The 57671-nt window shown below is 60.8% G+C and carries 49 protein-coding genes and 2 tRNA genes (1 of these 51 running past the window's edge); 38 read left to right on the forward strand and 13 right to left on the reverse strand.

Annotated features, from left to right (window positions below):
• The first annotated feature begins 234 nt into the window (after nucleotides 1-234).
• The 6 genes from NBH09_RS05775 (at nucleotide 235) to NBH09_RS05800 (ending at nucleotide 9363) form a co-directional block, all read left to right on the forward strand.
• Nucleotides 235-735: a bifunctional nuclease family protein gene (locus tag NBH09_RS05775; protein ID WP_250787324.1), complete on the forward strand. Its 501-nt coding sequence runs from the start codon at nucleotides 235-237 to the stop codon at nucleotides 733-735.
• Nucleotides 736-768: 33 nt separating this feature from the next.
• Nucleotides 769-1125 carry a hypothetical protein gene (locus NBH09_RS05780; RefSeq protein ID WP_250787325.1) on the forward strand — a complete coding sequence of 119 codons (357 nt, stop codon included), beginning with the start codon at nucleotides 769-771 and terminating at the stop codon, nucleotides 1123-1125.
• Between the two features lie 30 nt (nucleotides 1126-1155).
• Nucleotides 1156-1605 carry a hypothetical protein gene (locus NBH09_RS05785; RefSeq protein ID WP_089572580.1) on the forward strand — a complete coding sequence of 150 codons (450 nt, stop codon included), beginning with the start codon at nucleotides 1156-1158 and terminating at the stop codon, nucleotides 1603-1605.
• Between the two features lie 117 nt (nucleotides 1606-1722).
• Complete coding sequence (typA, locus tag NBH09_RS05790) at nucleotides 1723-3561, forward strand: translational GTPase TypA (RefSeq protein WP_006235837.1); 1839 nt, start codon at nucleotides 1723-1725, stop codon at nucleotides 3559-3561.
• A gap of 422 nt (nucleotides 3562-3983) precedes the next feature.
• A complete protein-coding gene (locus NBH09_RS05795; RefSeq protein WP_250787326.1) occupies nucleotides 3984-7727 on the forward strand; it encodes a Spy0128 family protein in 3744 nt (1247 codons plus the stop codon).
• Nucleotides 7681-9363: an isopeptide-forming domain-containing fimbrial protein gene (locus NBH09_RS05800; RefSeq protein WP_250787327.1), complete on the forward strand. Its 1683-nt coding sequence runs from the start codon at nucleotides 7681-7683 to the stop codon at nucleotides 9361-9363. The genes NBH09_RS05795 and NBH09_RS05800 overlap by 47 nt, the downstream gene beginning before the upstream one ends.
• Nucleotides 9364-9584: 221 nt before the next feature.
• Here NBH09_RS05800 and NBH09_RS05805 read toward each other — a convergent pair whose 3' ends face one another.
• The 4 genes from NBH09_RS05805 to NBH09_RS05820 all read right to left on the reverse strand — a co-directional run bounded on the left by NBH09_RS05805 (nucleotide 9585) and on the right by NBH09_RS05820 (nucleotide 12185).
• On the reverse strand, nucleotides 9585-10733 hold the full coding sequence (locus tag NBH09_RS05805; RefSeq protein ID WP_250787328.1) for a DUF8173 domain-containing protein: 1149 nt from the start codon (nucleotides 10731-10733) through the stop codon (nucleotides 9585-9587).
• A 106-nt stretch (nucleotides 10734-10839) separates the two neighbouring features.
• On the reverse strand, nucleotides 10840-11529 hold the full coding sequence (locus NBH09_RS05810) for a trimeric intracellular cation channel family protein (protein ID WP_233506191.1): 690 nt from the start codon (nucleotides 11527-11529) through the stop codon (nucleotides 10840-10842).
• A 426-nt stretch (nucleotides 11530-11955) separates the two neighbouring features.
• Nucleotides 11956-12046: transfer RNA gene (locus NBH09_RS05815), tRNA-Ser, on the reverse strand.
• A 48-nt stretch (nucleotides 12047-12094) separates the two neighbouring features.
• Nucleotides 12095-12185: transfer RNA gene (locus NBH09_RS05820), tRNA-Ser, on the reverse strand.
• Between the two features lie 504 nt (nucleotides 12186-12689).
• Between NBH09_RS05820 and rpsF the strand changes: the two genes are divergently transcribed.
• The 15 genes from rpsF (at nucleotide 12690) to NBH09_RS05895 (ending at nucleotide 29602) form a co-directional block, all read left to right on the forward strand.
• Nucleotides 12690-12983: a 30S ribosomal protein S6 gene (gene rpsF / locus NBH09_RS05825; protein ID WP_006235831.1), complete on the forward strand. Its 294-nt coding sequence runs from the start codon at nucleotides 12690-12692 to the stop codon at nucleotides 12981-12983.
• A gap of 48 nt (nucleotides 12984-13031) precedes the next feature.
• Nucleotides 13032-13484: a single-stranded DNA-binding protein gene (locus NBH09_RS05830; RefSeq protein WP_006235830.1), complete on the forward strand. Its 453-nt coding sequence runs from the start codon at nucleotides 13032-13034 to the stop codon at nucleotides 13482-13484.
• 72 nt (nucleotides 13485-13556) lie between these two features.
• Nucleotides 13557-13823 (forward strand): 30S ribosomal protein S18, encoded by a 267-nt coding sequence (rpsR, locus tag NBH09_RS05835; RefSeq protein ID WP_006235829.1) that lies wholly within the window; start codon nucleotides 13557-13559, stop codon nucleotides 13821-13823.
• 15 nt (nucleotides 13824-13838) lie between these two features.
• A complete protein-coding gene (gene rplI / locus NBH09_RS05840) occupies nucleotides 13839-14378 on the forward strand; it encodes a 50S ribosomal protein L9 (RefSeq protein WP_022094073.1) in 540 nt (179 codons plus the stop codon).
• Nucleotides 14379-14596: 218 nt separating this feature from the next.
• The gene (gene dnaB, locus NBH09_RS05845) at nucleotides 14597-15994 is read left to right on the forward strand and encodes a replicative DNA helicase (protein ID WP_117778659.1); all 1398 of its coding nucleotides are present in this window, start codon (nucleotides 14597-14599) and stop codon (nucleotides 15992-15994) included.
• A gap of 93 nt (nucleotides 15995-16087) precedes the next feature.
• Complete coding sequence (locus tag NBH09_RS05850; protein WP_118270591.1) at nucleotides 16088-17374, forward strand: adenylosuccinate synthase; 1287 nt, start codon at nucleotides 16088-16090, stop codon at nucleotides 17372-17374.
• A 118-nt stretch (nucleotides 17375-17492) separates the two neighbouring features.
• A complete protein-coding gene (gene purD, locus NBH09_RS05855) occupies nucleotides 17493-18797 on the forward strand; it encodes a phosphoribosylamine--glycine ligase (protein ID WP_250787329.1) in 1305 nt (434 codons plus the stop codon).
• Nucleotides 18798-18818: 21 nt separating this feature from the next.
• Entirely contained in the window at nucleotides 18819-19514 is a 696-nt protein-coding gene (locus NBH09_RS05860) for an NUDIX domain-containing protein (protein ID WP_172622467.1), read from the forward strand.
• A gap of 82 nt (nucleotides 19515-19596) precedes the next feature.
• The gene (locus NBH09_RS05865; RefSeq protein WP_250787330.1) at nucleotides 19597-21369 is read left to right on the forward strand and encodes an ABC transporter ATP-binding protein; all 1773 of its coding nucleotides are present in this window, start codon (nucleotides 19597-19599) and stop codon (nucleotides 21367-21369) included.
• A gap of 19 nt (nucleotides 21370-21388) precedes the next feature.
• Complete coding sequence (locus NBH09_RS05870; protein ID WP_250787331.1) at nucleotides 21389-22354, forward strand: hypothetical protein; 966 nt, start codon at nucleotides 21389-21391, stop codon at nucleotides 22352-22354.
• A gap of 207 nt (nucleotides 22355-22561) precedes the next feature.
• A complete protein-coding gene (gene carA / locus NBH09_RS05875; RefSeq protein WP_250787332.1) occupies nucleotides 22562-24001 on the forward strand; it encodes a glutamine-hydrolyzing carbamoyl-phosphate synthase small subunit in 1440 nt (479 codons plus the stop codon).
• A 1-nt stretch (nucleotide 24002) separates the two neighbouring features.
• Nucleotides 24003-27317 carry a carbamoyl-phosphate synthase large subunit gene (gene carB, locus NBH09_RS05880; protein WP_250787333.1) on the forward strand — a complete coding sequence of 1105 codons (3315 nt, stop codon included), beginning with the start codon at nucleotides 24003-24005 and terminating at the stop codon, nucleotides 27315-27317.
• A 333-nt stretch (nucleotides 27318-27650) separates the two neighbouring features.
• On the forward strand, nucleotides 27651-28115 hold the full coding sequence (gene purE, locus NBH09_RS05885; RefSeq protein WP_006235810.1) for a 5-(carboxyamino)imidazole ribonucleotide mutase: 465 nt from the start codon (nucleotides 27651-27653) through the stop codon (nucleotides 28113-28115).
• Between the two features lie 35 nt (nucleotides 28116-28150).
• Nucleotides 28151-29149 (forward strand): class B sortase, encoded by a 999-nt coding sequence (locus NBH09_RS05890; RefSeq protein WP_250787334.1) that lies wholly within the window; start codon nucleotides 28151-28153, stop codon nucleotides 29147-29149.
• 36 nt (nucleotides 29150-29185) lie between these two features.
• Entirely contained in the window at nucleotides 29186-29602 is a 417-nt protein-coding gene (locus tag NBH09_RS05895; protein ID WP_250787335.1) for a molybdenum cofactor biosynthesis protein MoaE, read from the forward strand.
• Nucleotides 29603-29708: 106 nt separating this feature from the next.
• Here NBH09_RS05895 and NBH09_RS05900 read toward each other — a convergent pair whose 3' ends face one another.
• A complete protein-coding gene (locus tag NBH09_RS05900) occupies nucleotides 29709-30938 on the reverse strand; it encodes a putative ABC transporter permease (protein ID WP_148331752.1) in 1230 nt (409 codons plus the stop codon).
• A gap of 296 nt (nucleotides 30939-31234) precedes the next feature.
• On the opposite strand from NBH09_RS05900, the gene NBH09_RS05905 reads away from it, so the two are divergent.
• The 11 genes from NBH09_RS05905 (at nucleotide 31235) to NBH09_RS05955 (ending at nucleotide 41327) form a co-directional block, all read left to right on the forward strand.
• On the forward strand, nucleotides 31235-32905 hold the full coding sequence (locus tag NBH09_RS05905; protein ID WP_148331751.1) for an amidophosphoribosyltransferase: 1671 nt from the start codon (nucleotides 31235-31237) through the stop codon (nucleotides 32903-32905).
• Between the two features lie 157 nt (nucleotides 32906-33062).
• Complete coding sequence (gene purM, locus NBH09_RS05910) at nucleotides 33063-34166, forward strand: phosphoribosylformylglycinamidine cyclo-ligase (RefSeq protein WP_250787336.1); 1104 nt, start codon at nucleotides 33063-33065, stop codon at nucleotides 34164-34166.
• Nucleotides 34156-34857: a phosphoribosylglycinamide formyltransferase gene (purN, locus tag NBH09_RS05915; protein WP_195361671.1), complete on the forward strand. Its 702-nt coding sequence runs from the start codon at nucleotides 34156-34158 to the stop codon at nucleotides 34855-34857. The genes purM and purN overlap by 11 nt, the downstream gene beginning before the upstream one ends.
• A 152-nt stretch (nucleotides 34858-35009) precedes the next feature.
• The gene (locus tag NBH09_RS05920) at nucleotides 35010-35474 is read left to right on the forward strand and encodes a PTS sugar transporter subunit IIA (RefSeq protein ID WP_117746187.1); all 465 of its coding nucleotides are present in this window, start codon (nucleotides 35010-35012) and stop codon (nucleotides 35472-35474) included.
• Between the two features lie 185 nt (nucleotides 35475-35659).
• Nucleotides 35660-36880 (forward strand): peptidylprolyl isomerase, encoded by a 1221-nt coding sequence (locus tag NBH09_RS05925; RefSeq protein WP_117877224.1) that lies wholly within the window; start codon nucleotides 35660-35662, stop codon nucleotides 36878-36880.
• A gap of 54 nt (nucleotides 36881-36934) precedes the next feature.
• Entirely contained in the window at nucleotides 36935-37378 is a 444-nt protein-coding gene (locus NBH09_RS05930) for a GatB/YqeY domain-containing protein (RefSeq protein WP_006235801.1), read from the forward strand.
• Nucleotides 37379-37625: 247 nt separating this feature from the next.
• Nucleotides 37626-38357, forward strand: a complete 732-nt coding sequence (locus NBH09_RS05935; RefSeq protein ID WP_022094215.1) for an amino acid ABC transporter ATP-binding protein — start codon at nucleotides 37626-37628, stop codon at nucleotides 38355-38357.
• Nucleotides 38358-38365: 8 nt separating this feature from the next.
• Nucleotides 38366-39241 carry a transporter substrate-binding domain-containing protein gene (locus NBH09_RS05940; protein WP_250787337.1) on the forward strand — a complete coding sequence of 292 codons (876 nt, stop codon included), beginning with the start codon at nucleotides 38366-38368 and terminating at the stop codon, nucleotides 39239-39241.
• Nucleotides 39242-39266: 25 nt separating this feature from the next.
• Nucleotides 39267-40013 carry an amino acid ABC transporter permease gene (locus tag NBH09_RS05945; RefSeq protein ID WP_035136546.1) on the forward strand — a complete coding sequence of 249 codons (747 nt, stop codon included), beginning with the start codon at nucleotides 39267-39269 and terminating at the stop codon, nucleotides 40011-40013.
• Nucleotides 40014-40016: 3 nt separating this feature from the next.
• Complete coding sequence (locus NBH09_RS05950) at nucleotides 40017-40655, forward strand: amino acid ABC transporter permease (RefSeq protein WP_250787338.1); 639 nt, start codon at nucleotides 40017-40019, stop codon at nucleotides 40653-40655.
• A 48-nt stretch (nucleotides 40656-40703) separates the two neighbouring features.
• Nucleotides 40704-41327 carry a cytidylate kinase-like family protein gene (locus NBH09_RS05955; RefSeq protein WP_055251542.1) on the forward strand — a complete coding sequence of 208 codons (624 nt, stop codon included), beginning with the start codon at nucleotides 40704-40706 and terminating at the stop codon, nucleotides 41325-41327.
• Nucleotides 41328-41453: 126 nt separating this feature from the next.
• On the opposite strand, the gene gltA is transcribed toward NBH09_RS05955, so the two are convergent.
• The 6 genes from gltA to glmU form a co-directional block, all read right to left on the reverse strand.
• Nucleotides 41454-42863 (reverse strand): NADPH-dependent glutamate synthase, encoded by a 1410-nt coding sequence (gene gltA / locus NBH09_RS05960; protein ID WP_250787339.1) that lies wholly within the window; start codon nucleotides 42861-42863, stop codon nucleotides 41454-41456.
• Nucleotides 42854-43693: a sulfide/dihydroorotate dehydrogenase-like FAD/NAD-binding protein gene (locus tag NBH09_RS05965; RefSeq protein ID WP_006235793.1), complete on the reverse strand. Its 840-nt coding sequence runs from the start codon at nucleotides 43691-43693 to the stop codon at nucleotides 42854-42856. The genes gltA and NBH09_RS05965 overlap by 10 nt, the downstream gene beginning before the upstream one ends.
• 373 nt (nucleotides 43694-44066) lie before the next feature.
• The gene (gene pth, locus NBH09_RS05970) at nucleotides 44067-44696 is read right to left on the reverse strand and encodes an aminoacyl-tRNA hydrolase (RefSeq protein ID WP_171025267.1); all 630 of its coding nucleotides are present in this window, start codon (nucleotides 44694-44696) and stop codon (nucleotides 44067-44069) included.
• A 350-nt stretch (nucleotides 44697-45046) separates the two neighbouring features.
• Nucleotides 45047-46174: a putative endonuclease domain-containing protein gene (locus NBH09_RS05975; RefSeq protein ID WP_250787340.1), complete on the reverse strand. Its 1128-nt coding sequence runs from the start codon at nucleotides 46172-46174 to the stop codon at nucleotides 45047-45049.
• A 451-nt stretch (nucleotides 46175-46625) separates the two neighbouring features.
• Complete coding sequence (locus NBH09_RS05980) at nucleotides 46626-47612, reverse strand: ribose-phosphate diphosphokinase (protein WP_022094252.1); 987 nt, start codon at nucleotides 47610-47612, stop codon at nucleotides 46626-46628.
• 192 nt (nucleotides 47613-47804) lie between these two features.
• Nucleotides 47805-49217, reverse strand: a complete 1413-nt coding sequence (gene glmU / locus NBH09_RS05985; RefSeq protein WP_196031373.1) for a bifunctional UDP-N-acetylglucosamine diphosphorylase/glucosamine-1-phosphate N-acetyltransferase GlmU — start codon at nucleotides 49215-49217, stop codon at nucleotides 47805-47807.
• 205 nt (nucleotides 49218-49422) lie between these two features.
• Between glmU and NBH09_RS05990 the strand changes: the two genes are divergently transcribed.
• The 3 genes from NBH09_RS05990 to NBH09_RS06000 are packed head-to-tail and all read left to right on the forward strand — an operon-like array spanning nucleotide 49423 to nucleotide 52662.
• On the forward strand, nucleotides 49423-50301 hold the full coding sequence (locus tag NBH09_RS05990; protein WP_161144996.1) for an energy-coupling factor transporter transmembrane component T: 879 nt from the start codon (nucleotides 49423-49425) through the stop codon (nucleotides 50299-50301).
• On the forward strand, nucleotides 50301-51944 hold the full coding sequence (locus tag NBH09_RS05995; RefSeq protein ID WP_250787341.1) for an ABC transporter ATP-binding protein: 1644 nt from the start codon (nucleotides 50301-50303) through the stop codon (nucleotides 51942-51944). The genes NBH09_RS05990 and NBH09_RS05995 overlap by 1 nt, the downstream gene beginning before the upstream one ends.
• 4 nt (nucleotides 51945-51948) lie before the next feature.
• Nucleotides 51949-52662, forward strand: coding sequence for a DUF6580 family putative transport protein (locus tag NBH09_RS06000; RefSeq protein WP_250787342.1), 714 nt, complete (start codon nucleotides 51949-51951; stop codon nucleotides 52660-52662).
• Between the two features lie 149 nt (nucleotides 52663-52811).
• On the opposite strand, the gene NBH09_RS06005 is transcribed toward NBH09_RS06000, so the two are convergent.
• Nucleotides 52812-53630, reverse strand: a complete 819-nt coding sequence (locus NBH09_RS06005; protein WP_250787343.1) for an exodeoxyribonuclease III — start codon at nucleotides 53628-53630, stop codon at nucleotides 52812-52814.
• Between the two features lie 135 nt (nucleotides 53631-53765).
• Here NBH09_RS06005 and NBH09_RS06010 point away from each other — a divergent pair, with 135 nt between their 5' ends.
• From NBH09_RS06010 to NBH09_RS06020, 3 genes are all read left to right on the forward strand, one after another.
• A complete protein-coding gene (locus NBH09_RS06010) occupies nucleotides 53766-54518 on the forward strand; it encodes an NAD-dependent protein deacylase (RefSeq protein WP_217749897.1) in 753 nt (250 codons plus the stop codon).
• Between the two features lie 94 nt (nucleotides 54519-54612).
• The gene (gene folP, locus NBH09_RS06015; RefSeq protein WP_250787344.1) at nucleotides 54613-56361 is read left to right on the forward strand and encodes a dihydropteroate synthase; all 1749 of its coding nucleotides are present in this window, start codon (nucleotides 54613-54615) and stop codon (nucleotides 56359-56361) included.
• On the forward strand, nucleotides 56362-57063 hold the full coding sequence (locus tag NBH09_RS06020; protein ID WP_250787345.1) for a hypothetical protein: 702 nt from the start codon (nucleotides 56362-56364) through the stop codon (nucleotides 57061-57063). It begins immediately after the preceding gene.
• A gap of 195 nt (nucleotides 57064-57258) precedes the next feature.
• On the opposite strand, the gene NBH09_RS06025 is transcribed toward NBH09_RS06020, so the two are convergent.
• A protein-coding gene (locus NBH09_RS06025) for a type III pantothenate kinase (protein ID WP_250787346.1) crosses the window boundary here: on the reverse strand, nucleotides 57259-57671 show its 3' portion. Its footprint extends 361 nt past the window's final position; 413 of the gene's 774 nt are visible here — the last part of the coding sequence; its start codon lies beyond the right edge, outside the window; its stop codon occupies nucleotides 57259-57261.

Genomic DNA, 57671 nt, shown 5'->3' on the forward strand with positions numbered 1-57671 from the left:
CCCGCAGGTGCGGTAAGGGCTACCGCACGGGCCGATACTCAAAGCCCATTGTGGCACCCCGAGCCCGCGGAAAGAAGCTGCGCCGCGGGGGAGGCGGCCCCAATGGCTTTCTCATATCGTCTTGTCTGCGATAAATCTCATTTTGGTTTTGTGTGCTGCGCGAAAGTTTGGGTAGTATAGCTATTCAACGCGGCGGGCCGCCGCGTGTTAACCGCTACGTACCGGAGGTGTTCCATGGTTCGTGTCGACATAGAGACCATCGTCATGGCCGCCGGTCCCGTGCCATCGCTTATTGTGCTTCGCGAGCGCTGCAGCAAGTCGGATTCCCCCGCGCCGCTGCGGTCCCTCTCCATCCAGACCGGCTCGTTTGAGGCTGCGGCAATCAGCCGCGGCATCGACAGCGGACGCGCCGAGCGCCCGATTACCCATGACCTGCTGCTCGATACTGTTGGCGCCCTGGGTGCCAAGCTCGAGCGCGTCGAAATCGTCCGCGCCGAGCCGCCCGTGTTCTACGCGACGGTTGTCGTGTTGGCCGATGGCAACGAGCATCGGATCGATGCGCGTCCGAGCGACGCCATCGCCCTTGCCGTACGCAGCAATGCCCCCATGTTCGTTGAAGACGACATCATGAATCGCTTGGGCACCGTATCGCCGCACGCCGAGGAAGTCGACGACGAGCAAGAGTTCGAAAAGTTCGACGAGTTCGTCCATACGCTCTCCCCCGATGACTTTTAAATGCTCGACAAACACGCGACGGAGTGCGCGCTCATGAGTGCCGGAGTTTCTGGCGAGGCGGCGGCCATTGCGCGCGAGGCCCAGATGCGCTCGGAGGCTTCTGAGGCGGCTCGCATTGCCTATGTGACGCAGGCCCGCACGCTTCGCGAACGCCGCGGCTCGTTTATCAAGATGGTTGTCGTCTCCGCCCTTGTCGCGGCAATCTGCTCGCGCCTTCGTGGTACAGTTGGTGCGCTTGGGTTTTCGATCTCTACGGGCCTCGTGATCTGGGGTGTGGTCGATGCAGTCATGCTGACTAGCCAGATCAAGGTGCTCGACAAGCGTGCAGCGGATATGATGCGCGCCCGCGATGCCGCTGCTAAGATCGCCGCCGAGGCGCAAGAACTGTAACGACGCCAGACTCGATGGGAAGGTCTAAAGATGGCACAGGATATGCAGGACGCCGGTAACGTCTCCGCCGAGCTCGACGCCATGGTGTGTGACCTGATTGGTGCGTTCTTGGACGACCTTGCCGCCGGTGAGAATCCGGGCGTAGTTGTGGCGATCGAGGACGCTGCTTCCAACCGATATCTGGCGGCGCTTGACGAGGACGGCGAAGAGGCGTGCCTCGAGGCGGCCACCAACTTTATCTCCGAGCACAAGATGGGTCTTAAGGACGAGGGCCTGGGCCGCATTGCCCGCTATGCCATCGGCTACACCGGTTGTGTCGAGATTGACGGCGGCTATCACGATGCCCTGCTCGTAAGCTTCTTCGAAACCACGCTCGAGAGCGGTTTTTCGGCATATGTGCTGTATGAGGGCATGGGCGCCGGCGATGGTTTTATGTGGAGCGACCCTGAACCTGCAGGTGAGGAAACCCCTCTCATCTAAAATCGCTAAAATAAACGAGTTTTCGGTAAAAGGCTCAATATTCCCGCCGAGCGTTGCATTGCTGGGTGGGTCGCATACGCGTGCCGGTTGTATATAGATAGAAGATAGGGGAACTACATGCGCGTAGACAATCTGAGAAACATCGCCATCATCGCCCACGTCGACCACGGCAAGACGACGATGGTCGACAAGCTCCTGCGTGCCACGGACGCCTTCCGTGCCAACCAGCAGGTCGAGGACCGCGTCCTGGATTCCAACGACCAGGAGCGCGAGCGCGGCATTACGATTCTCGCCAAGAACATCTCTATCGAGTACAAGGACGTTAAGATCAACGTCATCGACACCCCGGGCCACGCCGACTTCGGCGGCGAGGTCGAGCGCGTGCTGCGTATGGCCGACGGCGCCCTGCTGCTGGTCGACGCCTTTGAGGGCCCCATGCCCCAGACCCGCTTCGTGCTGCGTCACGCTATCGACACCGGCCTTAAGATCATGATCGTCATCAACAAGATCGATCGTCCGGGCGCCAACCCCGAGAAGGCCTACAACGACTGCCTGGACCTCATGGCCGACCTGGGCGCCACCGACGACCAGCTTGAGTTCGCCATGGAGCACGTGGTCTACGCCAGCGCCATGAATGGCTTTGCCCGCCTTGACCCTAACGACGGCAATATGGACATGTACCCGCTGCTCGACATGATCATCGACGATATGCCCGCGCCCGAGGTTGACGAGAACGCCCCGCTGGCCATGCAATGCGTGACCATCGACCACTCCAACTTCGTTGGTCGTATCGGCATCGGTCGCGTGTACTCCGGCACCATCCACCAGGGCGACCAGATCCTGGTTGTCAAGAACGATGGCTCCAGTGCCACCGCTACCGTCAAGCAGCTCTTTACCTTCGACTACCTGGGCCGTACCGAGTGCCAGGAAGTCGGCGCTGGCGATATCGCTGCTGTCGTGGGTATTGACCGCACCGATATCGGCGATGTTTACACCGACCCCGAGAACCCCGTCGAGCTCGAGCCCATCGAGATCGACCCGCCGACCCTGTCCATCGTCTTTGAGGCCTCGACCTCCCCGCTCGTCGGCCGCGATGGCGACATCGTGGGCGCCCGTCAGCTTAAGGAGCGCCTGTTCAACGAGGCCGAGAACAACGTGACCATGAAGATCGAGGAGCTCGAGGACAAGAGCGGCGTCGAGGTCTCGGGCCGCGGCATCCTGCACCTGTCCGTCCTGATGGAGTCCATGCGCCGCGAGGGCTTTGAGTTCCAGGTCGGCCGTCCCCGCGTTCTGTTTAAGAAGGACGAGAACGGCAACAAGATGGAGCCTGTCGAGCAGGCCGTCGTTGAGTGCCCGGACGAGTACTCAGGCAAGGTCGTTGAGGTCTTCGGTACCTCCGGCGGCATCATGACGAGCATGGACACCTCGGGCATCGTGACGCACCTTGAGTTCAAGATCCCGACGCGCGGCATCATGGGTCTCAAGAACCGCATCATGAACGTCACCCACGGCGAGGGCGTGTTCTACCACACCTTCCTGGAGTACGGTCCTTACGCCGGCGAGATCGGTAACCGTCAGAACGGCGCAATGATCTCCATGACCACCGAGAAGGCCGTTGCCTATGCTCTGGGTACGCTGCAGGAGCGCGGCCAGCTGTTTGTTGAGCCGGGCACCGAGTGCTATGAGGGCATGATCGTGGGCGAGCGCAGCAAGGCCGGCGACATGGTCGTCAACATCGCTCGCACCAAGAACCTGGGCAACCAGCGTTCCTCGACCTCCGATATCTCCGTCCAGCTGGTGCCGCCCCGCACCTTCTCGCTGGAGGAAGCGCTGGAGTACATCGCCGACGACGAGCTGGTCGAGATTACTCCCAAGAACATCCGCCTGCGCAAGCGTCTGCTCAATGCTACCGACCGCAAGAAGGCTGCCGTTCGCGCCGGCCAGGTCAACAAATAAGTGCCGGGCTTTATAGCGTCTAACAAGAAAGGGCGTCGACCGCAATGGTCGGCGCCCTTTTTGGTGCAAGGGGACAGGTTACTTTGCACCACGGTGGAGGAGGTTATCCCCCGAGCGGCTTTCCAGCCAAAGTAAAGTTGTTTAAACATATACATAATTCCACAGGATATAACCGCTTTGATACAAAACCGTTAACAGATAAATATCAACTGGTATTACATTAAAAGACCTCTTTACCAGCGGTTTACATGACTGTTATCTATATTGTATTTTATGCATTGTGGCATAGACGAACCGTCTTAGAAGTTGCCCCCAATGGGTTCTTGCAATGCGCTAGGTAGGTTCTCGTAGATGTTGGGGCTTGTGTTCGATCCGACGATTCGCCGTATTCCACACTGTGTTGTAGGAATTAAGGGACAACTATGGACGCACACCGCTCACGGTCGCTGGGTATGGCGGCTCTGATTTTCATTTTGATTTGCCTCACCGCCGCAGTGTTTTACGGTGCGGCCCCCGTGCGCGCCGATGACGTTGCGAAGCCCGATCCGATTGCGATCGATGGGGATACGGCGACGGTTGATGTCAGGCTGTATACCGATGAGCACCATACTCAAAAGCTCGAGGATCCCGTAACGTCCACTTCGACGCTCTATGGAGCTTTCTCGGCACAATTCAACGCCGGCAAGGCGCCTACGCCCGAGAAGAACATCGCTGTCTATAAGCTGCCCGACACCATTGTCGTTGACGACAACGACGGCGGCGACCTCATGGAGGGTTCGGAAGCCACTGCCGCCAAGGCTGGCACGTGGAAGATTAAGGACAATAAGGTCATCTTTGCGTTTGACAAAAACTGGCTTGCGTCAAACCCTGCGGAGATTTATGTCGGAGCCAATTTCTCGTTCGAGCTTGCAGACAAGGGCACCGGCTCAGGCGGCAACGCATCTGTCGTGTTCCCTGGTGTGGGAACGATCAAAATCCCTATCAAGGACGGCAAAGTCACGGGGACGAAGTCGGGGACCTTCTCCCAGGGCGCAGATGGCGTGGCCAAGGTTACCTGGACTGTTACGCTTACCGTAGAGTCGTATGCTACGGACGTTAGCTTCATTGATACGCTGGGCGACAACTTCGACTTTGTGAACGACAGTTTCAAGCTCGACGGCAAGAAGCTTGACTCCCAGCCGATGATCGACGGCCAGGTCGTAACCCTCGACAGCCTGGGCAACCTTTCCCGGGGCAACCACACGATCACGTACGATACGGTGCTGAAGAGCGGTGTTGCCGCGAACGGCGGCGATTTGATCAAAGCTGAGAATAAGGCAACGTGGAATTGGGCTGGCTCAAGCGACAGCGATAACAGAACAGCTACGGCTGAGCCTGTTACATTCGGCTATGACATGATCAAGAAGTCCAATGGCTCAGGCACGCCGTCGGACATCAAGTGGACGGTCAAGCTCAACCAAGGCAAGCTCAAGGCCGACATGAGCGGATACATGTTCACCGATAATCTGGACGGAAAACAGACGTATACGGGCAACTTTACGGTTTACAAAGGCGACTCGGAGGCGAGCGGAGTCAAGATTTGTGAAAGAAAACTTGAACCTAAGGATAATTTCTTTTCCTATACGTTTCCGAACAACCTTGAGGATAAGTACGCCACCTACTGCATCGTTTATCACACCAAGATGAACGATACGAGCTCGTACGACACCGTGCGCAACAGCGCGACCATCGAGCGCAAAGGTTCCGTTTCCGGTACGGATGATGGCAGTTTCACGCCGCAGCTGACGGGTGTTGTGCCGATCACCAAGAGGCTCGTGAGATACGATGAGGCGGCGACGACGGGCAGGGCGACGTGGGAGACGAAGGTCGCGCTGAAGGCGATCGTCAATGCGGCCCATCCAGGCGAGGTGACGGTGAAGGACACGTTTCAGTCGGCATGGTCGCAGAAACTTGGCGTCGACGAAAGCTCCATTACCATTAAAATCGGCAATACCGAGCTGGTTCCGGGCACCGACTGGAGACCAACGACCAGCTATCCGGGTAATGAAACAAAGAAAAACTACGACCTCAAAATCATCGTTACCGACAACGTGAAAGCCGCTCTCGAGAACGAGGACTACGCCGTTATCACCTACGACACCACATCAGAAGCGCTGTCGGGCTGGTACTCAAACTTCGCAGCGGTCGAAGCACCGGGCCTGAGACTACAGTGGCCGTTCACCGAACCCATCAAGTACGTTGTCAACCGAGAAACGATGCCCGCGGTCGAGAAGCCGGAAGCGGAGTCGAAGGTGTCTTGGGTTGAGAACTTCGATTGGCATACCGTTGACGGCTCGGATGAGAAGGGCGCCTGGATCGTCGACTGGACGGTGTATGCAAACCGCCAAAAGGGTAATAAGGGCGCAAATGGCGAGTTCGAATACTATGGAGCTGGAAAGCTGGGCGGGAAACCGCTGAATATCGTTGATAGCCTTCCGGATGGTATGAGCTATGTTGCGAATTCCGCAAAGTATACGCTCGTGCAGAACCCCTATGATAAACATACGGGGCTTCATCGCGGAGGCGAGGCCAAGGAGGTCGTTACGGGTCGGACGCTCGCCGCCGACAACGTCAGCCGCAACGGCAATACGGTCACCTTCTCCATCCCCACGACTGAGCTTGAAAGCTATGCCGGCTACGCAAAGCTCACGTACAAGACGGCGGTCAAGCGCGGTGAGCTCGATACCTCCACAAACGAGGTGAAGTTCACCAACAAGGCCAGCGCGGGGTCAGGAGTTAAACAGTTCGATTCCGGTAAAGGTGACGTCATCATTAAGAACAACGTCATCAAAAAGTCCGGCGAGCAGGTTGCCAATAGCAATCGCATCAAATACACCATTCTTGTTAACGAGTCTGCCGTTGCCCTTAAAAATGGCACCGACTTCCTTGAGCTCGTCGATACCATGGATGCCAAGTGCGCGCTGGTGCCGTCGACGCTTAAGGTCTATGAGCAGGTGAATGGTGCCTGGTCACCGCTGGCTGATAAGGACTATTCGTCGAAGATGGAGCAAGTCAAGGATGAATCTGGCTCGTGTACGAAGTTGACTCTTGAGGTGCCCGACGGGAAATACCTCAAGGTCGAGTATGAGGTTATCCCGACCGGAAACCCCGGCGAAGAGGTGTCCCTTTCCAACACCGCCGAGCTTGCGGGGGTGACGGAGGGTTCGGCGATCGACGAGCAAAAATGGAAGATTCAAAATGCGTCCGCCAGCGCGGGCGGCAACGGCTACAGCATCACGATGACCAAGTACGACGCCCAGCAGGTCGGCGCGACGCTCGAGGGGGCGAAGTTCACACTCTACAGCGTGGATATGGGCCAGGTTGCGGATGACGGAAATGTAGAGAACGCCAGAACGCCGTTTGACGAGGCCGCGATCGACGTCCCCACCGACGCCAACGGCAAAATCTCGTTCGGCACAAGCGACAAGAAGATGAGTAATTGCGTGCTCTATCAGCTCGTGGAGACCAAGGCGCCTGTTGGCTATGCCAAGGCCGATCCCACGTGGATCATGCTCAAGGGCAGCGCGAGCGACAAGGATTATCAGGCTGCGCTAACTAAGGCAAAGGACATCGTCGACGGTGCGGAGATCATCGACGATACAAAGAAGGACGAGATCTGGGTCTACGACAACCGCATGACGGGCAAGGCGGTTATTAACGCAGAGAAGGTGCTCGCAGGCGGAACGTTCAAGGAAGGTCAGTTCTCGTTCGCGCTCAAGGATGACAAGGACAGGGTGCTCCAAACGGTGACCAACGATGCCATGGGCAACGTCTCCTTCAACGTCGACTACAACAAGGCCGATACCTATACTTATACCATCTCTGAGGTCGTCCCCGAGGGCGCCGAGAACAACGTCAAGGACCACATCACCTACGACAGGACCCAGCACAAGGTTACGGTTAAGGTGGACAACGGTGAGAGGAATCTCGTCGCCACCGTCACCTATGACAATGGCTCTTCGACCCCGCCGACTTTTACCAACAGATACTCGACCACGCTTCCCGAGGCAGGCGGTGCCGGCTTGACTATGACGTATCTGGCTGGCGCTTCGCTGCTGTGCTTTGCCGCGACATGGATGCATGCTCACCGCCATCGCGATCAAGATCGAGGTGGTCGCCGTGAGTAGGCTTTGGTGCCGCTTGTTGGCCGTCGCAACGATAGCTACGGTCGCTATGTTCTCTTTTGCGATGCTGCCCAGGACGGCTCGTGCTGCCGACACCGGTGCCATTACGGTGGACGGTACAGTCGCGACGCGGTATGACGCGTACCAGCTCTTTTCGGCGACAGTTATCGATGATGACGATGCTGGCCATAAAATTGCAACTGACGTAACGTGGGCGAATGGCGCGGTTCGTCAAGCCGTTCTTCCCGTGCTTCATGATGCGGGGCTTGATGGCTCGGCATCGGCGGCGCAAGAGACTGCCGAGTGGATGAATGCCGACGGGCATATGACGACCGCGCTGACGGCAAAGCTTGCCCGCGCGATTTGCAATGCCGACGCAACTTCCGTGGCCCTTAACGCGGGCACGGCGGCCGAGCTGCCCTGCGGCTACTGGCTCATCGTCGCCGACGGCGACGCCATCGCCCAGGGCGAGGCCGGCACCGCGCCGATCATGACCCTGGTCGGCGGCAGCGCCGTCACCGTCAAGCCCAAGGCGGCGACCCCCAAGGTCCAAAAACACGTGCTGGAGGACAGCACCGCCGCCTGGCAGAAGGCCGCCGACGCCACGGTTGCCGACGACCTGTACTGGCGCCTCTCGGCCACGGTCCCGGCGGGGCTCACGGCGTACGACACCTATACGGTACAGTTCGTCGACACCATGAGTGCGGGGCTCGACCCCTCCAAGGTGGCCGCGAGCGTGCGCGTGTACGTGGCGGCGGGCGCGGACGGCGGCTTCGACGTCGTCGCATGTGAGGGTGGCAACACCAACTCGACGCCGGCTAAAGGGTGGACAGACATTACTTCACAGTGCAAGGTCTCGGTCGAGGGCAATGCCTTCACCGCGCGCACCGGCGACCTCATCGCCGCGCTCGGCGGGGCTGACGCCTTTGCCGCGGGCGCCCGCGTGGTTGCTGTCTACAATGCGCCGTTGGGGGCCAACTGCAATCGAGGCGCCACCAAGGGCAACCCCAACGAGGTCTACCTGCGTTACCCGCGCTCTCCCCTCGTCGACCAGTCCGGCGATGCCGGATTCACCCATACGCCGAGTGATGACGCCACGGCCTATACCTGGGGACTCAGCCTCATCAAGCGCTCGAGCTCGGACGATAAACCGCTCGCGAGTGCCAAACTGCGCATCATCGATGACCGCGGGCGCATCCTAACGACCGACGGCTCGTGGTCGACGGATGCTGACGCGTGCGTCATCACGGGCGCGGACGGCCACGCGGAATTGAGCGGTGTGGACGCGGGTGTCTACACCGTCGAGGAGGCCGCGGCTCCCAAGGGATACACCGCCTTTGAAGGCAAACGAACGGTAACGGTTACGTCTGAGGGATTGGACGCTAAGCAGGTGGCGGCCGCGAAGCTCAAGGTGACCGTGTCGGTCAAAAGCCCTCTGCGGGTTGATACCGCCGATGCCGGGACGGGTTCGATTGAGCTGTCGGTGCTCAACACCCCGAGCAAAGAAGCAAGTCGTGGCTTTATACCCTCGACGGGAGATAGAACGTTGGTGCTGGTGGCGGCTTTGGCTGCCATCGGAGTGGCGGCTATTGTTGTCGGGCTCGTCATCAAGCGGGGAGGCGGTCGTCGTGAAAAATAATTGCCTTTCATGCTCACTGGCGTACTGCCTCCGTAATGAGTGACGCGCAGGCCTACCGACCTGATGATCATTGGTTTTGAAAAAGTTACTAGAGAACCCTCCAAGAAAAGCGGGGCACCCGGTCGATATGACCGAGTGCCCCGCCTCGTTTGTTGTTGCAAAGTAACCTGACCCCTTTGCACCACCACAAAGGTACCTGGCCCCTTTGTGGTGGTTAGCTGCTAAGCGGTGGGGAGTTCTGGCGTGTTAGCCGGCTGCTGCGGTTTGAGGTGGGCGTTGCGCCAGATGATCTGGATAACGTAGCCGAGCGTGAAGACAAAGGCTACGCCGCTGATGAAATCGCCTACGAGGGGGATTGCCGTAAGTGCACCTGCGATCACGCCGCCGGCGGCCGCCATGGCGTAGCGGTTCTGGCTGTGTCCGACCATGCGGGCGATTGCGCACCCCGCAAAGGCACTCGACACCAATGCGATGCCGATAACGCCGCACAAGAGGGTTCCGGCAAGCGACAGGCCAGCGATAGAGATAATCAGCAGTAGGACGGCGGGGACGACAGCAATCGTACCCAGAAGACCGCTCACCCACAGGGGCGTGGGGCGCTGGTGGAGCATGCCAGCGGCGCTGGCGGTTGCACGCGGAAAGACGAGCTCGAGCAGCAGGGCGACAAAGCAGGTCGAGAGCGCCGCGGCGACGATGCCGCCGATGATGTTGTTAGCGGTCGTGGCCGCGCTCTCGTTCTCGGTGCGGTCGATCTTGAGTGCGCCTACCTCGGCTCCTGCGGCACGCTCGGGGTCCTCGGAGACGTGCGCGTTCACGGTGCCGGTAATACGGGCATTCTTGCCCAAGACGAGCTTATCGGCCCAAACCTCGACATCGCCCTCGACGGTGCCGTCGATGGTCACCGTATCGCCTGCAAGCGCTGCCGACTTGGCGGAGCCTCGCAGGGCAACCGTCTCGCCCATCGCGTAAAAACAGTTGGCGGCGCTGTCGGAATTGAGCACAACGTGCTGACCGGCCACCGTGACGCTGCCATTAACCGTGGTTTTGGCGATATCGATAGTGCGTGCCGCCAGACGGACGGCGCCGCCCACCGTGCAGTCGCGGATCGAGAGGGTATCGCCCGCGGCGATGATATCGCGGTCGATGGACGCATCGTCCAAGTTGAGAGCCTGGCCTGCCCAGTACAGGTCACCCTCGACGCCGGACGGATTGGCGTCATTGTCGGTCGCAAGTATGTTTCCTGCGGTGTCCGTGCCGGCGAACGACGCCGTGGGAAGTGCGGTGAGCGCCAGCACGATGAGCGCGAATAGGATGGTGATGCGGCCCCACGCTTTATGGCGCTGGGTCGACGGGAATTGATTGCAGGGCATAGTGAATCCTTCGTCAGATGCTCGACATGCACCTAACAGGGTACCCAACGCGTGGGCGCTCTAAAAGAACCTCTCGGTTGTATTTCGAAGGATGAGGCCGCGCAATCTACTTTTTGCGGTGCAAAAAACGTGCGATGTCTTCCTCGGTGGGGCTTTTGATGTCGAAGCGCAGCGACAGCCAGCGCAGCCCCATGGTTATCGCAACGCATACGATTAACGCGGTGATGTTGCTGACGACGCCGCTCATGACAAGGCATACATAGCTTGCAGAGCCGGCAATGGCTGCGATGGCATAGAAGTTGGTGCGCTGGAAAATGCCCGGCACCACGCCCATAAAGCTGTCACGCAGCATGCCGCCGCCCACCGCGGTGAAAAAGCCCATCATGATGCACACCGCCGGCGCAAAGCCGTAGACCAGCGCCTTGTCTGCTCCAGTGGCGGCATAGATGCCGACCGAGATGATGTCGAGCAGGGGGATGAGTTTTTCGGGCTTGTCGACGATTGCCGGGAAAATGTAGATGATGGCTGCCGTGGCAATGGAAAGCGGGAGCGCCATCGGTTGGTTGAGGATGTAGACGTTGCCCACCTGCAGCGTCATATCGCGCAAAAGACCGCCGCCCAGGCCACAGACCACGGCGAGCGCGACGGCGCCCACCAGGTCGAGCTTGTGCTCGCGCGCAACCAGAACTCCTGAGATCGATGCCGCGACAACAGCGAACATCTCAAGCCAAAACGGAATAGCGACCATGGCATCCGAGGCATGTGAGGTAACGGTCATAGCGGCGACGATGGGCAAGATAGGGTCCTTCTGATTGCGGGTTTAGATAATGCCCGTACATAGTACATGGTTGACGGGTCTGGCGACCCTATTGCTCGGTAAACGGTCGGGACTGGATGCGGGCGTAGGGCCAAACATGTACGTCAGCCTCCAAAGATGTCAAAAATGTCGGTTTTGGAGGGTGATGTACGCGTTTGAGATTTGGGGCTGGGATCGACCGCGATGGGGGCGTGGCTGAATAGGAGGGATGTCCAAATTTTGAGCGAAGCTCAAAATTTATCCGGTCGGCTTACGCCGACCGCGCTGCGCTAAAAACGCGCCACAGGCGCGTTTTCTTTACGCTCCGCGCCCTGGCGGGTTCGAATCCCTCCTCCTCCGCCGTATTTGCTTGTTAGGGACTCAAAACAAAAAAGCTCCCGTTGTTGGGAGCTTTTTCAACCAAAATGGCGGAGGAGGAGGGATTCGAACCCTCGTGACCTTATACAGGCCAAACGGTTTTCGAGACCGCCGCATTCAACCACTCTGCCACCCCTCCGCGTGGGGTAAAAACAAAGCAGGCTCAAAGGCCTGCTTTGGAATTAACTGGCGGAGAGTCAGGGATTTGAACCCTGGAGACGCTTTTGACGCCTACACGATTTCCAATCGTGCTCCTTCGGCCACTCGGACAACTCTCCGTTAAATGCGAAAGTCAGTATACACGAGGAATCGCAAAGTGCAAACAGAAAAGTTGGCATTTTTTAAAGCGCTTGACCGCGCTTGGCGTTGCAGTGGGGTTTGAGGTACCAAAAAACGCCTTCCGACCAGCGTGGTTGATTAACTCAATTGTTCAAAAGGGGTATTCATAAGTGACTCGGCAATGAATTTAAAAATCTTTGGGTGGTGCTGTGGACCACTGGTATGCATTTTGCGACCACAGCCTTGTGCCCGCTGACCTGCGGCTTGGCTCAGCTTGTCCCCACGGCACCGTATCTTGAACACAGATCCGTCAAGCATTTGGTCAGCATTTGGTTGGAATGCGCATGAAGTGCCGTGTGAGCATGGACATATGTGGAGGTCATGAGGTTGTAGCTGCATATTCTTGCGGCCTGGGAGGTTGAAAGATATTATTACCAAGTCTTTTCCTGCTTCAGGCGCACCTTCACGACCTGAAGCCACATTTGCCCAGAGGAGGTGACAATATGAAGGCTTATGAACTGCTGTTCTTTGTTGACCCGTCGCTCGACCCCGAGACTCGTCTCGCTGTTATGAAGCGTATCGATACCACGATCGCTGAGGGCGCTGGCAAGGTCGACTCCGTTGACGAGTGGGGCAAGCGCAAGCTCGCCTACGAGATCAACGACCTCACCGATGGTGACTACACCCTCATCAACTTCCACGCAGATCCTACCCAGATCGCCGAGCTTGATCGCGTCCTGCGCATCACCGACGCTGTGGTCCGCCACATGATCGTCCGTCGTGACGACCAGGAGTAAGACTGTCGTTTTGGACTGGGCTTGTGCCCCAAGAGGAAGTAGTGAGTTATGAGCATCAATCGAGTGAACATCACCGGTAACCTCACCCGCGATCCCGAGCTGCGCGCCACCGCCGGCGGAACCCAGGTTCTGTCCTTTGGCGTCGCCGTGAACGATCGTCGCCGCAACGCGCAGACTGGCGAGTGGGAGGACTATCCCAACTTTGTCGACTGCACCATGTTCGGCACCCGCGCCGAGGCCGTGAGCCGTTTCCTGGCAAAGGGAAATAAGGTCGCGATCGAGGGCAAGCTGCGCTACAGCTCTTGGGAGCGCGACGGTCAGCGCCGGAGCAAGCTTGAGGTTATCGTCGATGAGATCGAGTTTATGAGCTCCCGTGGTGGCCAGGGCGGCTACGATCAGGGCGGTTACGCCCCCGCAGCTCCCGCGCCCGCCGCACGTCCTGCCGCACCGGTGGCAACGCCGCCCGCGGTCGACGTCTACGATGAGGACATCCCGTTCTAAGGGTTGTTCACCTATTTTTGAGTGAGAGGCGGCTTCGGTTCGCCGAAGTTGCCAAATGAAAGGTATTTTGACATGGCTAATGATTTTTCTGCACGTCAGCCGCGTCGTAAGTACTGCCAGTTCTGCAAGGAGAACACTGAGTTCATCGACTATAAGGACACTCAGCTTCTCCGTAAGTACATGACCGACCGTGGCAAGATCAAGCCCCGTCGCGTCACTGGCGCTTGCACGCAGCATCAGCATGACATCGCCAACGCCATCAAGCGCGCCCGCGAGATGGCCCTCCTGCCGTACACCGTCCCCGTGGTTTCCTCTCGTGGCAACCGCGACCGCGGCTAAGAAGGGAGACGCATCATGAAGGTTATTCTTCTCGATGAGATCAAGGGCAAGGGCGGCGAGGGTGACGTCGTAGAGGTCGCTCAGGGTTACGCTGAGAACTTCCTGTTCCCCAAGAAGCTCGCTGTTGCCGCCACCAAGGGCAACCTCAAGCAGCTTGACGAGCGTCGCAACAACATCGCCAAGCGCGAGGCCGTCCGTCTGGCTACCGCCAACGAGACCAAGGCTGCCTTCGAGGGCAAGACGGTCACCGTTGACGTCAAGGTCGGCGACGAGGGCATCCTCTTTGGCTCCGTTACCGCCGCTATGATCGCTGACGCCATCAAGGCTCAGCTCGGTATGGACATCGACCGCAAGCGCGTCGAGCTCGGTAAGCCCATCAAGGTTGCCGGTGCCCACACCGTTGCCATCTCGCTGTACCGCGAGATCAAGGCCGAGGTTGTCGTTCTCGTCGGCGTTACCGCCGAGGAGCTCGCTGCCGAGGCTGAGGTCGAGGAGGCCGCTGAGGTCGCCGAGGCCGAGACCGCCGAGGTCGAGACTGAGGCTGCTGCCGAGTAGCATTTGCTGCAACGCAACAATCTTGTTCTAAGAAGGGCGCTCTGGGAAACCAGAGCGCCCTTTTGTTTTTTGCGCTCAGCGAGCGCCATGGCAGGCGTTGCGGTGAAGTCCCAAATGAGGGACCGTTCATCCGTTTCGTTCGGTGATGATTGGCGGCGTGCGGCCCGTTTTGGGACCGTGGCTGATACTATGGATGCCCGCAAGCGATATGAATGAGGATGCTCATGGCATACGACGATAGGGAGACAGGGCTGACGGTCGAGGACCGTGGCTCCAAGTTGGGTCTTCCCCAAAACCAAGATGCAGAGGCCAACGTACTGGCCGCTATGCTGCTATCGCCCGAGGTGGTCGAGGAGGCCCAGGTCGAGCTGCAGCCCGATGACTTCTACCGGCCTATTCATAAGACCATCTACACCGCGATGGTCGATATGTACAACAGCCGCATTCCCATCGACTCTATCTCGCTGATCGATTACCTGCGCAGCATCAACAAGCTTGATGCCGTGGGCGGCGAGGCCTACATTTTGGAGCTGATGGGTCAGACCCTGTCGCTCGTGAACTGGCAGCACCATGCCGCCATCGTTCGCCGCGACTCGATGCTGCGCGAGCTGATCGGTGCCACCAACGAGATCAACGCGCTGGCCTATAACGCCCCTACCGACACCAAAGAGGTCGTGGAGCTGGCCGAGAGCAAGCTGCTCAAGGTCACGGCGCGCGAGGTTAAGTCGAGCTATAAGACACTGACCGAGTTTATGGTCGAGGCCTATAACGAGGCCGAGGAAGTGTGTAAGGCCGGTGGACAGGCCGCGGGCGTGCCCACCGGCTTCCCGTCGCTCGACCGCATGCTTATGGGTTTCCGCGAGGGCCAGCTCATCATTATCGGCGCTCGCCCTGCCGTGGGTAAGACGTCATTCGCTCTGAACCTGGCACTGAATGCCGCCGCTGCGGGCTATACCGTCGGCTTCTTTTCGCTAGAGATGTCGGGCAAGGAAATTGCCCAGCGCCTGATTTGCGCCTACGCCATGATCTCGATCAGCGACTTCCGTACGGGCCGCATTAGCCCCGAGCAGTGGGCCAATATCAACGAGGCCACGCAGACCTTGTCTAAGCTCGACATCCTGATTGACGATACGCCCGGCACCACGGTGACCGAGATCCGCGCCAAGAGCCGCCGCATGCTCCACAACAAGGAGAAGGCCATCATCATCCTGGACTACCTGCAGCTGGTGAGTCCTCCGCCGGGACGTCGCTCCGAGAGCCGCACCGTCGAGGTCTCCGAGATGTCGCGTGGTCTGAAAATTATGGCCAAGGAGCTCAAGATTCCGCTGATCGCGCTGTCACAGCTGTCGCGTCAGGTTGAATCCCGTACCGGCAAGCGCCCGCAGCTGTCCGACCTGCGTGAATCGGGTTCCATCGAGCAGGACGCCGATATCGTCATGTTCTTGGACCGATCCGCCGATGAGGCCGAGGCCTCGCGTGACGATCGACCCGACGAGGGCGTTACGCGTATCGTCGTGGCCAAGAACCGTTCGGGCCCGATCGGTGACGTCGACCTGATGTTCCTGCCGGCATCCACCAAGTTCTATGAGCTTGATGGGGCGCATACCGAGGAGTAGGACAGGCACCCGTTGCACGGGTATACTGGGAATGTTTTGTGCTTCTGCGTGCCGGCGTGGCGCGTAGACAGTCCATGAATGTAAGGAGTAAACATGCCGTCAACCGTTTTGGTCGGTGCCCAGTGGGGCGATGAGGGCAAGGGTAAGATCTGCGACCTGGTCGCCGGCGACTTCGATGCCGTCGTGCGCTATTCGGGCGGTAATAACGCCGGCCACACCATCGTCGTCAACGGCAAGAAGTACGGCCTGCACCAGGTGCCCTCCGGCATCATGTATTCCGACCATGTGTCGGTGATCGGTAACGGCTGCGTCGTCAACCCCAAGGTTGTCCTTGAGGAGATTGACATGTTCGAGGCCGACGGCATCACCACCAAGAACCTCAAGATCAGTGGCAATGCGCACATCATCATGCCGTACCACATCGATCTGGATGGCGCTTTTGAGCAGAAGCTCGGCAAGAAGAACATCGGTACTACCAAGCGCGGCATCGGTCCGTGCTACCAGGACAAGATGGCCCGCATCGGCCTGCGCATGCAGGACATGCTGGACGAGGCGCTGTTCCGCGACAAGCTGGAGACCGCTCTTGCCCGCGTGAATCCCGAGCTCGAGCTCATCTACCATCTGCCCACCTACACCGTGGACCAGATCTGCGACGAGTACCTGCCCATGGCCGAGCGCCTGCGCCCCTACATCACCGAGACGAGCCTGCTGCTCAACAACATGATCGACGAGGGCAAGGACCTGCTGTTCGAGGGCGCCCAGGCGACGCTGCTCGACATCGACCACGGCACCTATCCGTACGTGACGTCTTCTAACTGCACCGCTGGCGGCGCCATCACCGGCTCCGGCGTCGGTATGAAGAATGTCGACCGCGTGCTGGGCGTCATGAAGGCCTATATCACCCGCGTCGGTTCGGGCCCCATGCCCACCGAGCTTTCCTATGAGTCCGAGGCCGGCCACACGCTGACCGAGGAAGGCTATGAGTACGGCGTGACCACCGGCCGTCGCCGTCGCTGCGGTTGGTTCGATGGCCCCATCGCCAACTACGCCTCGCGTGTCAACGGCCTCACCGATATCGCCCTGACCAAGCTCGACGTGCTTTCGGCCTTCGACACCATCAAGGTGTGCGTTGCCTACGACGTCGATGGCGAGCGTTACACGAGCGTGCCCGAGCATCAGGCGCGCTTTGAGCATGCCAAGCCCATCTACGAGGAGCTCCCGGGCTGGAAGTGCGATATCACCGGTTGCCGCAGCTTTGACGAGCTGCCGCAGGAGGCTCAGGACTACGTGGCGTTTATCGAGGATCTGGCACACACCCGCGTGACGTTCATTGGCGTCGGCGCCGATCGCGAGCAGATCATCAACCGATTCTGGAAGTAATCGGCACTATTCGGTTATTGCGATATACCCCTTTGCAGCCCAAGCGGGCGGCCGAGGGGTATATTTGCTTGCAAAAGGCTCGCGCGGAGCGAGCCATTCATCCATAGAGGAGGCACCCTTGAAGGCGGACACTCAAACCATCGACATCCTGTTGTTGGGCAGCGGCGGCCGCGAGCACGCTTTGGCAGCTAAGCTCGCAGCATCACCGCGCGCCGGCAAGCTCTACATTGCGCCGGGTAACGGCGGCACCGCGAGCTGCGGCGAGAACGTGGTTCTCGACGATTGCGATCCTGCGGCCGTGGCGGCGTTTGCCCAGAGCCATGGATGCGGACTCGTGGTGATTGGCCCCGAGGCTCCGCTCGTGGCGGGCGTGGCCGACGCCGTGCGCGCGGCGGGTATTCCCTGCTTTGGTCCGGGTGCCGAGGGTGCCCAGATGGAGGGCTCCAAGCTATTCTCCAAGCAGCTCATGGAGCGTGCCGGCATTCCGACGGCCGCCTACGGCTCGTTTACTGACGAGGCTTCGGCTCTTGCCTATGTGCGCGAGCAGGGTGCCCCGCTGGTCGTGAAGGCTGACGGCCTGGCCGCAGGCAAGGGCGTTATCGTGGCGACTGAGCTCGAGCAGGCCGAAGAGGCCGTGCGCGAGTGCTTTGGCGGTACCTTTGGTGATGCCGGCAACACCGTTGTCATTGAGGAGATGCTGGTTGGCCCCGAGTGTTCGCTGCTGGCCTTTACCGACGGCAAGACCGTGCGCCCCATGGCCACCTCGCAGGACCACAAGCGCGCGCTCGAGGGCGACCTTGGCCCCAACACCGGCGGCATGGGCGTTTACAGCCCGGTGCCCATCGTGACCGACGAGGAGCACGCCACCATGGTGGCGGTCATGGAGCAGACCGTGGCCGAGCTTGCTGCCGAGGGTATCGACTACCGCGGCTGCCTGTACGGTGGCTTTATGCTCACCCCCGCCGGCCCCAAGGTGCTGGAGTTCAATGCCCGCTTTGGCGACCCCGAGACGCAGGTCGTGCTGCCGCGCCTCAAGAACGACCTGGTCGAGGTTATGCTCGCCTGCGCCAACTGCGAGCTTGATCAGATTGAGCTCGATTGGCGTGACGAGTGGGCTGTGGCCGTTGTCCTGACGAGCGCGGGCTACCCCGGCAGCTACGAGAAAGGCAAGGTCATCACCGGTATCGCCGACGCCGAGGCCATGGAGAACGTGACCGTGTACCATGCCGGCACCGCCGTGGTGGATGGCCAGCTTGTGACCAACGGCGGCCGCGTGCTTGCCGTGACCGCGCTGGGCGATACGTTTGAGAACGCTCGCAACCTTGCCTACGAGGCTTGCGAGAAGATTGATTTTGAGGGCAAGACCCTGCGTCACGACATTGGCCTGCGTGCGCTGCGCGGCCGCGACGCCTGGGATGCCTAAAATCCGAGAGGAATGAGACGGATGGACGAGAAGAACGAAGAGCTCGTGGACGCGCAGATCGTCGAGGAGGACAGCCGCATGTATGGGCACGCCGAGGGCGAGCCTGGTGGCGAGGTCGCTGACGAGCCGGCGCTGGTGCTGGGCGACGACGACCCGCACGATGCCGAGCTGCACGAGAAGATTCTTTCGGAGGAGTGCGCCTGGAAGGGCAAGATCCTCGACGTCCACCGTCTTGAGGTTGAGCTGCCCAACGGTCGCCGCAGCGCCCGCGATATCGTTCGCCATCCGGGTGCGGCGGCCGTTGTGGCGCTGACCGAGAGCGGCAAGATCGTACTGGTGCGTCAGTACCGCACCGCCATCGACCGCGTGACGGTCGAGATTCCCGCCGGCAAGCTCGATCCAGGCGAGGACCCGCTCGATTGCGCCAAACGCGAGCTGCATGAGGAGACGGGCTTTAGGGCCGGTCGCATTCGCTTTTTGACGTCGATTGTCACGTCCTGCGGTTTTTGCGATGAGATCATTCATATCTACCTGGCCACCAAGCTCGAGTTTGATGCGCCCAACCCCGATGATGACGAGTTTGTCAACGTGGACCTGGTGCCGCTGCACGAGCTGATCGACGCCGTGCTCGACGGCAAGATCGAAGACGCCAAGACCGTCGTGGGCGCCTTGGCCTGCGATAGCATCGCGCACCGCCTTGGGGGCGCGGAGCTTTAACGAGTGGGGATAGCCCTGGGACAAGTACTGCTGATTGCTTTGTCCCAGGGCCTTACGTTGCTGATATTTCTTTGAGGATCACATGCTGAAGAGGTTTCTTTCTTACTACGAGCCCCAGATGGGGCTTTTTGTTGCTGATACTGTTTGCGCTCTGGTGCTTGCCGCCATTGACCTGGCGTTCCCCATTATCCTGCGCAATTTGACCGGTGGGCTATTTACTCAGGGTCAGGCTGCCATTATGCAGGCGCTCGGTATGATCGCGGTGGGGCTGGTGCTGATGTATGCCGTCCGCTGCGCCTGCCGCTACTTTGTGAGCTATTGGGGCCACGTGATGGGCGCGCGTATGGAGTCCAAAATGCGCGAGGACCTGTTCGACCAGTATGAGCGCTTTAGCTTTGCGTACTTCGACCGCAACAGCTCGGGCGACATGATGAGCCGCGTGGTCAACGACCTGTTCGATATCTGCGAGGCGGCGCATCATGTGCCCGAGTGGATCATCATCTGCGGCATCGAGATTATCGGCTCGTTTGTGATCCTCTTTACCATCGCCCCGGTGCTGGCGCTCGCCATGGCCGTGGTGACGGCGGCGTTTGCGGTCATCATGTTTTGGCAGAACATGCGCATGCGCGAGGTCTTTAGCGACAACCGCAAAAAGATCAGCGGCATCAATGCTCAGCTGCAGGATTCGCTGGCGGGCATGCGCGTGGTCAAGAGCTTTGCCAATGAGGAGACCGAACGCTTCAAGTTCCGCGCCTCCAACAATCGCTATCTTTCGTCCAAGGAGAACATGTATCACGCCATGGGCGTCTATACCGCGACGTATGGCCTGCTCTCGGGTGTGCTCTATGTGATCGTGGTGCTGCTGGGCGGTTGGCTGGTTGCCCAAGGCCAGCTGCAGGCGGTCGATATGGCGACCTTCGCGCTCTACATTTCGCTGTTCTGCACGCCGCTCGAGACACTCGTCAATTCGGCCGAAACGTATCAGAAGGCTATCGCCGGCTTTAAGCGTATGGACGAGGTGCTCTCGACCGCGCCGGATATCCAGGACAAGCCGGGCGCTACGGATCTGCAGGTGACTGCCGGCGCCGTGGAATATCACGACGTGTGCTTTAACTACGAGGATGTTGAGCTGGGCGAGGGCGATGCCGACGAGCGTCCCGTTATCGACCATATGGACCTGTCCATCAAGCCCGGGCAGACCATCGCTTTGGTTGGCCCTTCGGGCGGTGGCAAGTCCACGACCTGTTCGCTGCTGCCGCGCTTTTATGACGTGGCCGCCGGATCCATTAGCATCGACGGCCAGGACGTGCGCGATGTGACGCAGCAGAGCCTGCGTCGTGCCATCGGCCTGGTGCAGCAGGATGTCTATCTGTTTGACGGCACGATTGGCGAGAACATCGCCTACGGCAAGCCGGGCGCTACGGCAGGAGAGATCGCCGAGGCCGCCCGTCGCGCCAACATCGATGCCTTTATCGAGTCGCTTCCACAGGGCTATGACACGGTCGTGGGCGAGCGCGGCAGCCGTCTTTCGGGTGGACAGAAACAGCGCGTTGCCATCGCGCGCGTGTTTCTCAAGAATCCCAAAATCTTGATCTTGGACGAGGCGACGAGTGCTTTGGACAACGAGAGCGAGGAGGCGGTCCAGGAGTCGCTCGAAGAGCTGGCACGCGGCCGTACCACAATCATCATCGCCCACCGTCTCTCGACCATTAAACACGCCGATGAGATTGCGACCGTTGAGCATGGTCGCGTTGTGGAGCGTGGCACGCATGAACAGCTTCTCGCCCGTGGCGGCACCTATGCCCGTTACTATCGAATGCAGTTCGAAGGTGCGCGTGCGCACGAGCTCGACTGATTGATATGACAGGAAGTTTATGGCTGACAAGAACCCTTTGACTCCGGAAGAAGTGACGGAGTTATTCTCCGAAATCGATGCATCCGGTGTCTTGGATCCCACGCTTGCCAAAAAGCGAACCGAGCGCATGCGTGAGAAGGAGGCTGCGGCCAAGCGCGGTGACAAAGCTGCGCTAGCGCAGCTGCGCAGTGAGGACCGCGCGAGCCAGGCAAAACATATCGACCCGCTGTCCGAGGACGATCCTTCGGGTTCGCAGGTGAGTCATACCATTACGAAGACCGCGATGGCCGTGGTCATTGGTATTTTGGTGCTGATCGTGGGCATGCAGATTGGCTACGGCGTGATGCGTCGTCTGAACACCGCCAACCTGTCCGAGAGCGTTTCGGTCGATACCGTTTCGACGGCGCTGAAGGGCGGCCTCGAGTGGGGCAACGGCTTTACGCAGTTCCCGCTCGACTTTACCGTCGATGAAGCCGATGAGCGCACGGGCACGGTCGAGGTGACGGTGTTGGACACATCGTCTGCCAACGAGCTCGAGCTGCTGTCCAACGGGCAGATTCAGGCCGCGGCGCTTGCGACCAACGCGTTGCTCAACGATAAGATCGACCGCGTGGTGTATAACGTGCATGCCTATATCGACGAGGATAGCAACATTCAGCACGATTCCTTCTTTGGCATGTTTCCCGCCCAGGGCCACCAGAGCGCCATTTTGACGTTCGTGTGGACCAAGAGCTCATTCAACGCCACGAGTATCGACTGGAAGATGCGCATCGTGAGTATGGATGACACCATCGCCGAGCGCATTCAGAAGCAGGTGAACTCGGTGTCGTCGTTGATTGAGGATCCGGTGGTGAGCCAGACCAAGATTGACGAGGAAAAGGCCGAACGTGACCTGGAGCATCGTCTGCGTGGTCGCGAGATTTTCCGCGGCGGCAAGCCCGACCGAACGCCGTCCGATCTGCTGGGACAGGACAAGAAAAAGTAAGACGCCATCATCCCGCGTGAGCCACAAGCCCCGCGGGATGATTTTTCTGGGACGGGGATTAAAAAATCATTATGCATAGAAAGTCATAATTATCATTTCGTAAACATTTCGATGAAATTAACGCCATGAGGCATGCTTGCGGTTACAATACCGCGAGGCCTAACTACACACCTTTAAGCCGGTCCTGTGAGACCGGGAAGGAGAACTATGGCGAACAACCATACTGCGGGCGCTGCCGCCCGCACCTTCGCGCCCAGCGAGCTTTGCCAGCGTATGCTGGCCAAAACCAGCAAGGGCACCTGCGGTCCCTGCATCCTGTATCTTGAGGATGGGACCATTTTTTATGGACGTGCATGCGGCGCCGAGGGCACCGCGACCGGCGAAGTCTGCTTCAACACCTCGCTCGAGGGCTACTTTGAGGTCATGACCGACCCGAGTTATGCCGGCCAAATCGTAACCATGACCTATCCGCAGATCGGCAATTACGGTATCGACGAGACCGACGTCCAGTCGGCCTTCCCCGGCGACGCCGTGCGCCCTGCGAGCGCTCCGGCTATGCGCGGCATGATCGTTCGCGACATGTGCGCCACGCCTTCTAACTGGCGCTCGGCCGTCAGCGTGCCGGAGTACCTGCGCGCTCACGGCATCGTCGCTATCGAGGGTGTCGACACCCGCGCCCTGGTGCGCCATCTGCGCGACAATGGTTCCAAGATGGGCATTATCTCGACCGAGATCTTCGACGTCGACGAGCTTGCCGAGCGTCTGGCCGCAGCGCCCACGCTGGTAGGCGAGAACCTGGTCAAGACCGTAAGTTGCCCCGCGCCTCACGAGTTTGTGGCCGCCGACCTGCCTGCCACGCATCACTTTGCGCTTGCGGCTGCCGCTCCTGCCCGTCACAAAGTGGTCGCCTACGACTGCGGTGTGAAGCGCGGCATTCTGGAGGGGCTGGTCCGCGCCGGCTGCGACCTTACCGTCGTGCCGTGGGATATGCCCGCGAGTGAGGTGCTCGACATGAATCCCGACGGCGTCTTTTTGTCCAACGGCCCCGGCGACCCCGACGCCGTGGTGGAGACCTACGAGCAGGTGCAGCAGCTGATCGGCAAGGTACCGGTCTTTGGTATTTGTCTTGGTCACCAGATGATCAGCTTGGCCTGCGGCGCCCAGATGGAAAAGCTTAAGTTCGGTCACCGCGGTGGCAACCAGCCGGTCATGAACCTGGTAAGCCGTCGCGTGGAGATCACCGCACAAAACCATGGCTTTGGCCTGCTGTTCCCCAGCTTGGGCAAGCTTGTCCCCGAGCTTTCCGGCGGCGAGACCGAGCATGCGGCCGATGAAGATTTGCGCGTTTGGGTGCGCCGCGGAATCGCGCCGGTCGTGATGAACGAGCGCTTCGGCCGCATTCGCCTAACACATGTGAACCTCAACGACGGCACCGCCGAGGGCATCCAGCTGCTCGACGCCCCGTGCTTCTCGGTCCAGTACCACCCCGAGGCCTCGCCTGGCCCCACCGATGCCCACTATCTCTTTACCGCCTTTACGCGACTCATGGACGGCGAGGAGAACTACCTGGACATCGACACCGCGAAGGACCGCCTGGCTGGCTGGAATTTCGCCGAGACCGCCGCGACCGAGACCGAGGAGAACTAACATGCCCAAGCGTACTGACATCAAGCGTATCCTCGTTATTGGTTCGGGCCCCATCGTTATTGGCCAGGCATGTGAGTTCGACTACTCCGGCGCCCAGGCCTGCAAGGTGCTCAAGGAGGATGGCTTCGAGGTCATCCTGGTCAACTCCAACCCGGCGACCATCATGACCGACCCGGGTCTTGCCGACCGCACCTATGTTGAGCCTATCACCGCCGAGTTTATCGAGCGCGTGATCAAGAAAGAGCGCCCGGACGCGCTGCTGCCCACGCTGGGCGGCCAGACCGGTCTGAACGCCGCCGTCGAGCTGGCAAAGGACGGTACGCTCGACAAGTACGGCGTCGAGATGATCGGCTGCGACCTTGCCGCTATCGAGCGCGGCGAGGACCGCAAACTCTTTAACGAGGCCATGGCCGAGATTGGCCTGGAGGTCGCGCGCTCGGGCTATGCCTACAGCGTGGCCGACGCCGAGACTATCGCCGAGCGCGTGGGCTATCCCTGCGTACTGCGCCCGAGCTTTACCCTCGGCGGCGCCGGCGGCGGCATCGCTCACACCCACGAGGAGCTCGTCTCCATCGTGAGCCAGGGCCTCGAGCTCTCGCCCGCCCACGAGGTGCTGGTCGAGGAGTCTATCGAGGGCTGGAAAGAGTATGAGATGGAGGTCATGCGTGACCACGCCGGCAACGGCATCATCGTGTGCTCCATCGAGAACCTCGACCCCATGGGCGTGCATACCGGCGACTCCATCACCGTGGCGCCGGCGCAGACGCTCTCCGACCTTGAGTATCAGCGCATGCGCGTGGCCTCGCTCGCCATTCTTGAGAAGATCGGCGTCGAGACCGGTGGCTCCAACGTGCAGTTTGCCGTGAACCCCAACACCGGCCGCCTGATCGTCATCGAGATGAACCCGCGCGTGAGCCGCTCGTCCGCGCTGGCCTCCAAGGCCACGGGTTTCCCCATTGCCAAGGCCGCCGCGCGTCTGGCCGTGGGCTATACGCTCGACGAGATCGTCAACGACATCACCAAGGCTACGCCCGCCTGCTTTGAGCCCACGATCGACTACTGTGTGGTCAAGGTGCCGCGCTTTGCCTTCGAGAAGTTCAAGGGTACCGACCCCACGCTCACCACGCGCATGAAGGCCGTGGGCGAGATCATGGCGATCGGCCGCACCTTTGAGGAGGCCTTTGGCAAGGCTATGCGCTCGCTGGAGGACGGCCACCAGGGCATTTGCGCCGGCGGCAAGGAAGGTGCCGATAAGCTGAGCGACGACGAGCTTGCTCAGGCCGTGGCAACCCCGACCGAGCATCGCATCTTCTTTGTGGTCGAGGCCCTGCGCCGTGGCTGGGACATCGCTCGCATCCATGCCATCTGCGGTATCGATCCGTGGTACCTCAACCGTATCAACGACATGGTGCAGGTCCAGGAGAGCATCCGCGGCCTGCGTGTGGAGGATATCGACGCCGACGCGATGCGCCTGCTCAAGCAGTACGGCACGAGCGATGCCGAGATCGCCGCGCTGACCGGCTCGGACGAGCGCTTTGTGCGCGCCTACCGCAAGGGCCTGGGCGTGGTTCCCAGCATGAAGACGGTCGATACCTGCGCTGCGGAGTTCTCGAGCGCCACGGAGTACCACTACAAGACGTACGAGAACATCTACCGCACGAGCCCGGATGCCAAGAAGTGCGTGGCTCCCGACGAGACCACGCCGGCGGACAAGCCCAAGGCGATGATCCTGGGCGCCGGCCCCAACCGCATTGGACAGGGTATCGAGTTCGATTACTGCTGCGTGCACGCGAGCTACGCGCTGGCGGCCCGCGGCTTTGAGACCATCATGGTCAACTGCAACCCCGAGACCGTCTCGACCGACTACGACACGTCCGACCGCCTTTACTTTGAGCCGCTCACCTACGAGGACGTCATGGACGTTATCGATGTTGAGCGCCCCGACGGCGTCGTGGTGACGCTCGGCGGCCAGACCCCGCTTAAGCTGGCGCGCATGCTCGAGGAGAGCGGCGTGAACATCATGGGTACCAAGCCCGATGCCATCGACTTTGCCGAGGACCGCGAGCGCTTCGCCGCTCTGCTCGACAAACTGGGCATCATGTACCCGCCGGCGGGTCAGGCCACCTCGTTTGAGGAGGCCGAGGCCGTTGCCGCACACATTGGCTACCCGCTGCTGGTGCGTCCGAGCTACGTGCTGGGCGGCCGCGGCATGATGATCGCCTACGATGCCGAGCATCTGCGCGATTACATGGCCGAGGCTGCGCGCATTAGCCCCGACTACCCGGTGTATCTGGATCGCTTCTTGGAGGGTGCGATCGAGTCCGATGTCGACGCCCTGTGCGATGGCGAAGAGGTCTACATCGGCGGCATTCTGGAGCATATCGAGGAGGCCGGTATTCACTCCGGCGACTCTGCGACCTGCATTCCGCCGTTCAGCTTTAGCGAGAGCCTGCAGGCGAAGCTCCGTGAGACCACGCGCCGCATCGCGATGGCGCTGGGCGTACGCGGCCTGGTCAACGTACAGTATGCCATCAAGGGCGAGACCGTTTACGTGATCGAGGCCAACCCGCGTGCCAGCCGTACCGTGCCGTTTATCTCCAAGGCCACCGGCGTGCCGCTGGCCAAGTGCGCGGCGCGTATCATGGCGGGCGATTCCATCGCGAGCCTGGGCCTGCCGAGCGACGAGCGCCAGCTGGACTGGTTCTGCATGAAGGAAGCCGTTATGCCCTGGGGTCGTTTCCCGGGCGCTGACGTTATCCTGGGGCCCGAGATGAAGTCGACGGGCGAGGTCATGGGTATCGCCAAGAGCTATCCCGAGGCATACGCCAAGACGCAGCTGGCGATTGACTACAAGCTGCCCGACCCGAGCGCCGGTAAGGTGTTCATTAGCGTGTGCGACCGCGACAAGCGTCATATCCTTTCGGTCGCCCGTATCCTGCGCTATCTGGGCTTTGATATCTGCTCCACCGAGGGTACGGCGCGCGTGCTGCGCGGCGGCAACGTGACGTGCGAGGTCGTGGAGAAGATTAGCGGCCCGCACGACGGCGAGCGTCCCAACATCGGTGACCTGATCGCCGATGGCAAGATTGCGGTAATCATCAACACGCCGTACGGTCCGGGCTCGCGTGGCGATGGCTACCTGCTGCGTACCGAGGCGGTGCGCCGCGGCGTGACCTGCGTGACCGCGATGTCTGCCGCCAACACGTACGTGAGTGCCATCGAGGCCGTGCGCGAGGACCAGCAGGGTCACGGCAGTGCCAACGACATGGGCATGGACGTCATCGCCCTGCAGGACCTGCCGCAGCACACGGTGTAGTGTGACCTGTCCGGCCGGGGCGGGAGGGGCTTTGCGCGATGACTAGGGCTGAATAAAAAGTGAGTGTGGGATCCGCCGTTCGTTCGAACGGCGGATCCCACGTTAATATTTCAGCCAACGTATGTCATGGCAATTCCCGGTAGGTCCCCGGGTGCCCCGCGGCGGGCTGGGTTTATTGTCTGAGCGACTTTGCGAAGCAAGGGGAGCGAAGATAAAAACCCAGCCCGACGCGGGGCACCCGGGGACCGCAGGGACGGGAGCAGCTATACTACTCTCAGTAGTTAAGGGTCGCGGATCCGCCGCGTCACCGCTCTCAACAGGAGGTCTTTGTTTATGGCAGATCAAAAGCCGGTTGTCGGGATCATCATGGGCTCCAAGTCCGATCTGGGTGTTATGGAAGGTTGCACCGCCGAGCTCGAGGCACTCGGTGTGCCCTATGAGCTCGTCATTGCGAGCGCACACCGCACGCCGGCGAAGGTCCACGAGTGGGCCTCGACTGCCGCCGATCGCGGTATCAAAGTGATTATCGCCGCCGCCGGCAAGGCCGCTCACCTGGGTGGTGTCGTGGCTGCCTTTACGCCGCTGCCGGTCATCGGCGTGCCTATGAAGACGAGTGACCTGGGCGGCATGGATTCGCTGCTGTCGATGGTGCAGATGCCTTCGGGCGTGCCCGTGGCCTGCGTTGCCATCAACGGCGCCAAGAACGCCGCCATCTACGCCACACAGATTCTGGGCGCTTGCGACCCCGAGTACCGCAAGGTTATCGAGAAGATGAAGCAGGAGATGGCCGACGCCTAGGCGTTCCGCCGTTTCACCGCAGTATAAGGAGAGCCATGTCCGACTATCAGGGAAAACGATTCAAGGCTTCTCAGATTCCCGATCCGTCGAAGCCGGGTGCTGCCCATGCGGCACAGCAGGGTCGGACATCCTCTCCTCAGCAGCCGCGCGCGCCGCGCCCCGTGACGCCGGCGACGCATCGTCGACAGGACGCGCCAGCCGCATATCGACCTTCATCTTATAGCAACGCTAAGAAGCCGCCCCGGTCTTCATCGCATGCCGCGCCGTCGGATTACACCGAGCCGCCGCGCAAAAAGCGCCGCTCCATTATTCCCATTCTGCTCATCATCATCGGCATCGGCCTGATTGTTGCCGCCGCTGCCATCTTTATCAATGCTCAGATTGGCTATAAACAGGCAAGCGATTCGTACCAGAAAATCGAGAAGCAATATGTAAGCGATAAGGACGCCAGCGGCGTGCCGATTATCGACTTCGATGCACTTGCCCAGACAAATCCCGAGGTTGTGGGTTGGATTTACGCGCCGGGAACCAACATCAACTATCCCGTGGTGCAGACCAACAACAACTCCAAATACCTCAACACGCTGTTCGACGGTACGGCCAATGCATCCGGGGCCATTTTCCTGGATAGCAATGACACCGCGCCGGGCATGGTGGATCAGCAGACCACGATCTACGGCCACCGCATGAACGACGGATCGATGTTCAATGTGATCTCGGACACGACCGATCAGGTGACGTTCGACAGCATAGAGTACGCGTATTACATCACGCGCGACGCCACCTATAAACTGCGACCACTGGCGACCAAAGTTGTCGAGGACACGTATGCCAAGGCGCGCACACCCAATTTTGAGGGCGACGACGGGCTCAAGAACTACCTGTCCGAGATGCTCGACGGTGCCTCTGCCGTGGCGAGCGATGCCACCGATCGTGCTGCTTCGGCAACCAAGGTCGTAACGCTTGTGACCTGTCGTTCGTTATCGCTGAGCAACACACGTGCCGTCATGGTGCTCACGCCGGTCGAGGAATAGATTATGGGCTACTCAATGACGGTGAAAGGAGAAATGATGCTTGAGAATGGCAAAACGATGCCTTCGGTTGATGCTTGGCTGCGCGAGGCCAAGGCCGATTCGTCGGCACCTGCGTGCGGTATGTATCTGACACATAACGGTGTGGTGCGCGCGACGCCCAAGGCCGAGGCGCGCGGTGTCGAGACCGATGGCGTGGCGCCGGGCCACAAGGTGGGCGGCATGGTGTTCGGCTACGACGCCAGCAAGGTGCAGGCTGCTATCGAGGCCACGCGCGCGATGCCAGGTATCGGCTATGTGCGCGTGTGGCTGGCGAGCGGCGAGCTTACCGTGGGCGACGACATCATGCTCGTGCTCATTGGCGGAGACATTCGCCCGCATGTGGTCGATGCGCTGCAGTCGCTCGTCGGCACCATCAAGAACGAGTGCGTGAGCGAGGTCGAGCGCGAGGCGTAAGGCCTCGTCGGCAATCCGAGTCTGTCTATAGCGAAAGCCCGCCGGCAGTTCATGTAGATCTGCCAGCGGGCTTTGATGTGTTGGAGCTATTTTGCTCTGGCGTTTGCTACACGCGTGTGGCGTCCTTGGGGCTCATGGTCATACTCTGAAAACGGTTCTCCATATATTCGTTATCGAAATGCTTGTCATAGAACTGTGCGACGGGAATATTTCGAACGGTTCCGTTGACGCGCTGATACCAATAGTCGAGCGATTGCAACGTCATGACGCCGTCGATCAACATGACGGCGGTCAGGATGACGGTAGCAGAGTAGCGGCGTTTCCATGGAATCATATTGATGAGCTTAAGCAGGCGCGGCAGCAAGACCTTGATCCAGATGAGGCCACCCAGGCCCCACATGCAGGCAAACGGCGTGCATGTGCGTCCCCCGGTCAATACCGCGATGGGATCGGGCATGCCGAATAGCCTAATGTGTGAATAGCTCCACGACACCACGCCAAATGAGGTCTGCATAAACCAGCCTACAAACACCTCGAAAGCGCCGCCGATCAGGGCACTTACCAGGAAAATGATCAGAGGATTCTTTTTATAGAAGCGGTTGAGCGCCATGGTCATGAGCACCGCGCCAAATCCGTAGATGGGGCTAAAGGGGCCAAATAGCATACCGGCACGGTCCTGATAGACGCCGGGATCGACGACGACCATATGCCAGACTTCCTCGAGAATGAGACCTAACACGCTGCAGACGAAGAATACCCAGAACAGGTTGAAGTAGTTGAGCTTGATGTAGCCCTCGCCGGTTTCGTCGCGGCCGAGCATCCCCTCGGCGGCGGCATCGCGGTCGAGCATCTCTTGCAGACGGCGCTGCAGTTCGCGCTCCTGGCGTAGCGTGGGGTCGACGGTGGCCGACAGCGCAATGAGGATGACAAGCTGGACGGCGGGGCGCAGCAGGAAGGGTCCGATGCCCTGGAGCATCACGTCAACTAAAAGCTCCACGACGGTAAATGCGATGAGGACGTAAGACAGGCGGGCGGCATTGCGCCGCTGGTCCTTGATGAGGTCCAGGCCAAAGACGATCAAGATGATCGCGCTTGCCGCCGAGAGCATAATGCCGGCGACGATAAGGCCAACCGCGACCAGGGTGTTATCACCGAGCTTAGCGGCGACGTTGCCGTTAATGAGTGCGGTGATGACCTGCCACATAAAGACGGCGACTGACGGGAGCGTGCCCACGCCAGATAGGGTGCACAGGACTGCGTAGACCTTGATGATAAGGGGGATCTTCTTGGCCTCCGTGGTGCTGGGGACACTGGGGTCGAGTTGATTTCGATCCATACGCTACCTTTCTCGTCTTGTAGTAGCCTACAAGGATACGCCGACGACCAGCTAAAAGACAGGACGAACGTCCCAATTGCAACAATGTAGCCCCTAGCGCGGGCGAGACACGGCGCACGGGAAGTCTTCGAGGCCGTTGCCCCTGAGAGTGGACTACCCAATAAAATGTTTGGTCGCAAAACGGATAATAAGCTCGGTGGGCTTTTAAAAAGCGCTGCTCATGCGCGGGGGAGCGCGTCGCGCCGTGCGTATAATAAGGCGGGTAACGCCAAAATACGAGGCTCTGAGGGGATGCCATGTCTCAAGAAACCATCCGCGCGGCCGAGCGTGCCGCGGGACAGGTGAACGCCATGTCGACGTATGATCCGGACTCTGACCAGCTGCATGAGGAATGCGGCGTTTTTGGTGTCTGGGCGCCCGATCGCGACGTGGCTCGACTGACGTACTTTGGCCTGCGTGCACTGCAGCATCGCGGCCAAGAATCGGCGGGAATCGCCGTTGGTGACGGCGGTACGGTTATGGTCCGCAAGGATCTGGGCCTGCTCGACCGCGTGTTCTCCAATGCCGACTTGTCGACGCTCTCCGGTCAGCTGGCCGTGGGTCATGTGCGCTACGGCACCGCCGGCGCCAAGAGCTGGGAAGCCTCTCAGCCGCACCTCTCTACCATCAATAGCGTCATTATCGCGCTCGCGCACAACGGCACCCTCGTCAACACCGACGAGCTGCGTCGTCAGCTGATCGAGCTGGGCGTACCGTTCCTCTCCAACTCGGATTCCGAGGTCGCGACCAAACTCATCGGCTACTTTACTCAGCGTACTGGCCATCTGCGCGAGGGCATTCGCAAGACCATGGAGCTCGTGCGCGGCGGCTACGCCATGACGCTCATCAACGAGCAGGCGCTCTACGCATTCCGCGATCCGCACGGCATTCGCCCGCTCGTGCTGGGCAAGCTGGTGGATGAGGGCCTGGACCAGGCCGATGCTGCATCCGTTTCGCAGCTGCCGTCGCAGGACGGCGCCGCGACGGTCGACGCCACCACCCATGTCACGCGCGCCGGCGGCTGGGTCGTTGCCTCCGAGACCTGCGCGCTCGATATCGTGGGCGCCGAGTACGTCCGCGACGTCCGTCCCGGTGAGATTTTGCGCATCAGCGCCGAGGGCCTTGTGTCCGAGCAGGGCGTGCCTGCCGCCGAAGAGCCTGCTAACTGCATTTTTGAGCAGGTCTACTTTGCTCGCCCCGATTCCATCATGAACGGCAAGAGCGTCTACGCCTGCCGTTATGACATGGGTCGTCAGCTGGCACATGAGGAGCCCGTCGAGGCCGACCTGGTCATCGGCGTGCCCGACTCCGGCCTGCCGCCCGCGGAGGGCTATTCGCACGAGAGTGGCATTCCCTTTGGCGAGGGCCTCATCAAGAACCGCTATGTGGGCCGTACGTTTATCGAGCCTACGCAGGAGCTGCGTGCCATGGGCGTGCGCATGAAGCTCAACCCGCTGCGCGACAACATCGAGGGCAAGCGCCTGGTCGTCATCGACGACTCCATCGTGCGCGGCACCACCATGGTGCAGCTCGTCAAGATGCTGCGCAACGCCGGCGCCAAGGAGATTCACATCCGCATCAACTCGCCCGAGGTCATCTGGCCGTGCTTCTACGGTATCGATACCGACGTACAGTCGCAGCTTATCAGCGCCAACAAGACGGTCGACGAGATTTGCGAGTACATTGGCGCCGATTCGCTGGCCTTCCTTTCGGTCGAGGGCCTGCTGAAGGTCATGCCCAAGGGCGGCTACTGCGATGCGTGCTTTACCGGCCGCTACCCCGTGGCGATTCCCGAGAGCTTTGGCCGCGATAAGTTCATGGAGGGCTTTAAGCCCCGCAACCTGGACAAGCCGCTGCACTTTGATGACGACGCCGTGGTCGAGAAATACGATGACCGCAGCTGGGAAGAGGAACACGGCGAGGCCTAAAACCTGCCAAAAAGGGACAGGTTTATTTTGGTAGGTTTTACCTGCTGTTTTGTTGATTGAGCGGCGCGCGTTGTTATGGCGCGCGCCGAAATGAACGCAACTATGAGCACCGTTTGGCGCCCGCGCGGCGCCACGGTAGTGGGAGAGGAAGGCTCAGATGAGCGATAGCAAGCATGTGACGTATGAGGATGCCGGCGTCGATACCGCCGAGGGCGGCCGCGCCGTCGACGCTATTAAGCAAATGGTTAAGGACACCAACCGCCCCGAGGTCATCGGCGGTATCGGTGGCTTCGGTGGCCTGTTCTCGGCCGCCGCGCTTAAGGATATGGAAGACCCGATTCTGATTAGCGGTACCGACGGCGTGGGCACCAAGCTCGTGCTCGCCCAGATCATGGACCGTCACGAGACGGTGGGCCAGGACCTGGTCGCTATGTGCGTCAACGACATTCTGGCTTCGGGCGCCGAGCCGCTGTTCTTCCTGGACTACGTTGCCATCGGTCACATCGAGGCCGGGCACATGGCAAAGATCATCAAGGGCGTGGCCGATGGCTGTAAGCTCGCGGGCTGCGCGCTCGTGGGCGGTGAGATGGCCGAGCACCCCGGCGTCATGGCTCCGGCCGACTACGACCTTGCCGGCTTTACCGTGGGCGTCGTCGACCGTCCCAAGATGCTCGACCCCGCAAACGTCCGCCCGGGCGATGTGATCCTGGGCCTGCCTTCCACCGGCGTGCACTCCAACGGCTACTCGCTCGTGCGCAAGGTCATCGGCGTCGACGGCATTAAGCCGGGCACGCCCGAGGCCGCCGCTAAGGCGGAGGAGCTGAGCCGTCCGCTCGAGGAGCTCGGTGGCGCTTCGCTGGCTGACGCCCTGCTGGCCCCCACGCGCATCTACGTCAAGCCGGTTCTTGAGCTGCTCCGCGGCGGCGCCAACGTGCACGCCATCGCCCACATCACCGGTGGCGGCATCACCGAGAACCTCAACCGCGCGCTTGCCGACGACGTCGACGCCGTGGTCACCCGTAACGGTGCCGAGATGGGCTGGGATGTTCCGCCCGTCATCACCTACGTGTCGCGCCAGGCCGAGCTCGCGCCCAACGAGGCATGCAAGACCTTCAACATGGGCGTTGGCCTGTGCCTGATCGTCGCTCCCGAGGACGAGGCCGCGGTGACCGAGGCCCTGGTCGCGCTGGGCGAGAAGCCGTTTCGCGTGGGCGAGTGCGTCGAGGGTTCCGGTAAGGTCGTGTACTCCGATGAGCGCTAACGAGCAGATGGCTGCCGCCAAGGGCCTGGACTTTGTGTCCTATACCCGTCCGACCGGCACCGATACGGCCGAGCCGCTCAAGATCGGTGTGCTCATCAGCGGTTCGGGTACCAACCTGCAGGCGTTGATCGACCTGATCGCCGCCGGCAAGCTCAACGCTTCGATTGAGCTTGTGGTGTCGAGCCGTCCTTCGGCTAAGGGTTTGCAGCGCGCTGAGCGCGCGGGCATCCAGACGCTCACGCTGTCCAAGGATGTCTACGCCGACCCTATTGCCGCCGACGAGATCATCGCGCACGAGCTTCTCGAGCGCGGCTGCGAGTATGTGGTCATGGCCGGCTACATGCGCATGGTGCACACGCCGCTGCTGGCGGCGTTTCCCAACCGCGTGGTCAACTTGCATCCGGCGCTGCTGCCGAGCTTTACCGGTGCGCATGCGATTGATGATGCCTTTGCGCGCGGCGTCAAGGTAACTGGCGTGACCGTGCATTTTGCCAATGAGATCTACGACAACGGCCCCATCATCGCTCAGCGTGCGCTGGCTGTTGAGGAGGGCTGGGATGTCGACACGCTCGAGGAGCACATCCACGCGATTGAGCACGTGCTGTATCCCGAGGTTGTTCAGATGCTCGCCGACGGCCGCGTCCACGTGCTGGAGAGCGGCAAGGTCGCAATTGACGCGCCTCGCGGCTAGCGGCGCACAGTACAATTTAGCCGAGTAGTCAGGGTGGTCATTGGCGCCAAGGCGCGCGTGGCCACCTTTTGTTTTGGGTAGTCATCGGGAACGGTCTTTAACGACTGGTCATTCAAGAACGTCGCAGGTGACTAGGTGAGAGAGGTGAGCGCATGGCGGATAACGAAGCGCTGTTTACGCCTGAGTTGGTGTTTTTTGATTGGGAGTGTGCGACGCCGGATGAGGTGTTCGCGCGGCTTGAGGGCGAGCTTGCACCACGTGGCTACATTGCATCCGGTTGGCTCGATGCCGTCCGCACGCGCGAGGATGCCTATCCCACGGGTCTTGCCATGCCGGCGGCAAACATTGCCATTCCGCATACCGATCCGGGGTTTGTGGCCAAGCCCTATATCGCGGTGGTGAAGCCCGCCGCGCCCGTGACATTTAACGCTATGGCTGGCATGGGCGCTCCGGTGTCGGCGCAGATCGTCATTAATCTGGGCATCGCCGAGCCGGGCGGCCAGGTCGAGGCCCTGCAGGCGCTCATGAATATCTTTATGGACGCCGATGCCGCAGCCGACGTGCTCGGCCAGACCACGTCCCAGGGCATGGTCGACGCCATCCGCCGTCACTTCTAAGGTGGGGCTGAGCCGGCACTTGGGAAGCCGGCACTTGGGGACTGTCCCTAACTGCCGGCTGCCAGAGCTGTCCCCTTTGCACCAAAATGGTGCAGATTAATCTGTCCCCAATGCACCAAGCGTGCCGCGGGGGCCGCGTTGTGACACAATGGCGTTTGTTCGATTCGTTATGCGAAAGGCCAACTATGGCAAATAAGAAAAAGAACCCTGCGCCCGAGCCGACGCCCGAGCAGCAGGCTCGCGCTGCCTCCAGCTCTCGCAAGAAGCAGCGCAAGACGTACGTGTCTAAGACCGTCAAGATCGTCCTGGTGGTCATCGGCGTGCTGGCGATGCTGCTTTCCGTCTCGGCGATGGCGTGCTCCGGCCTTATGTCGCAGGCCGAGGACGCCTCGGGCTACAAGCTGACCGGCGGTGTTGCTGCAACTATCAACGGCACCAACCTCACCGAGGACACCGTGACCAAGCAGATCATGAGCATGCGCACGTCCTACGGCTACACCAAGGATAAGGATTGGGCGCAGTATCTGGTTGACAACGACCTCACGCCCAAGAAGTACCGCAAGCAACTCATCGACTCCTACACGCAGCAGATTCTGCTTCAACAGGCACAGAAGGAGAACGGCGTGACGGTGTCTGACGAGGAGGTCGAGAAGGCTTGGAAGGACGCGTGCAAGAGCGCGGGCGGCGCCAAGGCCTTTAAGAAGACCCTCAAGACCTACGGCTATACCGAGGACACCTACAAGGACTCACTCAAGGAGAGTCTGGCGCAGCAGAAACTCAAGGATGCCGTCGCGCCCACGAGCAAGCCCAAGGACAGCGAGATTGTCGATTACATCAACGAAAACCTGTCCAGCTACAACGACGCCCGCCGCTCGTCGAACATCCTGATCAAGGTTGATTCTGACGCTTCCGACGAGGACAAGGCTGCCGCCAAGGCCAAGGCGCAGGAGTGCCTGGACAAGATCAACTCCGGTGAGCTGAGCTTTGAGGACGCCGTTGAGCAGTACTCCGAGGACACCGGTTCCAAGGAGAAGAAGGGCGATGTGGGCTGGGATAAGCTCACCACTTTCGTCGACAGCTACCAGACGGCGCTCGAGGGACTCAACAAGGGCGACGTGAGCGAAGTCGTCGAGTCGACCTATGGCTACCACATCATCAAGTGCACCGACTACTTCCATGTCGATAATCAGGTTGATGACATCAACCAGGTGCCCAAGGACATCAAAAAGTACGTCTCCAACGTGGTGAAGACGCAAGCGGCCAGCACCGCGTACAGCGAGTGGCTGGAGCAGTACAAGAAGGATGCCGACATCACCGTCAACCCCATGCCCAAGGACGTACCCTATAACGTGAGTCTGAAGGGTGTCACCAAGAGTTCGACCGACGATTCGTCGAAGACTGAGTAACCATGGGGCGGTGCTCGCGTGAGTGCCGCCCACGCTATTAGAGAGGATTTGCAGATGACCAACGAAGAGCTGCAGAAAGAAATGATCGCGGCCATGAAGGCCAAGGACAAGGTTCGCCTGTCCATCATTCGCCAGGTCAAGGCCGAGGTGAAGAATATCGAGGTTAACGAGCGCCGCGATGTGACCGAGGAAGACGTCAACAGCATGATCAAGCGTCTGATCAAGCAGACGAGCGAGACGCTGGAGATGTCCATCAAGGCCGGCACCGACCAGGAGCGTACCGACAACCTGACCGAGCAGGTCAAGATTCTGGAGAGCCTGCTGCCCGCGCAGGTTTCGGGCGAGGAGCTCGAGGCCCTGATCGAGCAGGTCATCGCCGAGCTGGGCGCTACTTCCAAGAAGCAGATGGGCCAGGTCATGGGAGCACTCGGCAAGGCCACCGGCGGCAACTTCGATAAGCCTGCCGCGGCAAAGATCGTCGGAGCAAAGCTGGCTTAAGGGCCGAGCGGTACATAGTTGATGTTAAGGGGACGTGACCATTGCGGTCGCGCCCCTTTTTGCTGGGCTGGGCAATCATTGGGGACGGGCTTAAATGAGTGCCCAATGAGCGGGTACTCATTTAAGCCCGTCCCCAATGAGTGGGTTAAAGGTTGCGGGTTCTTTACGGGAATGTAGTGTGGGCTGCGGAAACGCGGTTCTTTCCGTACAATAGTTCAACTCGTGTAAACGCAGGGAAGGGACATTCATGGCAGACATGATCGAGATCAAGCATCTCAACAAGTACTTTGGCGACCTGCATGTGCTCAAAGATATCAATCTCACCGTCAAGCGCGGCGAGAAGCTCGTAATGATCGGGCCTTCCGGTTCGGGTAAGTCGACGCTCATCCGTTGCGTCGATTATCTGGAGGAGCCCACGTCGGGCGAGGTCGTCATCGACGGTACGCCGCTCACCAAAAAGAATCACCTGGAGATGGCTCGCAAGTATAGCTCTATGGTGTTTCAGCAGTTCAACCTGTATCCCAACATGACGGTGCTGGGCAACCTGACGCTCGCGCCCATCAAACTGCAAAAGAAGAGCAAGGAGGAGGCGACCGAGATCGCCATCGCTGCGCTCAAGCGCGTCGGCATGGCGCATAAGGCCGGCGAGTATCCGCAGAATCTCTCGGGTGGTCAGCAGCAGCGCATCGCCATCGCCCGTGCCCTGTGCACCAAGCAGCCCATCATCCTGTTTGACGAACCGACCTCGGCACTCGACCCCGAGATGGTCCAGGAGGTTCTGGACGTTATGATCGAGCTTGCGCAGGAAGATATCACCATGATCTGCGTGACGCACGAGATGGGCTTTGCACGCCAGGTGGCCGACCGCGTCATCTTTATGGAGGACGGCCGCATTTTGGAGGAGGGCACGCCCGAGCACTTCTTCGATAACCCCGAGAACCCGCGCTGCCGCGAGTTCCTGTCCAAGATTCTGCACTAGGCGCGGTGATGGACATGACGGATATGACGAGGGCGGCCGTGTCGCGCCGTCACTTTTTGCAGCTGGCGGGCGCCGGCATGCTCGCGTTGACGGGGACCGCGCTTACCGGTTGTGGCAACTCCACCAGTGGCGAGGGCTCCGACAAGGGGTCCAAGCTTGCGGCCATTAAGTCGCGCGGCCATCTGAATGCCGGCGTTAAGAAGGATGTTCCCGGCTACGGCTATTACGACACCGCCAAGGGCCGCTTTGAGGGCATGGAAGTCGATTTGTGCTACCAGATCGCCGCTGCCGTCTTTGGCGTGAGCTACAAGGAGGCCCGCGCCCAGGAGCTTGTCGAGTTTACCGACGTAACGCCCAAGACGCGCGGCCCACTGATCGATAACGGCCAGCTCGACGTGGTCGCGGCGACCTACACCATCACCGACGAGCGCAAGAAGAGCTGGGATTTCTCGACGCCGTACCGCACCGACTACGTGGGACTCATGGTCAAGAAGCGTTCGGGCTTTACCTCGATTGAGGACCTGGACGGCAAGGTCATTGGCGTAAGCCAGGGTGCCACCACGCAGGGCCTGATCGAGCAGATGATCAAGGACAACGGCTTTAGCTGCAAGCCCGAGTTTAGGGCCTTTAGCGGCTACCCCATCATCAAGAGTTCGCTCGACGCCGGCAATATCGACGTCTTTGCCATGGACCGCTCCACGCTGGCCGGCTATATGAACGAGACCGTTGAGCTGCTGCAGCCCGAGGTCAAGTTTGGCGAGCAGGGCTACGGCGTGGCGACCAAGAAGGGCTGCGACCTTTCGGCCGTGGTCGATCGGGTGATTTGCAACCGCCTAGCCGACGGCTGGCTCGACCAAGAGGTCAAGACCTGGGGTCTTGTATAGGCGCATCGTCCAAGGAAGGAATCAAATGCTCGAAGGATTATTTGACGCCGACCGTTGGTCGACGACATTTCAAAACATGGGGCCCTTCTGGGAGGGCTTTGGCGTGACACTGCAGGTGGTCGTTGCCGGCCTGCTGTTGTCGCTGGTGCTGGGCACGCTGCTGGGCGTGTTCTCTACCACTCGCTCGCGCGTGCTGCGCGCCATAAGCCGCGTGTACGTGGAGTTTTACCAGAACACCCCGTTGCCCGTGCAGGTGCTCTTTATGTACATGGCCGGTCCGCAGTTTTTGCAGGCCATAACCGGTGCCGACCAGCCGGTGCGCATCGCGCCGTTCGTGCTGGGCTTCTTGGGTGTGGGTCTGTATCACGCGGCCTACATCTCGGAGGTCATCCGCACTGGTATCGAGGCGGTTCCGCGCGGTCAGATGGAGGCGGCCCAGAGCCAGGGCTTCACCCGTGCGCAGGCATACTGGTACATCGTGCTGCCCCAGACATTCAAGATTATTCTGCCGCCGCTGTGTAACCAGGCGCTCAACCTGGTCAAGAACACGTCGGTGCTGGCGCTTGTGGCCGGCGGCGACCTTATGTACCGTTCCGACAACTTTGTGAGTCTGTACGGTTACCTGCAGGGATACATCGTCTGCTGCCTTATGTACTTCATCATCTGCTTTCCGCTCGCCATGCTGGTGCAGTGGCTCGAGCGCCGCTCCAAGGAGCGTCCGCGCGGCGTGAGCCTGGCCGAGCTGGGACTCGACAACGTAGAGGAGGCCTAGCGCATGGAAATCTTCAACGCGACCAACCTGCTCTACATTTGGGGCGGCTTTGTTAAGACGATCGAGATCTCGGCGCTGTCGATCTTTTTCTCGCTCATCTTTGGCACGGTGCTGGCGCTCGTTAAAAGCTATGCGCCCCGCCCGTTCCGTATTTTGGTGAGCGCCTATATCGAGCTGTTCCGCTGTACGCCAAACCTGCTGTGGATTCTGTTTATCTACTTTACGGTGCAGGGTTTGGACATTGTGATTTCGACCATCGCCTTTACGCTGTTTACCAGCGCTGTTATGGCCGAGATTGTGCGTGGCGGCCTCAACTCGATTCCGCGCGGCCAGTTTGAGGCGGCGCAGAGCCAGGGCTTTGGCTTCTTTGCCACCATGTGCTACATCATTCTGCCGCAGACGTTTAAGACGATCATTCCGGCGCTGTTTAGCCAGTGCACGACCGTCATTAAGGACAGCTCGTATCTTTCGGGCATTAACGTGGCCGAGCTCATGTACACGGCAAATGTCGTGATGGCCCACGCGATTGACCTGTCGCAGGTTCTTATGCTCTACGGCCTGGTGTTTGCGATGTACTTTGTGCTCAACTTTGGCATCTCGTTGCTGGTTCGCGCATATCAGAGGCGAATGGTGGCAGCGTAGAATGTGGCAAAGGGACAGCCCCTTTGTCACATAGAGAAAGGAATCGCGATGAGCGATCTGGAGAATAAGAAGAATCCTGTGGTCATTACCATCGCGCGCGACTTTGGCGCCGAGGGCCACGAGATTGGCCGCATGCTTGCCGACGAGTTGGGGATTCCGCTGTACGATAACGAGCTGCTGGTACGTGCGTCGCTGCGCGCGGGCGAGTCGCTCGATAAGATGGCCGCCTATGATGAGCGTCTGGCCGTGGAGAACATGGCGTTTCTGCCCGACCGCTACGATGCGCGTTCGTACTCGGATAAGTTGTTCCAAAAGATGAGCCAGGTGATTTTGGATCTGGGCGAGACCGAGAGCTGCATTATCGAAGGCCGTCTGTCCGATTACCTGCTGCGCAACAACCCCAACCACATTGCCGTGTTGGTGACCGCACCCTTTGAGGACCGCGTCGAGATTGTGCGCAAGAAGCGTGGCCTTAACAAAAAGAAGGGCGCCAAGCTGGTCAAACAGCAGCAGAAGGCGCGCGAGGCGTTCTATAAGCGCTATAGCGCCGGCAAGTGGAAGATGACGAGCGGTAAAGACATCGTCGTCAACCGCGCCAAGCTGGGCCGCGAAGGCTGCAAGGACGTCATCGCCGCAGCCTACCGCTACAAGGTGGCGCAGCTCGAAGGCTAACCGACCAAAACCATCACAAAGGTGCCTGTCCCCATCGTGGTGGTCGGGCGATCGGCATAGAAAAAGTCCCCGCCGGGCGTGTGCTCGACGGGAACTTTGCCGTTTGATGGCTAGCGTTGAGGGTGATTACTCGCCCAGCAGGCTCTTGGTGATGGAAGCGGCGGCCTTCTTGCCGGCGCCCATCGCCAGAATGACCGTAGCGGCACCGGTGACGATGTCGCCGCCGGCCCAGATGCGGGGATCGGTGGTCTGGCCGGTCTCCTCGTCGGCGATGATGTAGCCCCACTTGTTGAGCTCCATCTTGCCGCCGATCTTCTTTGCGAAGGGGTTGGCGTTGGTACCGATAGCCGAGATTGCGACGTCGCAGGGAATCTCCTCGATGGCGCCCTCGATGGGCACCGGGCGACGACGGCCGGACTCGTCGGGCTCGCCGAGCTCCATCTTCTGGACCTTGACGGCGCACACGGAGCCGTCCTCGCCAGCGACAAACTCGAGCGGGGAAACGAGCGGCAGAACCTCGATGCCCTCGGCCTTGGCATGGTGCAGCTCGGCGCGACGGCAGGGCATCTCGTCCTCGGTACGACGATAGGCGATGATGGCGTGCTCGGCGCCCAGGCGCTTGGCGGTACGGACGGCGTCCATAGCCACGTTGCCGCCACCAAAGACGACGACGTTCTTGCCGTGCTTGGTGGGGGTGTCGTACTCGGGGAACTTGTTGGCCTTCATCAGGTTCACGCGGGTGAGGTACTCGTTTGCGAAGAAGACGTTGGGCAGGTTCTCGCCGGGGACGTTGAGGAACTTGGGCAGGCCAGCGCCGGTCGCCACGTAGATGGCGTCGAAGCCCTGCTCGAACAGCTCCTCGGCCGTGGCCATGTTGCCCACGACGGAGTTGTACTCAAACTTGACGCCCATGTCCTCCAGGCCGTCAATCTCGCGCTTGACGACCGCCTTGGGCAGACGGAACTCGGGGATGCCGTAGACCAGCACGCCGCCGCCGGTGAAGAAGGCCTCGAAGACGGTAACGTCAAAGCCGTTACGGGCGAGCTCGCCGGCGCAGGTGATGCCGGACGGGCCGGAGCCGACGACGGCGACCTTCTTGCCGTTCTTGGGGGCCATCTTGGGCGTGGAGGCGAGCTCGGGGCGATCACCCAGGAAGCGCTCGAGCTGGCCGATGGCCACGGGCTCGGACTTTTTACCACGGATGCACTTGCCCTCGCACTGGTTCTCCTGCGGGCAGACACGGCCGCAGATGGCGGGAAGCATGGAGTCCTCGCGGATGGTATCGAGAGCGCCGCCGAAGTCCTTCGCGCGGATTTGCTCGATAAAGCGGGGGATGTTGATGTTGACGGGGCAGCCCTCAACACAGAACGGCTTCTTGCAGTTGAGGCAGCGCTCGGCCTCGGCCAGCGCCATCTCCTCGGTGAAGCCCTTGTCGACGGGGCGGAAGTCGCAGGCGCGCTCGGCAGCCGGCTCCTCGTTATCGGGGGTGCGGGGCGACTTCATATCGGCAACGAAACGACCGTTAACTAGTGGCATGCGCAGCTCTTTTCCTCATAGGCCTTGAGGGACTCGCCCTCTTCGGAACGGTAAGCGGCCTGGCGGGCACGAAGGTCATCCCAGTCGACCAGGGTGGCATCGAAGTCGGGGCCGTCGACGCAAGCGAACTTGGTCACGCCGCCCACCTCGACGCGGCAGCAGCCGCACATACCGGTGCCGTCAACCATGATGGGGTTGAGGGACGCGGTGATGGGGGTGTCGTATTTCTGGGCGGTGAGGGTCGAGAACTTCATCATCGGAACGGGGCCGACGCAGAAGACCTGGCTCACGGCCTTGTCCTGCAGCAGGCGCTCCAACGGAGCGGTGACAACGCCCTGCTCGCCGTAGGAGCCGTCGTCAGTGGTGATGTGGATGTGGTCCTCGTCGAGGAGCTCGCGGAACTGGTCCTCCATGAGCAGGAGGTCCTTGGTGCGGGCGCCCATGATGGCGTGAACTTCGTGACCGGTCTCGACCAGGTGCTTGGCGACCGGGAAGGCAATTGCCAGGCCGACGCCGCCGCCAATGACGGCGCAGGGGCCCTCGGCCATCTCGGTGGGAACGCCCAGCGGGCCCACGACGTCGCGCAGCGACTCGCCGGCCTCGTAGGTGGAAAGCATCTCGGTGGTCTTGCCGATCACCATGAAGATGAACTCGACCCAGCCCTCGTCACCGTTCCAGCCGGCCAGGGTAAACGGGACGCGTTCGCCCGTCTCGTTGGCGCGGACCATGAGGAACTGTCCAGCGTGCGCATGCTTGGCGATTGCGGGCGCCTCGATGCGGAACTTGAACACCTTCTCCGAGAACTGCGTCTTCTCCAGGATCTTATACATAGAACCCCTCTCTTGTTAGGGCCGCCGAACCGTGCCTCCACGGAAATGGACGGTAGCCCGAATAAAACCGTACGTGCACAGGCGTTGTGCAGACATACGGTGCAAATTATACCCTCATGGACATGTCACTTACGTGTGTCTTCGGCGGTTGGGAGCAGGGTTTATCCACTTTGGCCTACCAAAGGGGGAGAGGTTTATTTTGGCAGGTTTTATCGGGTAAAACGGCAAAGGGGCCAGCCTCGGGTTGCAATGAGGTCGGCCCCCTTTGGGGTGCTATGTGTGTATGGCGGTGCGCGGTTTATTGCGATGCGGCCGCTGCGGCGTTTCCGCAGTTAAAACCTGCCAAAATAAACCTATCCCTAAATGATAGGTTTTAGTGCTTGCCGTTGGCGGAGGCGGCGCCGTTGACGTGGTCGCGGGCATAGATCACGCCGTGCACGATTGCCAGACCGGCGGCATCTGCGGCGCGGGCGCAGGTGTCCTGGAAATCCTCGGCCTCGCGGGCGCGCAGCTGCTTAAGCACGTAGTCGGCGACGGCCATCTTGCCGGGAGGGTTGCCGATGCCGGTGCGGATGCGGCTGAAGTCGCGGCTGCCCATCTTGTCGATGATGGAGCGCAGGCCGTTGTGACCGGCGTGGCCACCGCCCACCTTAACACGTACGTCGCCGGCGGGAATGTCGAGCTCGTCGTGGATTACGAGCAGCTCCTCGGCCTTGATCTTGTACTCGCGGCAGAGCTTGGAGATGGGGCCACCCGAGGTATTCATATACGACTGCGGCTTGACCAGTACAATCTGGCGCTTACCGCCCTCTTCCTCGGGATCGTTGATGTTGATGAGCGCGACCTCGGCGCCGGCCTGGTTTTTCCAGTACGTGACGCCGGCCTGACGGGCCAACTCGTCGATCGCTTTGAAGCCAGCGTTGTGGCGGGTCTCGGCATACTCATCGCCAGGGTTGCCAAGTCCGGCAACCATGCGAATCTTAAGCGGCTGTGCAGCTGCCATGTTCATCCTTTCGTTGATTTGTCGCCTGCTATGGTGAGCGACCCTGTTGCCGCTGTCAAATGGAGGGCAATTGAGGTTATTTGAGGGCGTTTGGACGGCCGTCGAAATCGAGGTGGACAGTTAGTTCAGATACGTATAAGTTCTGAGGACTCGAAGTGCTCAATTCAATGCCGATACGTTGTTTTGGAGCTTTAGTTAGTCCATATGACGCTGTTTTGAAGTCTACCCTGCCTTCAAATCGGGCGAATGGTATAGAGATAACTGCAAAACAGCCTAATTCAATGTGTCCATTTATACGTATTTGAACTAACTGTCCAGCCCTGCTCGACGGTGCACGGGTGATTCGCCGTTTAGACCGGCGCAAGGCCGATTCCGGCCCGCAGGGCGTTGAGCCAAGCGGCCTGACGCTTGCGATAGCCCTTGATACGGTATCGGAATCGGACTCCCGCGAGTCGATGCATCGTTTGGGCGAAGGCTTCGAGTGCAACAAGGTCTTTCATTTGGTCGCGATTGATAACCAGGACGTGGATGCCCATTGCCTTGAGGCCATTATTTCGATTGCCATCGTGGATGCGAGCGTTTTGAAGCTCATGCCCAATTCCGTTGTATTCGTTGTCGACTCCGGCGGCCGGGCAATATAGGTCGCAGATGGCGTAAGGGATGCCGGAGGACATGTTGACCGCAAGAGTGTCGAAGTCGATTCGATAGTTGAGTAGCAGGCCTCCCATGGGCAGGCTGCAACATCCGAATCCGCCAAAGCGCATGGGCGCTCCGAGAACGGCAAACATTAGGGATTCGGCTGGGGATGCAGATCCGGGTCGGGCGAGCTTGACTGCCGTGCGAAACGAGGTGTATGAGCTGCTTTTGGCAAGCTGTGCAACAGTCTCGAGATCTTCGATGGTCGTGGCGGGCTCGCATTTGTAGTGTGCCTGTTCGTAGCGGGTTTCGTTCTGCTGTTCGGTCGCCGACTGGTCGCCCCGGCAATCGAGGTCGTCCATCGCTTCGTAGTCATCGCCCTTGGGCCAGATGTCGTCATAGGCAATGGGGTATGTTGCCCCGGGAGGAAGGGAGTAGGTTCCGAGCAGCTCCATAAGGAGCATCAAGGTTTTGGCGACTGATTCATTTTTGGAACAAAGCATGGCTGTCATGGCAGGAGACGTTGCGTAGATGTCGGCCTCGACGTGCATAATTGCACCTTCAGGAAGAGGAGTGGAGAGAATATGCTGAAGAAGTCGCTTGTCGGGGCGCCTGTTGTCTTCGTTTGAAACGAGAAGATCGAGCAGTTCGGAATCATCTTCATTCCAGGCGTCGAGTATCGAAAGTGCGCCAAAGTCTATCGCGTCATTGTTGGGAATGCAGCCAGCCAAGGCCTGTGCTTGCTGTTCGCTATCAACGGAGTCCCAGGGTAGGGCAGAGTACGCCCGTCGTGCGCGACGAATTGCGCGGAGGGCGGAGAGATGTGAAATCACGGTCGTCATAGCTATAACGTACTAAGTTGGCGGCAGAATGCGACCGCCATACCGTTCTTTTCGCTCAGCGGGGCGCTGCGCGCCATGAACGGCTGGGTGTTATGAAATCGGTGGAATCGGTTGAGGGGATTGCAGGAAATTGAGCTCTGCCGCGAAGGTTGACGATAGCTACTGGACAGTTAGTTCAGATACGTATAAGACGGCGGGCGTTCGAGGCGTTTCTAAGGGCTTTCGAGGGCGATTTGAGGGTAAATATGCGGCGGTCGTACTCGAAAGCGATGAGCTTTGGGCAGTATGGCGTTCGCCGGGGAGCTCAGAAGGCTCAGAACGGCCTTTGGAGCTTTAAAAAAATACGTATCTGAACTAATTGTCCAGGGAAGGTTGTCGAGGGGTAGAAAAAGGGTCGGAAGCGAGCTTCCGACCCTTTAAAAACACCAAAGATGATGAGATGCACGCTGGATTACAGCGCGAAGTCGCCGCCGACGAGCGTGGAGACGGGCTCCTCGTGGTAAACGGCGGAGATGGCCTGAGCGAACTCCTCGGCGACCGAGATGGTCTTGATTTTGCCGCCGACCTCGACGGGAATGGCGTCGGTGACGAGGCACTCGACGATCGGGGCGTCGTTCAGACGCTCGATGGCCGGACCGGAGAAGATGCCGTGGGTGGCGCAGACGTAGATGTCGCCAGCGCCCATAGCCTTGAGCTCCTTGACGTTGGCGCACAGGGTGCCAGCGGTGTCGATCATGTCGTCGTTGATGATGCAGGTCTTGCCCTTGATGTCACCGATGATGCCCATGACCTCGGCGGCGTTGTGGCGCGGACGGCCCTTGTGGGCGATGGCCAGGTCGCAGCCGAGCATGTCGGACAGCTTCTTGGCGGCCTTGGCGCGGCCCACATCGGGGGAGACGACAACCAGGTTGTCGGTGTCGAAGTGCATGTCGTTATAGTACTGGCCAAACAGCGGCAGCGCGGACAGGTGGTTAACCGGGATATCGAAGAAGCCCTGAATCTGGCCCTGGTGCAGGTCGAGGGTGATGATGCGGTTGACGCCAGCGCGCTCGAGCAGGTTGGCGACGAGGCGGGCGGTGATGGGCTCGCGCGGGCCGGCCTTGCGGTCCTGGCGGGCATAGCCGTAGTGGGTGATGACGGCGGTGATGGAGCGGGCGGATGCGCGCTTGGCAGCGTCGGTGGCGATGAGCAGCTCCATGAGCATGTCGTTGACGTTGCCGCCGGCCACGGACTGAATCAGGAAGACGTCGGCGCCGCGGACGGTCTCGTCGTAGCGGGCGTAAATCTCACCATTGGCGAACTGCTTTAGCGTAAGGCCCGAAAGCTCGACCCCAAGGTACTCAGCGATCTTCTGAGCGAGGGGACGGTTGGAGGAACCGGAATACACGCGGATGGACTTGCGCATATTCTCCGACTTCTCGGGATCATTAATCGGCATTACCCTTCTCCTTTATACATCGAATGCCATATAGATGCCTTTTTGCATTGTAACCGTGCGGCGGGGTTAATCGGGTCTTGATAACGTCTTTACCGTCAACGGACACGAACCGACCACTCATCCGGTCGCGCAGGTCACGATAGAAAAAGGAGCCGTCCCCATGGAACAGCTCCTTTTGTGCTTGGTGAAACGTTATGCCTCGTCGTCCTCGTGCAGACGACGGCGATAATCGGCGGCCCAGCCCTCAATATTTACCTGACGGGCGCGGCCCAGACCGAGTGCGTCGGCCGGGACCGGCTCGGTGATGACGGAGCCGGCGGCCACGAGCGCACCGTCGCCAATCTGGGCGGGCGCGACCATCATGGTGTCAGAACCGATGAAGGCATCCTTGCCGATGACGGTCTTGTGCTTGTGGACGCCGTCGTAGTTGCAGGTGATAGAGCCCGCGCCTACGTTGACGCCGGAGCCCATGGTGGTGTCGCCGATGTAGGACAGGTGGGGCACCTTGGAACCCTCGCCGATCGTGGACTTCTTGATTTCCACGTGCGTACCGGCCTTGGAGCCGTCGAGCATGTGGGTGCCCGGGCGCAGGTAGGCGCGCGGGCCGCAGTCGACGCCGTTCTCGATGACGGCCTCGATGGCGATGGTCTCATCGATGATGCAGCCGCTGCCGACGGTGGTGTCGGTGAGGCGGCTGTTGGGGCCGAGCTGGCACTCCTCGCCCACGGTGACGTGACCGATCAGATGCGTCTGCGGCCACACGACGGTGTCGCGGCCGATGGTGGCGTCGGGACCGATCCAGGCCTGCGTGGGGTCGATGAACGTGACGCCTTCTGCCATCCAGTGCTCGTTGATGCGGTCGCGCGCGATGGCGGTGAGCTGCGCGAGCTGGATGCGGCTGTTGACGCCCAGGCCGTCGCGGTAGTCGTCGCAGTGGAAGATGGAGACTGCCTGGCCGTGACCCTTGAGGATTTCGAGCATGTCGGGCAGGTAGTACTCGGACTGCGCGTTGTCGTTGCCGATCTCGTTAATGTGGGCGGCAAGCTGCGCGCCGTCGAAGGCGTAGCAGCCGGCGTTGCACTCCAGCAGCGTGGCGGCCTGCTCGGGCGTGCAGTCCTTCTGCTCGATGATGCGCTCGATCTGACCATCGGCGCCCAGCTTGATGCGGCCGTAGCCAAAAGGATCGGGCGGGGTCATGGTCATGACGGTGCAGGCGAGCTCGCCGGTGGCGACGGTCTGCGCGAACTTGGCGACGGTGTCGGCGGTGATGAGCGGCAGGTCGCCGTTGAGCACGACGACGGGGCCTTGCGCGATGCCGCAGGCCTCGAGCGCGACCTTGACGGCATGGCCGGTGCCCAGGCGCTCGGTCTGCTCGACGCACTCGACTTTGGTGGCGCTGTTGGCGTAGGCGCCATCGATGAGGGCGCGCATCTCGTCGGCGTGGCTGCCGATGACGACCACGACGCGGCTGCAGCCGGCCTTGATGGTGGCGTCGACGATCCACTGAACCATGGGCTTGCCTAGAATCTTGTGCGAAACCTTGCAGTGGTTCGACTTCATGCGGGTGCCCTCGCCGGCGGCGAGGATAATTGCGGTTGCGTCCATGTGATCTCCTGTTACGTTATAGAGACGTGTGTTTGGAAACGATACACGGCGCAATATGATACCGCAGGCATATGATGAGCGCGTAACGATTGATGCGCGGCAGCTGAGGCTTGGGCCGGCGGTACGGCGTTTGCGCTGGTTGTGTATGGTGGCGGCGCTGCGGCGTTGACGTTTGAGCGAGGGGATGGGGATGCCCGTGGACACCATGCGAGAGGAATCGGGCAACGAACCCGTCGCGGCATTTTCGATGTCGCATCCGGCGGTGCCGGCGCTCTACATGGTGCTGACGTTGGGGCTCACCATGTTCTCGATGCAACCGGTGCTGATTGCGCTATCGCTTGCGGGCGGGTTGGCGTACGGGCTTGCGACGCGCGGTGTTGCGCGCACGTTGGGCGCGCTTCGCTGGCAGCTGCCGGTGATTTTGATCATTGCGGTGCTCAATCCGCTGTTTAGTGCATCGGGCTCGACGGAGCTGTTTCGTATTGGCATGCGTGCGGTGTATCTAGAGAGCATGGTTTACGGCCTGTGCATGGGCGGGCTGTTCGTGGCGAGCGTGCTGTGGTTTGAGGCCGCGGCGTCGATGCTCGAATACGACAAGGTACTTGCGCTTTTGGGCAACGCCGCGCCGGTGCTCGCGCTCATGATCTCGATGTGCATGCGGCTTATCCCGCAGTTTTTACGCCGCGGTCGTACGGTACTGGCGGTGCAGGATGCGATTGATGTGCCGGGTCGCGCGCCGGCCGATCCCGTGCGTTCGCGCCTACGGGCATCGAGCGTGTTGATGGGCTGGGGCATGGAAGATTCGCTGGAGCGCGCGGACGCCATGCGCTCCCGTGGATGGGGCGCCGCGACACGTCGCACGACGTACGCGCGGTATCGGCTGGGTCGCGGCGATGTTGCCGCGCTGGTTGGGCTTGCGGTGTTTGGTGCCGCTGCGGTGGCGGTGGCATGGACCGCGACAACGCAGTATTCGTTTTACCCGCAACTATCGGTGCCGGCGCCGTGGCTGGGCTATGTCGTGTACGCTGCCTGGATGATGCTGCCCTGCGTGTTGCATGCGATCGATGAGAAGAGGTTCGGCTGATGGCTCGGTTGGATAGGGGACCGGTGTCGGGCGCGGCATACGGCCCGGATATGCCGGCGATTGAGGTGCGGAGCCTGAGCTTTGCCTACCCCGATGCGGATGCTGCGGTGCTCGAGGGACTCGACTGGTCTGTTCCCCAAGGTGCATTTGCGCTGCTTGTCGGCGGTACCGGATCGGGTAAGTCGACGTTGCTGTCGCTACTCAAGCCCGAGATCGCTCCGGCGGGCGAGCGCACTGGCGAACTGCTCGTGCTGGGCGAGAACGTCGCCGACATGGATGTGCGGGCATCGGCGGAGCGCGTGGGCTATGTGTTCCAGGATCCCGAGAACCAGATCGTGTGCGAAACCGTGTGGCACGAGATGGCGTTTGGCCTGGAAAACTTGGGGCTAGCGCGTGATGAGATGCGCCGTCGCGTAGCTGAGACCAGCTATTTCTTTGGGCTGGAAGATTGGCTTCACCGCGATACTGACACGCTTTCGGGCGGTCGCAAACAGTTGCTGTCGTTGGCGGCCGTTCTGACGCTGCGCCCGCGCGTGCTGCTGCTCGACGAGCCCACGTCTCAGCTTGATCCGGTTGCGGAGAAGAATTTCCTGCACGCGCTGTTTCGTGTGAATCGCGAGCTGGGCTGCACGGTTGTTGTGGCGACGCATCAGCCGCGCCCAATGCTCGAATACGCGACGTGTGCGTACCGGATTGAGGACGGTCGCGTGCGCGAGGTGGCGGATATGGCTTCTTTGGGACGCCGAGAATCGCTGTTTTCCGATGACATGTTGGGGTGGGGTGCCATCCGATGTGCAAATAAAGGAGTATTCAGCAGGCGCGAGGACAATTTGGGCTCTCTGGAGCCGCCCGGGGACGTATCGAGCGCGAAAAAAAGTTCAGAATTGGACAAATCGTCCGAATTTGTGGCGCAAACGTCGCTCGAGAACGGCTCGGAAGCCTTCCCGCGCACGGATGGAAGCAGAATACTCCAAAAAATGCACGGCGGGTCGGCTACCACCCTGTCGGAAGGCTGGTTTCGCTACGATCGAGCGTCCGGCTGGGTGCTGCGCGGGCTCGATGCGTCGTTTTCGACTGGCGCGGTGCATGCGGTTGTGGGCGGTAACGGCTGCGGCAAGTCGACGATGCTTTCGGTGCTGGCCAAGACTGCCAAGCTGCAGCGTGGTCGTATGGTGCGCGGGGCGGCCTCGGCTGCGCTGCTGCCGCAGAACCCCAAGGCCCTGCTGGTTGCCGAGACGGTGCGCGACGAGCTGATGGAATGGGCCTCGACCTGCGGATATGACGAGAACTTGGCGCGGGAGCGTGCGGCGAGCTTGGGGTTGTCGGGTCTGGATGGACGCCATCCGTACGATCTTTCGGGCGGGCAGCGTCAACTGCTTGCATTGGCAAAACTGCTGCTAATCGGCCCCGAACTGCTATTGCTCGATGAGCCCACCAAGGGTCTAGACCTGTTCAGCCGCCGCATCATCGCCCGCGCCCTGCGTGACCATGCGAAGGCTGGCGGCACCGTCATCATGGCCACGCACGATCTGGATTTTGCCGAGCAGGTTGCCGATGACGTCGCCATGATGTTTGACGGTGAGATTGCCTGCATGGAGTCCCCGGCCGACTTCTTTGCCGACAACGTGTTCTATAGGGCGTGATGGGATGGCGGATTTTCGCGCCTCGCGCCTACTCACAAAACTTGAGATTCCGCTGTTGTTGGCGGTGCCGGCGGTAATGGCCGCAGCATTGCTGGCAGGCATTGAGCAGGCAGCGCTTGCCATGCTGGTTGTGGTGGCGCTCGTGCTCGCGCTGTTCTTTGCGGGTTACGAGGCATCTCGTCCGGGTTTGCGCCAGATTATGCCCACGTTGGTGCTGGCGGCGCTGGCGGCGGCGGGGCGCATCCTGTTTGGGCCCATTCCCGACTTTAAACCGGTGAGTGCCATCGCCATTATCGCGGGGGCGACGTTGGGTCGACGCAACGGCTTCATGGTTGGTGCGCTGGCAGCGCTGACCAGCAATTTCTTTTTTGGACAGGGCATGTGGACGCCATGGCAGATGTATGCCTGGGGGCTCGTGGGATACGTTGGCGGTGCGCTGGCGCATGCCGGCGCTTTTGATCGCGCCGATGGCACCGTGCGTATGCCGGCGCTGCTGACCTACGGCTTTGCTTCGGGTTTGCTGTACGGCGTTGTGATCAACGCCTACGACATTATCGGTTTTGTTCAACCGCTCACGTGGGCGGGTGCCATGGCACGTCTTGCCACGGCAGTGCCGTTCGATATCACACACGGCCTCGCGACCTGCGTGTTCTTGGCTGCCTTGTACAAGCCTTGGTGCCGTCGCATTAACCGTGTCGTCGTGAAATACGGGCTGTAAGGCATTTCGCGTTCCCTCACGAACTTGCGGTGGAATGGTTCTCGTTTTTGGCTATTTGCTGCCCAAACAGGAACTATTCCACCGCACCTTATAGGGGGAGAGGGGCCACATAATCTGTTTTCCTCTGTCCCCCCAGGAATTACTTGGGGCTAGAGTTCTAGCGTGAGGGTGACGGGGCAGTGGTCGCTGCCGAAGATGTCGCCGCGGATGCCGGTGTCGCGTACGTTGTCGGCGATTGCGTCGCTTACCAGGAAGTAATCGATGCGCCAGCCGGCGTTGTTCTTGCGGGCATTAAAGCGGTAGCTCCACCAGCTGTAGACGCCCTCGACGTCGGGGTTTGCCGCGCGCCAGGTATCGGTAAACCCGGCGTTGAGCAGCTCGGTAAACTTGCCGCGTTCTTCGTCCGAAAAGCCTGCGTTGCCGCGGTTGGACTTGGGGTTCTTAAGGTCGATCTCCTCATGCGCCACGTTAAAGTCGCCGCAGGTTACGACGGGTTTGCCGGTCTCGCGCTCGAGTCCCGTCAAAAAGCCGCGATAGGCATCATCCCAGGCCATGCGCACATCGATGCGCGCGAGCTCATTTTGGGCGTTGGGCGTGTAGACGTCGACAAACCAAAACTTGTCGAACTCGAGCGCGCAGACGCGGCCCTCGGTTACGGCTTGGGCGACGAGTACGGCCGCCTCGCCCTCGCCGGCGTAGGGCAGCAGCGCGTCGGCGCGCAGCACGCGCAGCGGCTCCTGGCGGCTAAAGACCGCGGTGCCCGAGTAGCCCTTGCGCTCGGCGTAGCTCCAGGTTTGGTAATAACCGGGCAGGTCAATATCGACCTGGCCCCCTTGCAGCTTGGTCTCCTGCAGCGCCAAGATGTCGACGTCGAGTTCTTGCGCGATCTGGATAAAGCTCGGGTCCTTTTTGAGCACGGCGCGCAGGCCGTTAACGTTCCACGAGGCAAAGGTGTAAGTCTGAGGCATGGTGTCCTTTCGACGGGGTTGGCAGGCTTAAGATTAGCGCAACAGGGGCGGGGTGGGCCCCGCGCATGCTGACTTAAAGGCCGCATGCTGGGACGTTGCCCAACGCTGCCCGACCAACAGGGACGGAGGACTCATATGACGCAGGCAATAACGGATCCCAAGCAGGCCTCCGCCGCGCTGGCGGAGCTGTTCGGCACCCATAAGCGCGTGGTCTTCTTTGGCGGCGCTGGTGTTTCCACGGCAAGTGGCATTCCCGATTTCCGCAGCGTGGACGGCCTGTATCACCAGCAGTTTGCCTATCCGCCCGAGACCATGCTGTCGCATAGCTTTTACGAGGCGCATCCTGCGGAGTTCTTCGACTTTTACCGCACCAAGATGATCGCGCTCAACGCTAAACCCAACCGCTGCCACACCAAGCTGGCCGAGCTGGAGCGCGCCGGCAAGCTCGACGCCGTGGTGACGCAAAATATCGACGGCCTGCATCAGATGGCCGGCTCACAGCGAGTGTTTGAGCTGCACGGATCGGTCCATCGCAACATTTGCCAGTCGTGCGGCGCGGTCTATAGCGCCGAGTGGATTTGCTCGCGCGAGCACGAGGATGCCGCGGGCGTGCCTGCGTGCCCCGCGTGCGGTGGCCGCATCAAGCCCGATGTAGTGCTCTACGAAGAGCCGCTCGACGAGCATGTGTTGACCGGTGCCGTTGCCGCCATCGCCGCGGCCGATGCCCTCATTGTGGGCGGGACCTCGCTCGTGGTGTATCCGGCGGCGGGCCTTACGCGTTACTTTACCGGCGATACGCTGGCCATTTGCAATCTTGCTCCCACCGATCAGGATGCAAATGCCGACCTGCTGATTTCTTGCGACATCGCGGCCGCGTTTGCGTTCTAGCCCGCGCGCGCGGATACAATAGAAAGACTGATTGCAAAGCGACCCCGCCGCCAGCGCCCAAGCGCGGCGGCGCGGGCATTTTAGGAGGATGTTCATGGCGAACGATAGCAAGACATGGCGGTGCGGAAAGTACGAGCTCAGCTTTGACCGCCCGCGCATCATGGGCGTCCTCAACGTGACGCCCGATTCGTTTAGCGATGGCGGTGAGCACTTCGACCCGGATGCCGCCATCGAGTACGGCCTGGCGATGCTCGACGCCGGTGCCGACATCATCGACGTGGGCGGCGAGTCCACGCGTCCTGGCTTTACCCCGGTCAACCCCGACGAGGAGGCTCGCCGCGTGCTGCCCGTGGTACGCGCGCTGGCCAAGGAGGGCGCCATCGTCTCGATCGACACGCGTCATGTGGCGGTTGCCAAGGCGGCCGTGCGCTGCGGCGCCTCGATCGTCAACGACGTGACGGGCTTCACCGATCCCAAGATGGTCGAGTTTGTTAAGACGAGTACCTGCGGCGTCATCGTGATGCATGCCGGCGAGGTCGCCGCGCCCGCCCGCACGCACGCAACGGTGCAGCTCGATACCTCGGCTGCGGCGTTTGTTGCCGAGAAGGCACGCGAAGCGGCTGCCGAGGCCGCGCGCGAGGCCGAGAAGCCGGCCCGCCGCCGTCGCGGCAAGCTGCTGGGTGAGCCCAAGGTTGAGGCCAAGCTTCCGGGCGGCGTGGTGCAGCCCTCGTTGCCGTTTGGCGAACCGGAGCCCACGTCCGAGCCCGCAACCGAGCTGGGGCAGGAGACGCCGGCCGCCGAGCAGGTTGCTGCCGCCGAGACCGTCGCGCCCGCGCCCGAGGCCGCGCCCGCAGCCACCGAGGCCGCATCGGAGTCCAATGACCGCCTGGCCGCCATGATGCGCCGCAGTGCCCGCCGTGAGGAGGCCTATGTGCCCACCTCGCAGCTCCGCCGCTTTACCCTGCCCGATTCGGCGCCCATCATGCGCCGTGTCATGGGCTTTCTGTCCGACCAGGCCCGCACGCTCATCCATGCCGGCGTGTCGCGCGACCGCATCTGCATCGATCCCGGCCCGGGCTTTGGCAAGACGGCCAACGAGGATATCGTCATCCAGCGTGAGACCGCCAAGATGGCGTCGCTGGGCTATCCGCTCATGTGCGCCGTGTCGCGCAAGCGTTTTGTGGGCGCCGTCTCGGGCGTGACCGAGGCCGCCGCGCGCGATGCCGCCACGTTTGGCGTATGCCTGGGCGCTATCCAGGCCGGTGCCAACATCGTGCGCGTGCACGACGTCACTGGCTTTGCGCACTTCCTGAACGGCTACTGGGCTGTCGCCAAGCCGCAGCCGCGCCGTGCGTTTGTGGCCGTGGGCTCCAACCTGGGGCATCGTTGCGACAACATCCGCGCCGCACGCGACATGATCGCCGAGATTCCGCTCACCTGCGTGTCCAACTGCTCGCGCATCTACGAGAGCGAGCCGGCCTACGAGACGCGCCAAGATGCGTTTGCCAACGCCGTCATCGAGATCAAGACCGAGCTGGCGCCGCTGGTGCTGCTCGACGAGCTTATGAAGATCGAGGCTGAGCTGGGGCGCGACCGCTCCAAGAAGGCCAAGGTCAACGGTCCGCGCACCATCGACCTGGACCTGCTGTGGATGGACGGCGAGATCCATGGCGGCAAAAAGCTGCGCCTGCCGCATCCACTCATTGGCGAGCGCGACTTTGTACTGGTGCCGCTCGAGGATCTGATGCACGACCCGGCGCGGTTCTTCCGCTACAACGGTGTCGAGGTCAAGGAGCCCGAGGACCGCGTGGGCCATATCGTGGGCGAATTGGGGCGTATGTAGATGATTGAGATGAATGTTGTAGCCGCCGGCACCGAGCTTGACGCCGCGCGCGACGCGGGTCGCGAGGGTGTGTCCGCGGGCTGGTGCGCTTGGAGCGCGGGCGAGGCGTCGTTGACGTTTTCGCTGGTCGTGCGCCCGGACGTGAATATGCATGCCTTCCACGGCCTGCCGTTTGTGGCGGCGATGGGCATGATGGACGCGCTCGCGGGCACGGCGTCGACGCCGGGCCTGGGCCTTGCCGGCAAGGTGGGCATCCAGTGGCCGAGTGACATCGTGTGCGGTGCGCCTGTGTTTGAGACGTCGTTCGCGCGCGTCACCGTCAACGGCGGCGCCGGTGCTGCGGGCATGTTCGGTGCCGTGACGGTGGATATTGAGCGTTCGGCATTGAGCGAGCTCGGTGTGGATGCGGCCGACGAAGCGCTGGTCGAGGAGTTGTCTGCCGCCGTGCTGACCCGTGTGGACGCCTGGGCGGCTGTTGCCAATACGCCGCAGGGCGCCGCAGGTCCGCTGGCCCCCGTGTTGGGCGAGTACTTCGACATGGTGCCGCTGCTGGGTCGCCAAGTTGCGGCGGTGTCGCCCAGCGGCTTGCCGCTTGCTGTTGGTGTATTTGCGGGCCTGGACATCTGGGGTCGTGCGACCATCAAGACCGATGCCGGCGAGCAGGAGTTTCCGCCCGAGGCCGTACGCATTCGCGGGCTGTAGCGCGAGGCGTCCGCGTCCATAGATAACAATGACAACGAAGCCCTCCTCGGCCTGCACCGGGGAGGGCTTTTGCGTGACTGTGGAGCGGCATCTCGGTCCTATTCCTCAAAATCGAAAAAATTTCGATTTTGAGGAATAGGCTTGGCGAACGTTTGCGGGGCTGTGACATCGGGCGTGCTCGACTTAAGCCCCGTCTTACCCCAGCTCCTGCATGCGGCGGTAGATTTCGCAGATGCCCTTGATGGTGAGCTGTCCGTCGACCACGTCGAAGGCATCGGTCGAATCGGCGACGATGCCGGCGAGACCGCCCGTGGCGATAACGGTGGCGTCCTCGCGGCCCAGCTCGCGCTTCATGCGCGCGACCAAGCCCTCGGCCATGGCGGCGGCGCCCGTTACGGCGCCGACCTTGATGCACTCCTCGGTATCGCGGCCGATGGCGTGCTCCGGCGCCTCGAGCGGAACGCTGGCGAGCTTGGCGGCACGGGCGGCAAGCGCGTCCATGGAGATGCGGATGCCCGGCGCGATCGCTCCGCCAATGTAATAACCGTCCTTATCGATGACGTCGATATTGGTCGCGGTGCCAAAGTCCACCACGATCGCCGGCGCGC

It is taken from the genome of Collinsella sp. BG-O-102, assembly GCF_023656745.1.
Taxonomy (GTDB): Bacteria; Actinomycetota; Coriobacteriia; order Coriobacteriales; family Coriobacteriaceae; genus Collinsella.

What these genes read in the sequence shown, in the direction of transcription:
- NBH09_RS06005 (WP_250787343.1), bottom strand. Translation starts at nt 53,630, where the DNA reads ATGCCTCAGACTTACACCTTTGCCTCGTGGAACGTTAACGGCCTGCGC.
- NBH09_RS05860 (WP_172622467.1), top strand. Translation starts at nt 18,819, where the DNA reads ATGGACGAGAAGAACGAAGAGCTCGTGGACGCGCAGATCGTCGAGGAG.
- purE (WP_006235810.1), top strand. Translation starts at nt 27,651, where the DNA reads ATGGCAGATCAAAAGCCGGTTGTCGGGATCATCATGGGCTCCAAGTCC.
- purN (WP_195361671.1), top strand. Translation starts at nt 34,156, where the DNA reads ATGAGCGCTAACGAGCAGATGGCTGCCGCCAAGGGCCTGGACTTTGTG.
- NBH09_RS05895 (WP_250787335.1), top strand. Translation starts at nt 29,186, where the DNA reads ATGCTTGAGAATGGCAAAACGATGCCTTCGGTTGATGCTTGGCTGCGC.
- NBH09_RS05850 (WP_118270591.1), top strand. Translation starts at nt 16,088, where the DNA reads ATGCCGTCAACCGTTTTGGTCGGTGCCCAGTGGGGCGATGAGGGCAAG.
- rpsR (WP_006235829.1), top strand. Translation starts at nt 13,557, where the DNA reads ATGGCTAATGATTTTTCTGCACGTCAGCCGCGTCGTAAGTACTGCCAG.
- rpsF (WP_006235831.1), top strand. Translation starts at nt 12,690, where the DNA reads ATGAAGGCTTATGAACTGCTGTTCTTTGTTGACCCGTCGCTCGACCCC.
- pth (WP_171025267.1), bottom strand. Translation starts at nt 44,696, where the DNA reads ATGGCAGCTGCACAGCCGCTTAAGATTCGCATGGTTGCCGGACTTGGC.
- NBH09_RS05870 (WP_250787331.1), top strand. Translation starts at nt 21,389, where the DNA reads ATGGCTGACAAGAACCCTTTGACTCCGGAAGAAGTGACGGAGTTATTC.
- NBH09_RS05980 (WP_022094252.1), bottom strand. Translation starts at nt 47,612, where the DNA reads ATGCCGATTAATGATCCCGAGAAGTCGGAGAATATGCGCAAGTCCATC.
- NBH09_RS06020 (WP_250787345.1), top strand. Translation starts at nt 56,362, where the DNA reads ATGATTGAGATGAATGTTGTAGCCGCCGGCACCGAGCTTGACGCCGCG.
- NBH09_RS05935 (WP_022094215.1), top strand. Translation starts at nt 37,626, where the DNA reads ATGGCAGACATGATCGAGATCAAGCATCTCAACAAGTACTTTGGCGAC.
- NBH09_RS05805 (WP_250787328.1), bottom strand. Translation starts at nt 10,733, where the DNA reads ATGCCCTGCAATCAATTCCCGTCGACCCAGCGCCATAAAGCGTGGGGC.
- NBH09_RS05830 (WP_006235830.1), top strand. Translation starts at nt 13,032, where the DNA reads ATGAGCATCAATCGAGTGAACATCACCGGTAACCTCACCCGCGATCCC.
- NBH09_RS05780 (WP_250787325.1), top strand. Translation starts at nt 769, where the DNA reads ATGAGTGCCGGAGTTTCTGGCGAGGCGGCGGCCATTGCGCGCGAGGCC.
- NBH09_RS05865 (WP_250787330.1), top strand. Translation starts at nt 19,597, where the DNA reads ATGCTGAAGAGGTTTCTTTCTTACTACGAGCCCCAGATGGGGCTTTTT.
- NBH09_RS05930 (WP_006235801.1), top strand. Translation starts at nt 36,935, where the DNA reads ATGACCAACGAAGAGCTGCAGAAAGAAATGATCGCGGCCATGAAGGCC.
- gltA (WP_250787339.1), bottom strand. Translation starts at nt 42,863, where the DNA reads ATGCCACTAGTTAACGGTCGTTTCGTTGCCGATATGAAGTCGCCCCGC.
- NBH09_RS05920 (WP_117746187.1), top strand. Translation starts at nt 35,010, where the DNA reads ATGGCGGATAACGAAGCGCTGTTTACGCCTGAGTTGGTGTTTTTTGAT.
- NBH09_RS05965 (WP_006235793.1), bottom strand. Translation starts at nt 43,693, where the DNA reads ATGTATAAGATCCTGGAGAAGACGCAGTTCTCGGAGAAGGTGTTCAAG.
- NBH09_RS05975 (WP_250787340.1), bottom strand. Translation starts at nt 46,174, where the DNA reads ATGACGACCGTGATTTCACATCTCTCCGCCCTCCGCGCAATTCGTCGC.
- rplI (WP_022094073.1), top strand. Translation starts at nt 13,839, where the DNA reads ATGAAGGTTATTCTTCTCGATGAGATCAAGGGCAAGGGCGGCGAGGGT.
- NBH09_RS05900 (WP_148331752.1), bottom strand. Translation starts at nt 30,938, where the DNA reads ATGGATCGAAATCAACTCGACCCCAGTGTCCCCAGCACCACGGAGGCC.
- NBH09_RS05890 (WP_250787334.1), top strand. Translation starts at nt 28,151, where the DNA reads ATGTCCGACTATCAGGGAAAACGATTCAAGGCTTCTCAGATTCCCGAT.
- NBH09_RS05800 (WP_250787327.1), top strand. Translation starts at nt 7,681, where the DNA reads ATGCTCACCGCCATCGCGATCAAGATCGAGGTGGTCGCCGTGAGTAGG.
- dnaB (WP_117778659.1), top strand. Translation starts at nt 14,597, where the DNA reads ATGCTCATGGCATACGACGATAGGGAGACAGGGCTGACGGTCGAGGAC.
- glmU (WP_196031373.1), bottom strand. Translation starts at nt 49,217, where the DNA reads ATGGACGCAACCGCAATTATCCTCGCCGCCGGCGAGGGCACCCGCATG.
- NBH09_RS05990 (WP_161144996.1), top strand. Translation starts at nt 49,423, where the DNA reads ATGCGAGAGGAATCGGGCAACGAACCCGTCGCGGCATTTTCGATGTCG.
- NBH09_RS05950 (WP_250787338.1), top strand. Translation starts at nt 40,017, where the DNA reads ATGGAAATCTTCAACGCGACCAACCTGCTCTACATTTGGGGCGGCTTT.
- NBH09_RS05925 (WP_117877224.1), top strand. Translation starts at nt 35,660, where the DNA reads ATGGCAAATAAGAAAAAGAACCCTGCGCCCGAGCCGACGCCCGAGCAG.
- typA (WP_006235837.1), top strand. Translation starts at nt 1,723, where the DNA reads ATGCGCGTAGACAATCTGAGAAACATCGCCATCATCGCCCACGTCGAC.
- carA (WP_250787332.1), top strand. Translation starts at nt 22,562, where the DNA reads ATGGCGAACAACCATACTGCGGGCGCTGCCGCCCGCACCTTCGCGCCC.
- NBH09_RS05795 (WP_250787326.1), top strand. Translation starts at nt 3,984, where the DNA reads ATGGACGCACACCGCTCACGGTCGCTGGGTATGGCGGCTCTGATTTTC.
- purM (WP_250787336.1), top strand. Translation starts at nt 33,063, where the DNA reads ATGAGCGATAGCAAGCATGTGACGTATGAGGATGCCGGCGTCGATACC.
- NBH09_RS06010 (WP_217749897.1), top strand. Translation starts at nt 53,766, where the DNA reads ATGACGCAGGCAATAACGGATCCCAAGCAGGCCTCCGCCGCGCTGGCG.
- NBH09_RS05955 (WP_055251542.1), top strand. Translation starts at nt 40,704, where the DNA reads ATGAGCGATCTGGAGAATAAGAAGAATCCTGTGGTCATTACCATCGCG.
- NBH09_RS05785 (WP_089572580.1), top strand. Translation starts at nt 1,156, where the DNA reads ATGGCACAGGATATGCAGGACGCCGGTAACGTCTCCGCCGAGCTCGAC.
- NBH09_RS05775 (WP_250787324.1), top strand. Translation starts at nt 235, where the DNA reads ATGGTTCGTGTCGACATAGAGACCATCGTCATGGCCGCCGGTCCCGTG.
- folP (WP_250787344.1), top strand. Translation starts at nt 54,613, where the DNA reads ATGGCGAACGATAGCAAGACATGGCGGTGCGGAAAGTACGAGCTCAGC.
- NBH09_RS05940 (WP_250787337.1), top strand. Translation starts at nt 38,366, where the DNA reads ATGGACATGACGGATATGACGAGGGCGGCCGTGTCGCGCCGTCACTTT.
- NBH09_RS06000 (WP_250787342.1), top strand. Translation starts at nt 51,949, where the DNA reads ATGGCGGATTTTCGCGCCTCGCGCCTACTCACAAAACTTGAGATTCCG.
- NBH09_RS05905 (WP_148331751.1), top strand. Translation starts at nt 31,235, where the DNA reads ATGTCTCAAGAAACCATCCGCGCGGCCGAGCGTGCCGCGGGACAGGTG.
- NBH09_RS05995 (WP_250787341.1), top strand. Translation starts at nt 50,301, where the DNA reads ATGGCTCGGTTGGATAGGGGACCGGTGTCGGGCGCGGCATACGGCCCG.
- carB (WP_250787333.1), top strand. Translation starts at nt 24,003, where the DNA reads ATGCCCAAGCGTACTGACATCAAGCGTATCCTCGTTATTGGTTCGGGC.
- NBH09_RS05945 (WP_035136546.1), top strand. Translation starts at nt 39,267, where the DNA reads ATGCTCGAAGGATTATTTGACGCCGACCGTTGGTCGACGACATTTCAA.